Consider the following 56,795-nt stretch of genomic DNA (forward strand, 5'->3'; position numbering starts at 1 on the left):
GGCCGTGGTCGGGGTGGAGGCGCTGCTGCGCTGGCGCTGCCCGGACGGGTCCTGGATCCGCCCCGACGCCTTCATTCCCGCCGCCGAGGACGCCGGCCAGATCGTCACGCTGGGCGAATGGGTGCTGCGCCAGGCCTGCCTGCGGCAGGTGGCGTGGCGCGCCGAGGGGCGGGCCCGGCTGCGCATGGCGGTGAACGTGTCGGTGCGCCAGATCCGCGACGGCGACTTCACCGAGGTCGCGGAGCGGGTGCTGCGCGAGAGCGGCGCCGCGGCGCCCGACATCGAGCTGGAGATCACCGAGAGCCACGCGATGGAGGACGCCCGGGTGCTCCACACCGCCGAGGCCCTGCGCGGCATGGGCTTCCGGATCGCGATCGACGATTTCGGCACGGGCTATTCGTCGCTGGCGCGGCTCCAGCAGCTTCCCGCCTCCCTGCTGAAGATCGACCGGGCCTTCGTGCGCGGCATGGACCGCAGGCCGGACAGCCGGTCGATCGCCTCCATGATCGTCAAGATGGGCCACGAGCTGGGGCTGGACGTGCTGGCCGAGGGGGTCGAGGACAGGTCGGAGGAGGCGGTGCTGCGCGAGCTGGGCTGCGACGAGGTGCAGGGTTTCCTCTACGCCAAGCCCCTGCCACCGGCGGAGCTGGTGACCTGGCTGGAGAACCGGCCGGGGCGCTGACGGGGCGGCGATCAGGCGGTGAAGCTCTCGACGGCGGCGCCGGCGGCGTAGGCCAGGGCCGCCGCGGCCATGCCGATCGCCAGCGTCTCCAGCCCGGACCGCCACCAGGCCGCCAGCGACCACAGGCTCTTGACCGAGCCGATGGCGAAGAACACGGCGGCGGTCGATCCGGTGGCCAGGGCGACCGGCGCCGGCAGGCCGAAGACGAAGGGCAGCAGCGGGACGAACCCGCAGATCAGGAAAGCCAGGAAGGTGCTGGCCGCCGCCTTGACCGGCGAGCGCAGGGCCGCGGGCAACCCGTATTCCTCCGCCAGCATGGTCTCGACCCAGCGGCCGCGGTCGGCGGTGATGGTTTCCACGGCGTGCTCCAGGCCGCGTCCCTGGAAGCCCTTGGCCCGGAAGATCTGCCTGATCTCCTCCAGCTCGCCTTCCGGGACGAGGTCGATGTGCCGCTCCTCCACCGCGCGGAGCCGGTCCTTGTCGTCCCGCTCGGTCTTGGTGCCGCTGTAGTTGCTGGCGGCCATGGAGAAGCCGTCCGCCAGCAGGTTCGCGGCGCCGAGGATCAGGACGGTCCGGGCCGACAGGCCGGCCCCGACCACGCCCGCCACCACGGCGAAGGTCGTGACGGCGCCGTCGATGCCGCCATAGACCCAGTCGCGCAGGTAGCTCTGCTCCGGGCGGACGGACAAGCGCCGCCGGATCGCCTCGGGATCATGGTCATGCTCCATCGGATCCTGTCCCTCGCATTGTCGATGAACCCGGCTTCCCGAAATCATGCATCGGATCGGGCGATATGCGCCTTGATGAAGATCACGGTGGATCGACGATTCATACCCGCAAGGAATAAGCCATCCGGCCTGGAGCGGAATTGCTTTACCGTGGGATGGATTCTCTGATTTATTTGCCCCCCAAAGCAAGAATATTGCCTTCGCGAATGGAAGATCATAGATGAAATGTTATTGGCGCTCAGTCCTGTGCGCCGGGTTGCTGAGCCTGACGAGCACCGGGGCGGCGGCGCAGACCGCGGGCGGCACGGACTGGCCGGTATCGGACTGGTCAGTGTCTGACTGGTCCAAGGAGGACAAGGCGCTGGCCCTCAACCTGGGCATCGGCGCGGCGGTCCTCGGGTGGGGCTTCGCCAACTGGGACTACGGCACCGGCGGCCCCCGGTTCCAGGACGAGGGCTGGTTCGGCCGGGACACCGACGAGGGCGGCGCCGACAAGCTGGGCCACCTCTACACCACGTATCTCTTCACCCACCTGTTCGCGGGCCAGTACGAGCGCTGGGACTTCGACCCGGACGAGGCGATCCGGTGGGGCGCCCTGTCCGGCCTGGGGGTGAGCACCCTGATCGAGGTGGGGGACGCCTTCAGCGACCGCTACGGATTCGCCTACCAGGACATGGTGTTCAACACGCTGGGGGCCGCGGCCGGCTATCTGCTCTGGTCCTATCCGGAGCTGTCGCGCAAGATCGACCTGCGGGTGGAGTACAACCCGTTCCTGGAGGGCGACTACCAGTTCGACGTCACCACGGACTATGAACGCCTGGGCTACGTGATGGCGATCAAGGCCGACGGGTTCGACTTCATCGAGAACGAATACCTGAAGTACCTGGAACTGCATGTCGGGTTCCGGGCCAGGAACTATGCCGACTTCAGCGATCGGCCGGACATCGACCTGCGCAAGCAGTTCGTCTATGTCGGCATCGGCCTGAACCTGTCGAAGCTGCTGGCGCCCTATCTGGACGTCCCGGTCTTCAACTATCTCCAGGTGCCCTACACCTATGTTCCCGCGACCGCCCGGATTTCCGGGCCGCCCTGAAGCGGGGCGGTCCGGTCCAGGACGAGGGTGAAGCGGGTGCCCCGGCCGGGTTCGCTGTCCACGGAGATCCGGCCGCCCAGCACGCGGGTGACCAGGGCGTAGGTGATGTGCAGGCCGAGCCCGCTGCCGCCGAAGCCAAGCCTGGTGGTGAAGAAGGGATCGAAGATCCGCGGCAGGTCGGCGGCCGGGATGCCGCGCCCGTCGTCGATGACCTCCAGGACCACCATCCCGTCGTCCTGAAGGCCGCCGGTGACCCGGATGGTCCCAGGCGGCACGCCGTCGAAGGCGTGGATGAAGGCGTTGGTCACGAGGTTGCCCAGGACCTGCCCCAGCGCGCCGGGATAGCTGTCCATCGCGATGCCGGGCGGGATGTCGACGGCGATGCGGCAGCCCGAACCCTTGTGGCTGGGCCACAGGGTCGTGACGATCTCGCCGCAGACGTCGGCCAGGTCGAAGCCGCGCCTCAGTTCGCTGGTCTGGTCGACCGCCACCCGCTTGAAGCTGCCGATCAGCTCGGCAGCGCGGGTCAGGTTGGCGACCAGCAGCCGGCCGGCGGTCCCGAAGCTCTCCGACGCGTCGCGGAGCGCCGAGCGGCGCAGTTCCTTGCCGGCCACCAGGGCCTGGAACCGGTCGATCTCGTCGGCCAGGGTGGTGGCGACTGTCAGGCTGTTGCCGAGCGGCGTGTTGATCTCGTGCGCCATGGCCGCGACCATGCCGCCCAGCGCCGCCATCTTCTCCGTGCGCACCAGCTCGTCCTGGGCGCGCCGCAGGGTGTCGAGCGCGGCGCGCAGCTCGGCGGTGCGCTCGTCCACGGTCCGCTCGATCTCCTCCATCAGGTGGGATTGCCGCTCGATGAAACGCAGGCGTTCCGCCGCGTGCTCGCGCAGGGTGACCAGCGCCTCGGCCATGCGCCCGATCTCGTCGCGGCGGCGGCGCACCGGCAGGGCGATGTCGGTCCGGCTGGCGGCAAGCTCCGACAGCGCCACGGTCATGGCCCGCACCGGCCGGGTGACGCCGCGCAGGATCAGGAACAGGATCGCGGCCACGGCCGCCATCACGACCGCACCGGCCAGGACGATGGAGCGGGCGCGCTCCGCCGCGAGGTCTTCCGCCCGGCGGCCCGACAGCCGCAGCTCCAGGGTGCCGATCCGCCGCGTCACCCCCTGCCCGGGAAGGGTGCGGTCGAGGACGACCCGCTCGGCGACGATCCCCGGGCCGGCGGCGGACAGGTCCCCCAGGGCCGCAACCGGCACGCCGTCGCCGTCGAGGATGGCGACGGCGACGAAGTCGGGATCGCGCGCGACCGGCAGGATAAGCTCGCGGGCCGCCGCCACATCCACGTGCCAGAGGATTTCCGCCGCCCCTCCCGCCAGCATCTGGGCGATCTGCCGGGCACGGCCGGCCAGCGCCGCGTCGGCGTCTCGGCTGGTGAAATCGATCGCCGCCAGCGCCGCCACGGCCACCGCGAGCATCAGCGGCAGGCAGATCAGGGCCAGGGTCCGCACCAGCAGGCCGTTCCACGGCGGCACCGCCAGGCCGGACGGCGCCGCGCCGGAAGAAGCCTCCGCCCCCCGGTGCATCGGCGTCAAGCGGCCTGGAGCTTGGACACGAAGCCCTGCACCCGATCCTGGAGCGAGCCGAAAGACTGCTCGAGCGTCTGGATCGCCTCCATCAGGTCCACGGCGGCCAGGCCGTTCCGTTCGGCGGACCCCGCCACCTCGCGCACGTTCTCCTGAAGCTCCTGGGTGCCCTGGGCGGCGCTGGTGACCGCCCGGCTGATCTCCGACGTGGCGGCGTTCTGCTCCTCGACCGCCGCCGCGATCACCGAGCTGATGCGCGAGACGTTGTCGATGATGTTGGCGACCTCCGTGATGTCGGCGGCGGTGCCGTCGGTCGATGCCTGGATCGCCCCGATATGCTGGGTGATCTCGCCGGTGGCGCGGGCGGTCTGGGCGGCGAGCTGCTTGACCTCGTTGGCGACCACGACGAAGCCCTTGCCGGCCTCGCCGGCGCGCGCCGCCTCGATGGTGGCGTTCAACGCCAGCAGGTTGGTCTGGGCCGCGATGGAGTTGATCAGGCTGACCACGTCGCCGATCCTGCCGGCGGCGCCGACCAGGTTCTTGACCTTCTCCACGGCCTCCTGGGCGCGCCGCGCCGCCTCCATCGAGACGGTGTGGGAGTTCAGCGAGCGGGCGGCGATCTCCCGGATCGAGGCGGCGAGCTGCTCCACCGCGGCGGCCACGGTCTGCACGTTGGCGCTGACCCGGTCCGCCGCGACCGACGCGGCGCCCGACATGTGGCTGTTGCTGTCGGCCGTCCCGTGGACCACCGTCGCGGACGAGGCCATCGCGGACGAGGTGCTCTCCAGCAGGGACAGGACGCCCCGGACGTCGCATTCGAAGGTCTCGGCCACGTCCCGCAGGGATTTGCGCCGGGCCAGCTCGGCCTCCTGCTTCAGGCGCTCGCGCTCCTGCTCGAGACGCGTCTTCTCGATCGCGTTGTCGCGGAAGGTGACGACCGCGGCGGCCATGCGCCCGATCTCGTCGCGCCGGCGGGTCGCCGGGATGTGGGTATGGACGTCGCCCTCGGCCAGCGCCGTCATGGTCCCGGTCATGATCTCGATGGGCCGGGTGATCCGGCGCAGGATGATGGTCAGCGCGAGCAGCAGGCAGACCATGGCGATCACGCCGACCAGGACGATCCGCCCGGTCGTCCGCTCGATCCTGGCATAGACGCCCTTCAGGCTCACCGCCAGTTCCAGGGTGCCCACGGTCTTGCTCTTGGTCCCTTGGCCGTAGACCACCGGCGCGCTCTCCACGATCAGGTCGGCGTTGGCCGCCCGGACGTCGCCATGTTCCGCGAAGACCGACCCGTCGGCACCGGTCAGCCGGCTGTAGACATAATCGTCGTCGGAGGCGAGCGCCCCCAGGAGCCCGATCGCCGCCTGGTCGTCCATGTTCCACATGATCTCCCCGCTGCCGCCGGACGCGATGGTCGCGAGCAGCCGGGCACGTTCCGCGAGGTCTTCGCGAGCCAGGTTCCGCGACATGGTCGAGAGGCCGACGACGGTCACGGCCGCGAGGGCGACCAGCAGGATGGTGATCTGCGCGAGAGCCTGCACGGCGAAGCTTCGGCGGAATATGGTGAGCATTGCGAATTCCGTTCTGGACCAGATGCGGCTATGCCCCGGGGGCGCAGGCAAAGCGGTCCCTGCGCGCGGGTTACGACGAAAGGAGTATGCTCAGCCGAAGCGACTCTTTTTTGTCAATTTCTTGAAATGTGCAGTCACCCGGCGGGCGACTTTCCATGCCGCGCGGTTTTCCGCGGATCTCCGGCGGGGAGCATGGGTGCGCGGTATCATCGCAGCCCCTCCCGAGGTTAAGATCCGGCTGGGAAAATGAAGAAAGCGAAAGGGAGGAAAGCCATGCCGGCGACACCGGAACCATTCCGGCTGCACGTGCCCGACGATGCGGTCGCGGACCTGCGCGACCGCCTGGGCCGGACCCGCTTTCCCGACCAGGCGCCCGGCGAGCCCTGGGCCTTCGGGACCGACGTGGAATGGATGCGGGCGTTCACGGCCTATTGGCGGGACGGCTTCGACTGGCGGGCGCAGGAGTCGCTGCTCAACGGGTTTCCCCAGTACAGGGTGCCGCTGCACGGGATCGACCTGCATTTCCTGCATGTTCCGGGAAAGGGCGCGGACGCGATGCCGCTGCTGCTGTCGCACGGCTGGCCCGGATCGGTGTTCGAGTTCCTCGACCTGATCCCGCGCCTGACCGACCCCGCGGCCTTCGGCGGCGATCCGGCCGACGCCTTCACGGTGGTGGCGCCGTCCCTGCCCGGCTTCGGGCTGTCGTTCGCTCCGGGGCAGAAGCGCTTCGGCGCCGAGGAGATCGCCGACTGCTTCGCCGAGCTGATGACCGGGGTGCTCGGATACGACCGCTTCGGCGCCCAGGGCGGCGACTGGGGAGCCTTCGTCTCGTCCCGGATCGGCTATGCCCACCGGGACCGCGTGACGGGGATCCACCTCAACCTGATGCCGCTGCGGCGCGACCCGGCGATGGTCGAGTCCCCCACCCCGGAGGAGCGCCGCTACCTGGAGGAGCTGAAACTCTTCCTGAAGGAGGAGACGGGCTACCAGTGGATCCAGGGGACCCGGCCGCAGACCCTGGCCTTCGCCCTGACCGACAGCCCGGCCGGGCTGGCCGCCTGGATCGCCGAGAAGTTCCGGGCCTGGTCGGACTGCGGCGGCGACGTGCTGTCGGTGATCGACCGCGACCGCCTGCTGGCCAACATCGGCCTGTACTGGTTCACCGGGGCGATCGGGTCGTCCTTCTGGCCCTATTACGCCCGCATGCACGGCCCCTGGCCGATCCCGGACGGCGGCACGGTCGACGTGCCGACCGGCTATTGCCAGTTCCCGACCGAGATCCTGCGCCCGCCGCGCTCGATGGCGGAGCGCACCTTCACCGACATCCGGCGGTGGAGCGTGATGGAGCGCGGCGGCCATTTCGCGGCGCTGGAGCAGCCCGACGCGCTGGCCGGAGAGATCCGCGCCTTCTTCCGGCCGCTGCGCGGGTGACCGGGCTTCCGGCGGTCGGGCCCGGTCAGTCCTGGAAGGGGAACTCGCCCAAGCGCTGCCACGGTCCACCGAGATAGCGCCACAGCAGGAGGCTCTCGCCCATGACCTGGAACGGCTCGAAGCCGGCTTCAAGCCGTTCGAACAGGGCGCGCGCCTCGGCCGGGTCGGCCTTGTTCTGGATCGTGACATGGGGACGGAACGGCTGCCGGTCCTGGGGTGTCAGGCAACCTGCCCAGCGGGCCGCCAGCGCCGCGCGGAGTTCCGCCAGACCGGGGGCGTCGAAGGCGTAGGCGACGCCTTTTCCCAGGAAGCGCAGCCCCGTCGCCCGCAGTGGCGGGCGGGCGCGCCCGGCCAGCACGTCCCGGAGCGCGGCGGCGATCCCGGCCGGATCCTCTCCGGGCAGGTGGTGGAACAGCGTGAGATGCGCAGGCAGGAAGTTCCGTTCCGCCGGGAAATGCGCCCGACGCAGCGCATCCAGGCGGCTGAACGACCCGGCGTCCATCCCCAGCGTCAGGATCAGGGGAGCCGGCCCGCCCCGTTCCGTCACGCCCCCTCCCCCTCTCGAACGGCTGCGGCGAGTCGTCCCATGAATTCACCCGAGGCAATACCATGGCGGGCAATGCCCAATCCTTCGGCAATATAACAAGATATATCAATTTGTTTAGATGTGGGCTTGCTATGCTCTGACATTTCGCCATCAGTCTTTCGGAAGGCTGGAGATATTAACCGCTCGTCAATTCATTCCTTATAAATTGAAGCTATCGCAAGACAAAGAGCCCGAAAGCCATGCCCTCCTCCGCTTCCCAGCCATCCCCGGTTACTCCCCTTTCCGCCGCCTCTTCCGTCGAGCAGCTCCATGCCGAGTACGCGGCTGCCCGCGACCAGGTGCTGCGGCAGACCAACTCGACCCATGTGAGCGAGTGCCTTGACGCCATCCGCCCGCTGTGGGCCGCGTACCAGGCCAAGCTCGCGGCGCTCGCTTCCGTCGGGCAGACAGTCGAGGAACCCGTCCTGGTCCGGCTGTCCGCCTGACAGGCGATATGGGCCGCTTCCGGGCGAAGGCCAGGCTCCTCTCCTCATCGTCATGACCGGGCTTGCCCCACGTCTGTCCGGCACGGTACTCGCTTATTCTGCGAAAGGGTTAATTTCGGGCACAAGCACTCCGTTTTCGTCATGGCCGGACTTGATCCGGCCATCTTTCGCGGGAAGCATCGAAGCCTCCATGCCTTGAGATCCGCGGGTCAAGCCCGCGGATGACGAACCGAAGGAGAAAACAGTCGCCAGGAATGTTCTCAATAGTCGATGGGCAAACAACGTGCCGGACAGCCGTGGACTTGATCCGGGCATCTCCGGCCACGGAGCCGTGGCGAGGCCTGCGATAGGATGGCCGGAACAGGCGGGGTGATGCGTTGGGCCGCGTCCCGACATATCCGGGGTATCGAAGGTGCCGCCGGGGTGGCGGCGAACATCAGGCCGCCGCTCGCCGCCGCACCGCCTCCAGGACATGGATAACCTCGGCCGCCCGCTCCGGACCGAACACGCCGTCGATCCCAAGCGGGTTCAGGTCGGTGAACTGGCTTTCGTACAGGGCGCCCGGCTCCACGGTGCCGCGCTCGGTCAGGTGATCGATCACCATGCCGAGGAACTCGATCTGGTTCGCCGTCAGGTTCCGGCCGGCCTCGAACTCGGCGAATGCCCGTTTCCCCGCCTCCCGACCAGGCTCTTCTCCCAGATCTCTGCCATGCCGAACTCCTCGGCCCAGGGCGCCACCTCCTCCTCGGTCGGCGTTCCGCGGATCGGGTCGCAGGACGAAGGTGCCGAAGAAGGGTGCGACCTGCCGGACCGCGTCCAGCACCGTCTCCAGCGTTTCCGGGAATTCCTCCTGAAGGGGATGGAGGAAGGCCGGCAGGTTGCCGCCGTCGGCGTCCAGCACGTCCGGCGGCATCCCCCGAGCGCTGATGCGGTGTGCCGGGCTCGCCCCCGTCATGAACCTCCCCGTCCACCCCCCCGGTCCCGGATCGATCCGGGACCGGGGGATGCGCCGCGGGCTTCGATCGCGACGGATTCAGGCCGCCGGCAGGTTCGCCGGCATGGGGAGGTAGCGCCGCTCCAGCTCGGCCAGCAGGGCGCGGAGCCTGTCCGCCGTCTCCTGCACCCGATCCTGCGTGGTCCAGTCCGGAAGGTCTTCGCGCGGCACCGGCGGCGTCGCGCCGACCTTTACCAGGTTGACCGCTTCGGTGGGATCGTTGACCAGGTCGTAAAGCTCCCACTGGTCCGCCTTCCCGCCCGAGGGGTCGAAGTAGCGGGACAGCTTGGAATCCCCGGTCCTGACGCAGCGGACATGGTTGGGCTGGCACACCGGGCCCGACGCCAGGTTCGGCACGGGTCCCTTGCCGTCGGAGCCCAGCCGCACCGAGTCCACCACGGCCTTGAACAGCTCGTAGTTCGCATAGCCGCTGGGGTTGGTCTCTTCCGCGCCGGGCAGCGGTTCGGTGATCTCGTCGTCGGTGATGAAGAGCACGCCCTGGCGCGGCGTGCCGTCCGCCTCGGTCACGGTCTCGCTGTCGCCCTGCAGCAGCGGCGCCAGGTCGGCTCCGGGCAGCGGCGGCACGGGATGATGCGTCTCGGACAGCTCGCGGCCGATCTTCTCCCGTTGCGCCGGGCTGACTCCGGCGAGGCCCAGCACGGTCGGCACGATGTCGGCGTGGCTGGTCACGGCGTCCACCTGCCGCATCGAGCCGTCGCCGTCGCGGTCTTCCGGCATCAGGACGACCATGGGCACGCGCACCGCCTCTTCATAGGCGATGTGCCACTTCTCCATCATCATGCCGTGCGCGGCGCCGAGTTCGCCGTGGTCGCTGGTGAAGATCACGATCGTGTTGTCCGCCTGGCCGGACTCCTCCAGCGTCTTCAGCACCCGCTCGATATGGGGATCGACGGCCGAGAAGGTCCAGCCGTAGAACTGCAGGAACTGGAGGGAAGCCTGCTCCTTGTCCGGGTACAGCGCGAACGGGATCGAGAACCGCAGCGCCAGATCGACGCCCGCCTCGGTCCGGACCCCGTCGTCCCGACCGGCCGGCGCGAGCGTGCCGTAGGCCGACACGGAAGAGAGGGTCAGCCCGACCTTGTACGCGGAGTCGAAGTGGCAGTCGGGCTTGTTGTTGGCCGGCAGGTCTTCGTCCTGGGTCGGCGAAGCCGTGGCGCAGTCCTGGGGGAAGCCCAGCGGGTTCAGCGGGACCTGCATGGTGCCGTTGACCGGCGGCATCGAGAGGTCGCCCTGCGCCGGCACAGTCAGCGGCCCGAACAGCGACTGGGTCTGCGGCGCCGGTACCGTCCCCGGATCGGCGTCCGACGGCAGCGCCATCGCGATCACCGTCGGATATGTCGCGATGTCATGGGGATTGGTGAAGGAGACCACGGCGAGCCAGGGTCGGTCCGTAAGTTCCTCCGCGGGGGAATCCGCCCCGTCCTCGGCCTTGGAGGCGACGTAATTGTAGTTCAGCGCCAGGCCCTTGCGGTGCAGGAAGCTGCAGGCCTCGTCCGCGAAGCCGTAGTCGCGGTAGACGCCGAGATTGTTGGGGCTGGCGCCGTGGGGGTCGGGATAGCAGGTTTCCCAATTGCTGAAGCCGTAGGACTGGAGCGACGAGGACGAGTGGTGCAGGTGCCATTTGCCGAAATAATGGGTCGAATAGCCCGCCCCCCGCATCCAGTCGCCCAGGGTCGGAATGCCATCGGCCTTCAGCCAGTGGAAGTCCGGCTCGTCGCCGCTCTTGAACATGCCGTCGGTCTGGGTGACTCCGGTGCGGGTGCCGTATTGCCCGGTGAACATCACGGCCCGGCTCGGAGTGCAGGCGCTCGACGCGATGGTGTGGTTGCGCAGCACCACGGCGTTCTTCCGCAGCCGGATCAGGCCGGGGAAGAACTTGGCGAAGGGGTTGGAGTCGTCCACCTCGCCCCGGAAGCCGAGGATGTCGTCGAGTTCCGCCGGAAACCCGGCTTGCGGACCGCCGAGGCACGGATACCGGTACTGATCGCACATGATCAGCAGGATGTTGGGGCGGGTGTCGGTTCGTGAGCCGGGCATGTAGAACTCCGTCGGGCAAGATTTTTCGGGACGAGGGAGGTAAGAGCCAAGAAATAAAATGATAATGGCGCAGAAAATAATGAACTTTCAATAAAATATTTCTGACCCGAGGCCGATTTGAGCTTGTGTATCGAAGTAATATTCAGTCCCCTGTGAATTGGTTACCCCGGTATGTTGTTGTAACAATTCACCTGCTCGGAACAATGTTGTTAATTAGGGACTAAAATTCCGATCTTATCGAAGCCTGGATTTCAGAATGATGGGAAAATGGCCGCGGTGGCTCATGAAGACTTGCAGCCTTCCTCTCCACAAAGCTCAGGCGCCGGCTTGTCCCGGTAATCTTCGCATGCACCACGTCGGCGCTTCGTGCCGAAAGGTACGTGGGTCAAACCCGTGAATGGCGTATTTGAAGTGGAAGCCGACAAGTTTTCATGATCCGAGAAATCGATTTGCACCGACCATGCCGGACAAGCGTGGAAGGGGGCCGGCACTGCCGGATCGCGCGGCGGGGCGCAGCCGCCGGTTCTGGGGACACGGATCGGCTGGCGGCTGAACAGACGGATCAACCGGTGCGCCTCGCCGTTTCCGCGGCGTTTCGATGAAGTGCCGGGACGTGCGGAACTGGCCGGCACCCGCGGAGACCTGCCGCTTCAAGCCCCTCCCCCCCCCGGCGCGCCGCGTTTTTTCACATGCATATGAAACTGTTAAGCATCCTGAGGTATACGGTATAACGGCATCATAGACCTGCCCAAGGTACTATTTCCGTTCCTCAAGGTGTCTTCTTGCTCTCGCCTCTATGTCCCTGCTGCCGGAATTCCGGGTATCCGATCGGCCAGATCGATCTTGGTGAAAGTTGCAACGATGCATTCGAAGGCCGCCGGATGTTTCCCGACACGGGCACGATGGTCCGATACTCGGTTTGCCTGGCGTGCGACCATATCTGGACTGCCTGCCTCGACCATTGGACTTCAGCCGACTTTCAGCGTCACATTTATAATGACGACTATGTGCTTGCCGATCCGCCCTTCACCTACGACCGCCCGGCCCGCAACGCGGCGCTGATCGACCGGATCGTCGGTCCCATGAAGGAAACGGTCGACCTCCTGGATTGGGGCGGCGGCAACGGCCTGATGGTGCGGCTTCTGGCCGAACGGGGTTTCCGGCGCGCGGCCTCCTGCGATCCCTTCTACGGCGACGGCCGGCCGGCCCCGGGACGGAGCTTCGACCTGGTGACCTGCTTCGAGGTGGTCGAGCACGTGCCCGACCAGCGGACGCTGTTCGCCGAACTGTCCCGCCTGGTCGCCCCGCGGGGAGCCCTGCTGCTGAGCACGCTGGTGCAGCCGGACGATATCCACCGGGTCGGGCTCGGCTGGTGGTACGCACGCCCCCGCAACGGACATGTCCGCCTTCACAGCCCGGCCAGCCTGGAACATTGCCTCGCGGTCGTGGGGATGGAACTGGTTTCGCTGTCGGCCGAGCTGCACGTGGCGTTCCGGACGGCGGACTCACCGTTGGTCCAGGCGCTGCTGGCGGCGGAGGTCCATGCGCCGTCGCTGCCCGGCTGAACCGCTCAGCGAAGCGACCGGGAGACCGGCACGGCCGCGTCGAGGAGTGCCCGCTCGGGCGGCAGCTCGATCACCACCTCGGTGCCGACGCCGGGCTCGCTCGACATCCGGACCGTGCCGCCGTGGCGCTCCACCAGCTGGCGCACCAGCGGAAGCCCCAGCCCGGTGCCCTGGGCCTGGCGGGCATGCCGGCTGTCCGACTGCTCGAACGGCAGGAAGACGCGCGCCAGGTCGTCCGGCGGAATCCCGATGCCGGTATCCGTCACGACGATGACCGTGCGTCCGTCGTCGGGCCGTTCCAGGGAGACCCCGATCAGCCCGTCGGGGGGCGTGAACTTGATCGCGTTGGACAGCAGGTTGTCCAGGACCTGGCGCAGCCTCAAGCGGTCCCCGAAGATGCCGATATGGCCGGATACCGGTTCCAGTTCGATCCTGACGCACGCCGCGCGCGCGGATTCCCTCAGATCGCGGATCGCCTCCGCGGCGACCGGGACCAGGTCGACCGCCTCCTCCCGGAGCTCCAGCTTGCCGGCCTCCAGCTTGGCGAGGTCCAGGATGTCGTTGATCAGCGCCAGCAGCCTCTGGCCGGCATGGTGGATGTCGCCGATATACTCGGCCTGGCGCTCGCCGAGCCGGCCGAAGATGCCGGTCATGAGGGCTTCGGAGAATCCCAGGATGGCGTTCAGCGGCGTGCGCAGCTCGTGGCTGACATTGGCGAGGAAATTGGACTTGGCCTCGCTGGAGCGCACGGCGGCGTCGCGCGCGGCCACAAGGTTGCCGGTCAGGTCCAGGAGCTGGCGGTTGGTGGCGCGCAGCGTCGTCTCCGAATGCATGTGGCGGCGCATCAGCCATCCGAGCGCAAGCAGCAGGACGACGAAGCCGACGCCGTAGCCCAGCAGCTTGACCTGGAAGGCGTTCACCTGGGACTGCATCCGCCCGATCAGCTCGTTCTGCCGTTCCACCACGGCGAGCGACATTCGCCGGTGGACGACGATGGCCTGCCGGACCCCTTCGTCGGCGACCCGGCGGAACTCGGCCGGGTCCGACGCCAGCAGCGGCAGTTCCCGGTCGATCAGGTTGACGGCGCGGCGGACGTCGGCGACGCCTTCCTCGGACCTGATGCCCCGGGTGTGCCATTCGGAGCTGCCGGTCTCCGGCAGCGAATTGATCCGGTTGAAGACGTTGTCCAGCCGGAGATTGATCTCGTCGATCTGCGCGGGGTCCGTCGATTCCGGCGTCACGTCGGCAGGCAGCCCGCGGATCGCGACCTGGAGCCGCAGGAGATCGCCGGCCAGCTGCCCGTCGTACCAGATGTCGGCGCCGCTGGCGGTCTCCACCGACCGCTGGATGGCGACCAGATCGAACACGAGCATCGGCGAGCTGCACAGCAACAGTACGAATGACACCGTCCAGACGATCTTGCCCAGGTCCATGAACCGCTCCCTGGCAGCCATCAGCGGACACGACGTCGAAGGAGCATGGGGACGGGACCGCGATGCGAATTCACCCTGTCCGTCATTCCACCATGATCGTTTTCAGCTGCCAGACCCAGCGCGACAGGTAATCGCGCTGGCCAAGCTCCGGAAAGGCGTGCTGCGGATAGATCACCCAGATCGGCCCCCGGTCGCGCCGCGACATATATTCGCCGTCCCGCTTGAGGGCAAGCATGACGGGCCAGGTGCGGGCGTCGGCGGCCGGGGTCGTGCTTTCGAACTCGTTGAGCGCGATCATTCTCAGCGTGGTGGCGGCCGGATCGGCGCCGACCGCTTCGAGCAGGGCCGAGAGCAGCACCCCTTCGAAGACGGAGGGTTCGACGGTCCAGCTCGTCAAGGTGGTGAAGCGGACCAGCCCCAGGGATTCCAGGGTCGGCAGGTCGAACCGGATCGGGCCGTCGGCGGCGATCCTGCCCCCGACGGTCAGGACGACCGGGCCCTTGGGTTCCGGAAAGTCCATGCCTGCCTTCAGCGCCGGCTCGGTGACCCGCTCGTAGACGGGCGAGGAGGCTTGCGCCGCGGCCTGCCGGGAAGCCGTCGCAACGCCGACGGCCAGGAGGCAGGCGCACATCCCGGCAAGCAGGCGCTTGAGGACAAGGGGGCCCGGGAATGATGATAAAGCGAAATGCTGCGCCACGGCGACACTGCCCATGTCCGGGGGAGAAATTGAAACACTATATGCACCGGCAGCGGCGCATCTGTTATCAAATTTGGTCATTCATTATTTAACATCCGATGAAAAATTCGCGCGACGCGACTTTAGATATCTCCTGCGGGCCATCATGGTAAAGACCCGGTGTATTATACTTCCAAATTCATATGACGGACGGCCGATCCACAGGTCTCGTCCGGACAGAAGGAGGCAGAAGCCGGGACCCATAGCACCTCCCCTTAGAGCAGGATCGTTTCGCCCTTCCGGCGGACCCGGAACCAGCGGCAGCCGTAGCGCTCGAGGGCGATGCTGACGTTGCCATCCTTGCCCAGGGTGAAGTCGCCATGGCCGAACAGGTCGATCAGGCTGTCCCAGGCCGGCGCATCCTTCACCTGGAAGGTGGCGCCGCACTCCTTGCCTCCCAGGTTGTGGATGGTCAGGACGGTCCGGCCTTCCCAATCGTAGCGGAGCGCGAACACCGCGGGATCGGTCACCGGAACGACGCTCCAGGTGCCGTAGGCGATCTCGGGCGTCTCGTTGCGGCGGCGGATCAGCCGCTCCATCCAGTTCAGCAGGGAAGCGTCGTCGCGCCGCTGGGCGGCGACGTTGACGCCGGCCGGCCCCCAGCGCTTGCCCGCGACGACCGGGCGGCGCAGGTCTTCGGGTTTCGCGGTCGAGAAGCCGCCGTTGACCTCGTCCGACCACTGCATCGGCGACCGGACGCTCAGGCGGCCGGGGATTTCGAGGTTCTCGGACATGCCGATCTCCTCGCCGTAGAACAGGACCGGAGCCCCCGGCAGCGAGAACATGAGGCTGTAGGCCATGTGGATCCGGGCCTGGTCGCCGTCCAGCATGGTCGGCAGCCGGCGGCGCAGGCCGCGGCCGAACAGCTGCATCTCCGGCTTGGGGCCGAACGTCCGGAAGACCTCCCGACGCTCGGCCTCGGTCAGCTTGTCGAGGGACCATTCGTCATGGTTTCGGATGAAGTTGCCCCACTGGGCGTCGGGCGGCAGCGACGGCAGGGCCTTGAGGCCGTGGATCATCGCGCTGGCGTCGCCCCGCGCCAGGGCCATCGCGAAGGACTGGTTGAGGTTGAAGTTGATGCACATGTGCAGTTCGTCGCCGTCGTCGCCGAAGAATCGGCGGACCTCCTCCGGCTCCAGGTTGACTTCGCCCATCAGGATCGCGTCGCCCCGGCGCCGGCCCAGGAAGGAGCGCAGCTCGCGCAGCCAGTCATGGGGCGCTATGTCCATCTGCCCCTTGATGCCGATGGTCTCCAGCAGGAACGGCACCGCGTCGACCCGGAAGCCGGCGAGGCCGAGCTGGAGCCAGAAGCCGATGATCTTGCGGATCTCGTCGCGCACGGCGGGGTTGGCGATGTTGAGGTCGGGCTGGTGCTTGTAGAAGCGGTGCAGGAAATACCGGCCGGCCTGCTCGTCCCACTCCCAGTTGCTGTCCTCCTGGTCGGGAAAGACCAGGCCGCCCTGGTCGCCCTTGGGGATCTCGTCGCTCCAGACATACCAGTCCCGATAGGGAGAGTTGGGGTCGGAGCGGGCCGACTGGAACCAGGGATGCTCCTTCGAGGTGTGGTTGACCACCAGGTCGACGATAACCCGGATGCCGCGGTCGCGCGCGGTCCGGATGAACTCCACGAAATCGCCCAACGTCCCCAGCCGCGGATCGATGCCGTAATAGTCCGTGATGTCGTAGCCGTCGTCGCTGTTGGGCGACGGGTAGAACGGCATCAGCCACAGGCAGGTGACCCCGATCCCGGCCAGATAATCGATCCGCTGGATCAGCCCGGCGAAATCGCCGATGCCGTCGCCGTCGCTGTCCTGGAAGGTCTCCACGTCGAGGCAGTAGAAGACGGAATTCTTCCACCAGGTGTCGCTGGTCCGGGTGATCGCCATGCTGGTCCCTCTTCCTTGGTGGATGCCCACGGCACGGGCATCCACCAAGGAAAGGCCGGCGGCGGCGATAGGTTCCAACCGCCCCCCCCCGTGGCGAGGATCGGGCGAGGGTCAGGCGCGGCCCGCCTCCCCGGCCCGCCTCCGCCGGCGGCGCAGCAGGATCGGAACCAGGACCAGAAGGAACGCCACGGCCAGAAGCCCCAGCGAGATCGGCTGGGTGAAGAACACCGACGCGTCGCCCTGGCTGATCGCCAGCGCCCGGCGGAACTGCTGCTCGGCCAGCGGCCCCAGGATCAGGCCCACGACGCAGGGCGCCACCGGCACGTCGAGCACCCGCATGCCGAAGCCGATCAGCCCGATCACCCACAGGATGACGAGGTCGACCACGTTGTTGTTGAGGGTGTAGGCGCCCAGGGTGGCGAACACCAGGATGCCGCCGTAGAGCCACGGGCGCGGGATGGTCAGCAGCTTGACCCAGATCCCGACCAGCGGCAGGTTCAGCAGGAGCAGCAGCACGTTGCCGATATAGAGGCTGGCGATCATGCCCCAGACCAGCTCGGGGTTGGTGTCGAACAGCAGCGGTCCCGGCTGGAGCCCATACTGCTGGAAGGCGGCGAGCATGATCGCCGCCGTCGCCGAGGTCGGCAGGCCCAGCGCCAGCAGCGGGGCGAGCGTCCCGGCGGCCGACGCGTTGTTGGCGGCCTCCGGCCCGGCGACCGCCTCGATGGCGCCCTTGCCGAACTCCTCCGGATGCTTGGACAGGCGCTTTTCCACCAGGTACGACAGGAAGGTCGGGATCTCGCTGCCGCCGGCCGGCAGGGCTCCGATCGGGAAGCCCAGGAAAGTGCCGCGCAGCCAAGGCTTCCACGACCGCTTCAAATCCTCGCGGCTCATCCATTTGGACCCTTTGAGGGCGTAGATCTCCTCCGTCTCGAAGCGGTAGCGCGACGCGACGTAGAGCGTCTCCCCGACCGCGAAGAGCCCGACCGCGACCACGACGGTGTCGATCCCGTCCAGCAGTTCGGGGATGCCGAGGGTGAAGCGCGCCTGCCCGGTCTGGAGGTCGATGCCGACCAGCCCCAGCGACAGGCCGAAGAACAGGCTGGCGAGGCCGCGCGGAAGGCTGTCGCCCAGCACGGCGGTGACGGTGACCAGCGCCAGCACCATCAGCGCGAAATACTCCGCCGGCCCGAACAGCAGCGCCATCTGCACCATCAGCGGCGCCACGAAGGTCAGCGCTATCGTGGCGATGGTCCCGGCGACGAACGAGCCGATCGCCGCCGTGGCGAGTGCTGTGGCGCCGCGTCCCTGGCGCGCCATCTCGTGGCCGTCGATCGCCGTGACGATGCTGCCGGACTCGCCCGGCGTGTTCAGCAGGATCGCGGTGGTCGAGCCGCCGTACATGGCGCCGTAATAGATCCCGGCGAACATGATGAAAGCGGAGGTCGGCTCCAGGTTGTAGGTGATCGGGAGCAGCAGGGCCACGGTCAGCGCCGGGCCGATGCCGGGCAGCACGCCGATCGCCGTGCCGACCGTCACGCCCAGGACGGACCAGAGCAGGTTATAGGGTGTCAGTGCCACGGCGAAGCCGTGGCCGAGGGCCGCGAGGGTTTCCATCGGTGTCCGCCTATTCCGCCGCCGGCTCGGCCGGGGCAAGGAAGTCCTCGACCATCTCGCCGGGGATGCCGCCGGGCAGGCCCAGGTCGAGGCCGTAGTTGAAGACGACGAAGGCCAGGATCGCGAGCCCCAGGCCGAGCGCCGCGTCCGCCAGGATCCGGCCGCTGAGGAAGGCCCGGGCCACCAGGACGAACAGCAGCGTGGCCGCGACGATCCAGCCCGCGTATTCGATCAGCAGCATCTCCACGATCAGGCCGGCCGAGACCAGCACCACGGCGCGCCAGTCCAGCTCGATCCCCCGCTGGTGGGCGATGCGGCCGGCGAAGGCCTCGCGCAACAGGGTGCCGCCGATGACCAGCAGTCCCGCCGCGATCAGGAAGGGGAACAGCCGGGGGCCGACCGGCGCGTTGCCTCCGGCACCGCCCAGCATCCAGGTCTCGTATCCGATGAAGAGGCCGAGCGTCAGCACCCCCCCGCCCAGTACCGCCTCGCCCAGGCGCAGGCCGCGTCCCGTCGTCATATGTTCCCCCCAGTTCTTCCGCCGTTGTGGTCCGCCGTTGTGATCCGGCTTTGCGTGCGTCGTCCGGCCAGCTTAACCCCGATCCGGGCCGTGGTCATCATGCGGCGACCGGGCCGCCCGGACGGGATGGGAGGAGGCTGCCCACTGCGCCGGCTCCCAGTGGTTGCATTTACAAGCATTCATCAAAGTACCCAATGAAATCATAATTGGTGTCTATATTGAATTATAGCCCAGATAGATGATTATTTTACCAGCGCCACAGACTAGACTTTGCGAAGTTCTGAACATCATGATCAAAATCCACAATAGGACGGCAGGAAATGTCAAAGGTAGATCCGATTCTTTTCTGGAACGATGTCTCCCTTGAAGTACACCGTCGTGATTTCAGTTTCGAGGAAATACCGGCCGGAAATCACAAGTCCAAGGCCTGCATGGACAGGCAGATGGCCGTCCCCGAACAGGGCGGCCCCACGCGAACCTCCCGCGCGCTGGCGATCGTCCATCTGGCCATGCATGACGCCTGGGTCGCTTACAAGACTCCGGGCGCCCGTTACCATCAGGATCCCGTCCTGGCCCAAGCGGGTACGGACGGCGGCCATGCCGCGGTCGGCGAGGCCGCCGCGATGACCCTGGCCGCACTTTTCCCGAGGCAAGAGCCGTTCATCCACGGCAAATGCCAGGAGTGGACCAACCTGATCGCCCACCTGGACGCCGACGACCTCACCCAGGGCGCCATCTTCGGCAATGCCGTGGCGAAGGTGCATCTCGCGATGCGCGAGAACGACGGTTCCGAGAAGGCCGGGGGCTACATGGTCGCGGGAACTCCCGGAGCCCATCAGCCCGACCCGTACGCTCCCGACCAGGGCTTCCTGACGCCGGCCTGGGGACAGGTCCGTCCCTTCACCAGCGCCACGCCCGTCGACGGGGAGGCGCCGTTCGGCTTGATGCCCCCGAGCCCGGGGGCGAAGGACCTCTCGGCCATCCTGAAGCATGGCGACTGGCACAAGGAGGTCGAGGAGGTCCGGGTCAAGGGCGGCGCCCCGGGCACGCCCGGCCTGACCCGGACGGCCGAGGAAACCCTGATCGGCACCTTCTGGGGGTATGACGGCGTCCGCGACCTCGGAACGCCGCCCAGGCTCTACAACCAGTGCATCCGCTCGATCTCGCGGCAGATCGGCCTCGACACCGACGAGAATGCAAGGCTGTTCGCCCAGGTCAACATGGCGATGGCCGACGCCGGGATCGCCGCCTGGAAGCTGAAATACGAATGCAAACTGTATCGCCCGGTCATCGGCGTGCGCGAAGCCGCCGCCGGATACGGCAAGTACGGCAAATCCTCCGACAAGACCTTCCACCCGCCCCTCCCGATGCCGGTGCCGGACGACGTCAAGGGATGGCTCCAGGCCGAACCGTCGAAGCGGTCTACCCATTACCATACGACATCGGCGGGGGAGTTCGACGGCGATCCTTCCTGGCGGCCGCTGGGTGCCCCGCAGACCAACGATCCTGGGAAATTCCATCGCAGCCCGCCGTTTCCGGCCTATCCTTCGGGACATGCGACCTTCGGAGCGGCATGCTTCCTGACCGCCTACCATTTCCTGGTGGCCAAAGGCATGGCCGAGACGGAACTCGCCGAACTCTGCTTCACCTTCACGTCGGACGAGTTCAACGGCGTCAACCTGGATCCGGACGGTTCCGTGCGGCCGCGGCATACGCGGACGATGACGCTGGCACAGGCGATCCACGAGAATGCCGTCAGCAGGATCTATCTGGGCGTCCATTGGAGGATCGATGCCATCGAAGGCGTCCGGCTCGGGCGGATCATCGCCGATCAAGCCGCACGGACGCTCAGCGCGCCCCGACCGGATTGCGCGGAGCGGGTCGCGGAGGCATCGGCGAAGACGGTCGAGGAGCTGAAGGAGTCGCTCCTTTCGGGAGAGTGAAACCTCAGGGGGCTGCCTGATCAAGAGCGTTGCCCGGACTTCCCATGGAGGTCCGGGCCATGATCCAGCCGGCGCGGGGGCGGTCCGGTCAGCCTGCCCGCATCCGCGCCATCCGCTCGACCGCGTCGGGCTGACCGAGGATCAGGGGCCGGCGCCAGTTGCGCAGGTCGGGAGCGCCGCCCGACGCGTCCGCGACGGGCTCCAGCCGCTCCAGCGGGACCCAGCCCCCGTCGCCCCGGTACCGCACCTCGCCGCCGGCGGCGAGGACCAGCGGGATGCCGCCGGCGACGTCCCAGACGTTGGGACGCTCGAACCGGGCCACCCGCAGCAGCCCGGCCGCCACGAAGGCGCATTCGACCGCAGCGGAGCCGGTCTTGCGGATGTCCCACTCCAGGGCGGCGTCCGGCGTCGCCTCGGGTTCCCCGGCAAGGCGCCGGCGGACCTCGGGATTGGGCCGGGGATCGAGCGCCTCCTCGTCGAAGCAGAGCGGGCCACCGGTCCTGGCGTGGTAGACGCCGGGACGCAGCGCGTGGCTGGTGCTGCACCAGACGGCGCCCACGACGGGCCGGCCCCGGTGCAGCACGCCGATCGATCCGGCGAACAGCGGGAAGCCGTTGACGAAGTTGGTCGTGCCGTCGATCGGATCGACCGCCCAGACGAAGTCGTGGTCCCGGCCCGGCCGCTCGTCCATCTCCTCGCCCAGGATGTCGTGTTCGGGGAACCGGTCGCCGAGCTTGGCGCGGATCAGCACCTCGACCTGGGAGTCGACCTCGGAGACGGGATCCTTGAGGGACTCCCCGGTCGTCGGCATGCCCTCGGCGTTCCCCTTGTAGCGGACCTCCAGCGTCCGGCCGAGAGCGGCGACGATCTCCGTGCCGGCCAGCCTTGCCAGCCCCACCGCCACGCGCTCGATGTCGCGCAGCAATTCCTGCGGGACCCCTGCCGGGCCGCCGGCGACCTGTTCTCCGCTCATGCCGCCCTGCCCGGCTTGTCCGCGGCGGCACCCGGCGCGGCGGCTGGCGGCACGAGGATGCGGGCCTGTTCGGGTTCGATCCCGATGGAGACCCGGCCGACGGCTCCCGGCGCCGGGGAGAAGTTGTCGCCGAGCCGGAGCGACTTGCCGGCCCAGACGATCTCGACCTCGCGGGCGCGGATGACGTCGAGTGGGGGCATGGCCGCTTCCGGGCCGCCGTCGAGCCATTCCAGCATCTCCGCCCGGCGGTCGGCCCGGATATGGACGACGTCGAGCAGGCCGTCGCCGGGATCGGCTTCGGGTGCCAGCATCAGGTCGGGGCCGGTCTGGCCGATATTCATGACCTCGAACAGCAGGAAATCGCCCTCCAGCGTGCGGCCGTCGACGATGGCCTTCAGGTGTTCGAACTCGCCTCCGGCCACCTTCCGCCGGAACGTCTCCCGGCTGGTCCGGATCTGCTCCCCGCCCGATGTGCCCGCCTCGTCCACCTCGGCCATGGAACGGGCCAGCAGGCCGAGCCCGACGGCTTCGATGAAGCGGTGGTTCCCCCAGGGCCCCTTGGCGAACCCGATGTCGAAGGGCCGCGGCACCATGTTGCCCAGGGCGGACGCGATCTCGGCCGGATCGCCGGCGATCCCGAGCGCGTCGGCGATGTTGTTGGCCGTTCCCTGCGGCACGATGGCGATCGGGATGCTCCGGTCGGACAGGTGCGTCAGCACCCGGGTGACCGTGCCGTCGCCGCCGACCGCGACCACCAGGTCGACGGGCAGGTCGGCGGGCCGGCACAGCATTTCCGCGAAATCGGTCCCGTTCACGGCGCAGGACAAGGGTTCGCACCCCGCTTGGCGGAAGGTTTCCAGGAGGTCGTCCCGCGATGGTCCGTCATCGCCGGCCGACGGGCTATGTAGAAGAAGCGTGCGCATGACCCCGGCAACATGCGGCCCGATCCGGGAGTTCCGCCGGGAATGCACAAAACCACGTCATGGATTGTTGATGATGGGAGAGGTTTCCACGCAGCGGCGATCCCCGCTGATAAAGGTGGGTCGTTATTATGGTATGCAGACACTATATAACAGGGTATCTTGTCGCAATTATCTCACAGCGAGAGGTACCGAGGTTAAAAGTTCGGTTCATCACCTGCCAGCATAATGGTGTCTTGGCACCGCGTTTCTTTGGAACTAGCTAAAATGCCGCGATCTCAACTTGCCGTCATTCCATTTGAAGTCCGTCAGGGGCAATTGATGATTCTGATGGTGACCTCGCGCGAGACACGGCGCTGGGTGGTTCCCAAGGGGTGGCAGGAGAAGAAGATCGCCGATCCCGAGCAGGCGGCCCGGGAAGCCTATGAGGAAGCGGGCGCCATCGGTCAGGTCGGCATGAAGCCGATCGGCGCCTACCGCTACGAGAAGCGTCTGAAAAACGGCCGGTCGAAGACCCTGGACGTCGCGGTTTATCTGTTCGAGGTCGAGGAGTTGCTGGACGAGTGGCCTGAGATGGACGAGCGCGAGCGCCGCTGGATGACTCCGGCCCAGGCCGCCCTGGCCGTGGACGAGGGATCGCTCGCGGCACTGCTGCTCGGCCTGGAGGCGACCCCGCCGCGGCTCGGCGGCCCCGGGGCATCGGCGAAACCCTCCGCCGGCCGCAGGCCGGGTCGCGCCTTGGCCCACCCGTTCTGATCCGCTCCGTCCCGAGGGACGGGGAAGCGGGACATGGCGGTCCGGCCGAGACATTTGGTTCCAAGCGTTGGGCCACGGCCCAACCTACGATCGACGGCCCGCATCACCTCCGCCCTGCGCCAAACCGTAGGTTGGGCCGCGGCCCAACGCGTCGCAGAACATGAGGTGGGGGAATCTTCCGTTCCGGCCTGAACACTAGCCGAGCAGGCCGGACAGGCGGCGCCCCCTCTCCCTCGCCCGTGCCAGGTCCTCCAGGTCGCCGCCGGCCGCGCTGGCGACCGGCCGGTCCAGGAAGCCGCGGAGCAGGCTGAAGGCTTCCTCGGGGCGCCCCTGGTCCTCCCACAGGTCGGCGATGCTGTCGACCGCGCGCAGTTCGAGCGCCGTGGCGCCCTGCCGCCGGGCCTCCGCGAGCGCGCGGCGGAACGCGGCCTCCACCGCGGAGCCGTCGGCCGATCCGGACAGGCGCATCATGCGGCCGATCTGCCGCTCGACCTCGGGCGCCCAGATCTTCAGCCCGATGCGGCCGAACTCCTCCCGGGCGGCGATCAGTTCCGCCAGGGCCTCCTCCGGCTTGCCCGCGGCTGCCAGGACGTCCGCCAGCATGCAGTAGTAGATCGGGAAATCCTCCGACGTGCCGATCGCCTTCTGGCGGGCGAGCGCTATGCGCACCTGTTCCAGCCCGTAGGCGGTCTCGCCCCGGCGCGATGCGGCCCAGCCGCGGAACAGCAACCCCTTGGCCCGGTGGTCGGGAAAGTTCTGCTCCTCCGCCAGCGCGATCATCTCGCCGGCTCGGGCCAGCACGCGGCCGGTGTCGCGGCGGTAGAACTGGTGCATCATCGCGACGTCCAGCGCGTGGGCGCGGCTTCCGGTATGGCCGAGGCGGATCGCCCAGGCCATGGCGGTCTCCTCGGCCGCCAGGGCCTCGGCCGGAGCGCCGGTCAGCCACAGCAGGAGCGCCCGTTCGGCATGGCCGCAGACCTTGGCGTCGTGGTTGCCGTAGAGCGAGGCGTGGTGCCGGTAGTCCCCGGCCTCGTAGATCGCGAGGCCATGATCGATGTGGCGGACGGACCGGGCCAGCTCGCCCCGGTTGAAGTGGCTGGCCCACTGGCAATGGTGCGCCTGGAGCAGGAGGCTGTCGTCTTCGCGGGCACGGGCGCGCTCCAGCAGCGCATCGGCCCGCTGACCCATCACGGTGAAGTCGCGCGACAGCCGCCACCAGCCCCAGGAGATCGGGAAGTGCCGGCTGGTCTCCGGCAGTTCGCGGCAGAGGTCGTAGGCGTCGGCGTAGAGCCGCTCGACCTCGGGCGAGCCGGGCCCGCGCAGGAAGATCATGACCGGTCCCAGGAGGACCAGGATCTCCAGGCGCAGTTCGAGCGCCCTCCTGTCCCGGCGCAGGCTTCCGGCCAGCTCGAGCGCGCGGGCCAGGTGGCGTTCGGCTTCCGGCATGGCGGAACGGTCGAGGCTTCGCCTGGCCGCCTTCATCAGGCAGTCGATGGCGGGGTCCACCCGGCCCGCCTCGTCGTAGTGGCGGGCCAGCAGGTCGGGGCGCAGGTCCGCCACCTCCGGAGTCAGCTCCAGCAGCGCCGCCGCGGCCCGGGCGTGGAGCGCCCGGCGGCGGTCGCGCAGCAGGCCGGCATATGTGGCGTCCTGGACCAGCGCATGCTTGAAGCTGTAGGCCGGGTGGCCGTCGCCCCTGCCCGGATCGGCGTGGAGCAGGTCGGCGCGCACCAGCACGTCCAGCGCCGCGTCCATCTCCTCGGCGCCGAACTCCGACACCCGGGCCAGCAGGTCGCGGTCGAACGAGCGGCCGAGGACGGAACCGGCCTGCGCCAGTTCGCGGGCGCGGCCCACCCGATCCAGCCGGGCCATCAGCGAGGCGCCGAGCGACGCCGGGATGTGTTCCGGCCGGGTGCCGTGACCGGCGGGCCGCGCCTCGACCAGGGCGCGGGTCAGTTCCTCGACGAACAGCGGGACGCCGTCCGTCCGCTCGACGATCCGCCGCTCGGTAGCCTCGTCGAGCGGGCGCTCGGCGGTCAGGCTGCGGACCATGGCGGCGCAGTCGGGCGCCGGCAGCCTCGGCATCTCCAGCAGGCGCACGCCGGGGCGGGCGGTCCAGTCCGCCGGGAACGGCCCGCGCGAGGTGACGACGATCAGGAGACGGCGCCCGCGCACCGCATCAAGCAGCCTGTGCAGCAGCTCGACCGTGGTCGCGTCGAGCCAGTGCATGTCCTCGGCCACCAGGATCACCGGCCGCGCTTCCGATGCGAGGCAGATCTGCCGGACCAGCGCCCTGAGGGTCATCTCCTTCAACTGGCGGGGGGTCACCGAGGAGCCGTCCGCCGGCTCCCCGTCGGAAAGCGACAGCAGGGACGCATACACCCGGCGCGCCTCCCCGCGGTCGGCATCGTCGCCGAAAAGCAGGTTCTCAAGCTTGGCCATCCGCTCCGCCGGGCGGTCGAGGCGGTCGATGTCGGCGATCCGCTCGACCTCGGCGGCCATGGGGTAGAGCGGATTGCCGCTGTTGACCTCGGAACCGTGGAAGCGGAGCGTCCAGCGGGCCTCGTCGGCGCCGTCCAGGAAATCCTCGACCAGCCTCGACTTGCCGATGCCGGGTTCGCCGCGGATCAGCAGGATGGCGCCGGTGACCTCGCGCGCCTGCCGCCAGAGCTCGCGCAGCAGCGCGCGCTCGGCCTCCCGGCCGGCCAAGGGGACGCGGTGGGTCCTGTCGGCGGCGTCGCTCCGGCTCCGCTCGGCCCGGAGGCGCCAGGCCCGCACCGGCAGCGAGAAGCCCTGGAGCGCGTGGGCGCCGATATCCTCGAAAAGGAAGCGGTTAGCCGTCAGCCTCCACGCCTCTTCGGAGACGACGATGCCGTTGGGCGGAGCGAGGGCCTGCAGGCGCGCGGCCAGGTTGGGCGTCACGCCGGCGACCGGATGCTCGGTCGCGGTGCCGGACCCGATCAGGTCGCCGATCACCACGGGACCGCTCGCGATGCCGATCCGGACCCGCAGCCGGCCGCCATCCGGGCCGCCTCCGGCAATGCCGGGGGCCAGGTCGATGGTGCCGATCTTCCTCACGATGCCCAGCGCCGCGCGGAGCGCGCAGTCCGCGTCGGATTCCGACGCCTCGGGATAGCCGAACCACGCGACCACGCCGTCGCCGAGGAACTTCGCGACGTGGCCGCCGGCGCGGGCGACCTGCTCGCTCGCCATCTGCTGGTAGCGCCGCATGGCGTCGAGCACGTCCTCGGCCTCGAGCCGTTCGGCCAGGGCGGAGGAGCCGACGATGTCGCAGAACAGGACGGTCAGGTGCCGGCGTTCGGCCGCCGGCCGGCGGCCGGGCCGCAGTGCGGCGACGGCCCTGAGGAAACGCTTCCGTTCCCCCATGGTGAGGCCGATCTCGCGCAGGTCGTCTTCAACCAAGTCGCCCAGGGCGGCGAAATCGATGTCGTGTTTCCGAAACGCCCCGGCCTGATGACCGAGGCCGACCGACCGGAGCCATTCCTCAAGTGAACTCATGAAACTCTCCAGGTCCGCCGCTCCCGTCACCCCGGTTTGCCGCCCGGATCTCCGCCGACAGCGAAGCTTAACAGAGCGGCACCCGGCGGGCAGCCGGTTTGACTTGCACGGAGACTTTGGCCAGAGACGGCGCTTGCAAGGCGCCCGGGGATGTATAGCATCCCGGGACAACCCAGAATCCGCGTCCCGGCAAGCCCAACGGCAAGCCCCGGGCCGGAACGTCCCAACGGTTTTCCCGAACGGCATCATACGATAAGGCCGGGAAACCAGGAGTCCATCCTCGTGCATGATTATGTGAAGAAGATCCTGACCGCCCGGGTCTACGACGTCGCCATCGAAAGCCCGCTGGACCCGATGCCCCGCCTGTCGCAGCGGATCGGCAACCGGGTCTTCCTGAAGCGCGAGGATCTCCAGCCGGTCTTCTCCTTCAAGATCCGCGGCGCCTACAACAAGATGAGCGGCATGGCGCGCGCCGACCTGGAGCGCGGCGTGATCTGCGCCTCGGCCGGCAACCACGCCCAGGGCGTCGCCATGGCGGCGTCGCGGCTGGGCGCGCCGGCGATGATCGTGATGCCCTGCACGACCCCCGCCATCAAGGTCCAGGCGGTCGAGCGGCGGGGCGGCCAAGTGGTGCTGCACGGCGACGGCTTCGACGAGGCCTACGCCCATGCCCGCCTGCTGGAGGCGGAGCACGGGCTGACCTTCATCCATCCCTACGACGATCCGGACGTGATCGCCGGCCAGGGCACGGTCGGGATGGAGATCCTGCGCCAGCATCCCGACCCGATCGAGGCGATCTTCGTGCCGATCGGCGGCGGCGGGCTGGCCGCCGGCGTCGCGGCTTACGTCAAGTTCCTGCGGCCCGACGTCAAGGTGATCGGGGTGGAGCCGGACGACGCCGCCAGCATGAAGGCGGCGCTGGACGCCGGCGAGCGGGTGGTGCTGGACCAGGTCGGGCTGTTCGCCGACGGCGTCGCGGTCCGCCAGGCGGGCGCCGAGACGTTCCGGCTGTGCCGCGAGCTGCTGGACGGCATCGTCACGGTGGACGCGGATTCCATCTGCGCCGCGGTCAAGGACATCTTCGACGACACCCGGGCCATCGCCGAGCCGTCGGGCGCCGTGGCGCTCGCCGGGCTGAAGCGCTACGCGGAGCGGGAGGGCATCTCGGACCGGGCGCTGGTCACCGTCAACAGCGGCGCCAACCTGAACTTCGACCGGCTGCGCCACATCGCCGAGCGCGCCGAGATCGGCGAGCACCGGGAGGCGCTGCTGGCGGTCACGATCCCGGAGCGGCCGGGCAGCTACCGGCGCTTCATCCAGATCCTGGGCCGCCGGTCGATCACCGAGTTCAACTACCGCTATGTGGACGATCCCGAGGCGCACATCTTCGTCGGCGTCCAGCTGACCGGAGGCGAGCGCGAGAAGCGGGAGATCATCGGCCTGCTGCGGGACGAGGGCCTGCCGGTCCAGGACATGAGCGACAACGAGATGGCGAAGCTCCATGTCCGCCACATGGTGGGCGGGCGCGTGCCCGGCCTGCGGGACGAGCTGATCTACCGCTTCCAGTTCCCGGAGCGGCCGGGCGCGCTGCTGAAGTTCCTGGACGGGCTGGCGACGGACTGGAACATCTCGCTGTTCCACTACCGCAACCACGGCGCCGACTATGGCCGCGTGCTGGCCGGCATCCAGGTCCCGGAGGCCGACCGGGCGATCTTCCGGCAACGGCTGGCCGAGCTGGGATACCCGTGCTGGGACGAGACCGCCAACCCAGCCTACCGCTTTTTCCTGGACGGCGGCGGGCGAAAGATCCGCGACGGGAAAGATCATTATCCGAACTAAAGTTTTCCTTGTGGCGCGCCCGGGAAATAGATATGCCGATGCGGACAATTTTCGGGATGTGCGCGGGACGGCAAGCGTCCCCTGGGACGAAACGACGACGGGGAGGTGGCGCGGATGGCGCGAGCAGCCGCATTTTCGGGAGAGGCAGCATCGGGGGAGGCGTCAACCGGCGGGAGTGGGCGTGAACCGGCCCGACGGGCCGCCGCGGTGGCGCTCGACGGGGTCGGGATCAGCTTCGCCCTGCCGGACGGCGGGACTTACCAGGCGGTCGCCCCAACCCGCCTGGAAGTGGCGGAGAGCGAGTTCGTCGCGATCGTCGGGCCGACCGGCTGCGGCAAGTCCACGCTGCTTAACGCCGCCGCCGGGCTGCTGAAGCCGGCGTCGGGGACGGTGACCATCCTGGGCGAGCCGCTGACCGGCCTGAACCGCCATGCCGGCTACCTGTTCCAGCAGGACAGCCTGATGCCGTGGAAGACCGCGGCCGAGAACGTCGCGATCGGGCTTGAGGTCGCCGGCATTCCCCGGACCGAGGCGCGCGACCGTTCCCGCGACTGGCTGGGCCGGGTCGGCCTGAAGGCGTTCGGCGACCGCTATCCCCACATGCTGTCGGGCGGCCAGCGCAAGCGCGTCGGGCTGGCGCAGGTGCTGATCCGCGATCCCAGGATCATCCTGATGGACGAGCCGTTCGGCCCGCTCGACGCGCAGACCCGCCTGATCATGGGCGACCTGCTGCTGGAGCTGTGGTCGGCCGACCGCAAGGCCGTGATGTTCGTGACCCATGACTTGGAGGAGGCGATCGCCCTGGCCGACCGGGTCGTGATCATGTCGGCGGGACCGGCCGCGCGGATCATCGGCGACTATCCGATCCCGCTGGACCGGCCGCGCGACATCGGCGAGATCAAGCTGGACCCGCGCTTCCTGGAGACCCACCGGGAGATCTGGCACGCGCTGAAGGAGGAAGTCCTGAAAGGCTATCGGCAGAGCGAGGAAGCATGACCTTGAGCCGCGCGAAACTGCTGCCGCTCCAGATCCTCGTCGGGGTCGCCGCGATCCTGCTGTGGTACCTGGTGTCGGAGACGTCGCTGTTCGGCGATCCGAAGACCATGCGGTTCTTCTTCTCGACCCCGCTGGACGTGGCGACGCGGATCGGCGAGTGGATGGTCGGCGGCACGATCTGGTATCACCTGGGCATCACGCTGCTGGAGGCGGCGCTGGCCTTCGTGATCGGCTCGGTGAGCGGCGTGCTGATCGGGTTCTGGTTCGCCCGGAAGCCGCTGGTGGCCGGCGTGTTCGACCCCTACGTGAAGGCCGCGAACGCGCTGCCGCGCGTCGTGCTGGCGCCGATCTTCGCGCTGTGGCTGGGCCTGGGCATCTGGTCCAAGGTGGCGCTGGGCTTCACCCTGGTCTTCTTCATCGTGTTCTTCAACGTCTACCAGGGCGTCAAGGAAGTCAGCCCGACGGTGCTCGCGAACGCGCGCATGCTGGGCATGAACGAGCGGCAGCTGCTGCGCCACGTCTACCTGCCGTCGGCGCTGAGCTGGATGTTCTCGTCGCTCCACACCTCGGTGGGGTTCGCCATGGTCGGCGCCGTCGTCGGGGAATACCTGGGATCGTCGGCCGGGCTCGGCTACTTGATCCAGCAGGCCGAGGGCGTGTTCGACGTGACCGGCGTGTTCGCCGGCATGTTCGTGCTGATGGCCTTCGTGATCCTGATCGACTGGCTGGTGACCAAGGTGGAGAACCGCCTGCTGGTCTGGCGCCCGCAGCCGGCGGCATCCTGAGGCGGGGCATATCAGTCAAAACATCAATCAAGATCGGAATGCGAGAGGGGAAGCATCCATGAAGTTCCTGATGAAGGGTGTGAAGGCGGGCCTGTCCGGCGTGCTCGCGGTCGCCGGCCTGGCGCTCGCCCTGGCGGGCGGCGCCGTGGCGGCGGAGCCGGAGAAGACGGACGTGTCGCTGGCGGTCGGAGGCAAGCCGCTGCTGTATTATCTCCCGCTGACCGTCGCCGAGCGGAAGGGCTTCTTCAAGGAAGAGGGCCTGAACGTGGAGATCAACGACCTGGGCGGCGGCGCCAAGTCGCTCCAGGCGCTGATGGGCGGGTCGGTCGACGTGGTGACCGGCGCCTACGAGCACACGATCCGCATGCAGCAGAAGGGCCAGGACATCCGGGCCGTGGTCGAGCTGGGCCGCTTCCCCGGCATCGTGCTGGCGGTGCGGAAGGACCTGGCGGGCGAGATCAAGTCGCCGGCCGACTTCAAGGGCCGCAAGATCGGCGTCACGGCGCCCGGATCGTCCACCGCGCTGACGGTGCAGTACGCCATGGTCAAGAACGGCCTGGCCGCGACCGACGGCATCCTGATCGGCGTCGGCGGCGGCGCCAGCGCGGTGGCCGCGATGAAGCAGGGCCAGGTGGACGTGATCTCCCACCTGGACCCGGTCATCGCCAAGCTGGAGGCCGACGGCGACATCAGCACGCTGATCGACACCCGCACCGAGGACGGAGCGCGGGCCCTGTTCGGCGGATCGAACCCGGCCGCCGTGCTCTACGCCAAGGCCGACTTTATCGAGAGCAACCCCGAGACCATGCAGCGCCTGACCAACGCCTTCGTCAAGTCGCTGACCTGGATCGGCAAGGCGACCGCCGAGGAGATCGCCGCGGTGGTCCCGCCCGAATACCACCTGGGCGACAAGGGCCTCTACATGAAGGCGGTCGAAAGCTCCAAGGAGAGCTATTCGCTCGACGGCATCATCAAGAAGCAGGGCATGGAGAGCATGCTGGCGATGCTGAAGACCCTGGAGCCCGACTTCGCCAACGCCCAGATCGACCTGGACAAGACCTTCGACCCGACCTTCGTGCGGAAGGCCCAGGCGAAGTAAGGGGACGCTCTTCCTGGAATCGAGGGTGGTAGCGGTTCACATGAAGCTCGCTTGATGCCGTCGCCATCCCCGTTCCGGGCGTATTCGTTACGGCCATGGCACACAGTCCCGTGCTCATGGCGGCCGGCCGTCAGGCGGACGTGGACCGAATAAACAGCCTCTCGGCGCTGAAATCGATGACTTCGTTGAAGGTCCGCTGGAAGGTGTGAGCCTTGCCTTCGGAGCGGAGCAAGGAAGTCGCGCCCCCCCCCGGGATCTCCGCGTCATTACGCCATTTGGCTTAACCTATCGTTTCGCCGGATCGTCTGCGGCGGCTGCCCGAAGGCTCGCACGAACGCTCGACGCATTCGGTCTCGGTCGGCAAAGCCCGTCTCCCGCGCGACCTCGTCCATCGAATGCCGACCTTGTTCCATCATCAGCCGTGCTGCCTCGACCCGCAGCTGCTCCACGGCCTTGGCGGGAGAACGACCCGTTTCCGCCAGGAACGTGCGGCTGAACTGCCGCGGACTCAGGTGAGCGGCGTCGGCAAGCTGTTCCACGGAGATTGTATCGGCCAGATGCTCCTTGGCGTAGGCAAGCGCATTCTGAACGCGATCGGACTTCGGTGACATGTCGAGAAGCGCGGAGTGCTGCGACTGCCCGCCCGCGCGCCGGTGATAAACGACAAGGGACTTGGCGGCATGCCGCGCCACATCCGAACCGAAGTCCTTCTCGACCATGGCCAGTGCCAGATCGATGCCGGCGGTTGCTCCGGCTGATGTCCAGATCACGCCGTCAATGATGAATATGCGGTCTTCCTCGACTTTGATCGCGGGGAAGCGCGCCTGAAGCTCAATCGCATTGCGCCAGTGTGTCGTCGCCCTCCGTCCGTCGAGCAAACCGGCCTCAGCCAGGATGAAGGTGCCGTTGCAGATCGCCGCGATGCGGCGCGTGCCATCCTGCGCTGAACGGAGAAGGTCGAGCAGGCCTGCCGTCGGCCGTGGTGGGCCGAGCCCGGCCCCAACGATCAGCGTGTCGATCTCGCAGGGCTCGAAGGGTACTGTCTCGACGATCATGCCGAGCGAGGAGGCGACCGGACCACCGGTCTCGGAGAGGACGCTGATCTCATAGAGCGTCTCGCCGGCGAGCATGTTCGCGAACTCGAACACCGAGGCCGCCGCCAGCGTCATCATCTGGAACCGCGGGATGAGGATAAACCCAACGCGCTGCATGAGGCGACTCCGGTCACATGTCCGAAAAGGCAGTGTAAACGACTTAGGGGCCGAGCGCCAGCGAGCCTAAAGTGTGCCCAGCAGCCAGCAGGGTGCTGACTGACAAACAAAAGGCAACATCATGCTTGGCCACAATAAAGGCACTGCTCTCGTCACGGGCGCATCTGCGGGCATCGGAGCAATCTACGCCGATCGCCTCGCCGCACGAGGCTATAATCTAATCCTTGTTGCCCGGAGCCGGGTTCGACTGGACATGTTGGCGGCAGGAATTACTGACCGCACCGGACGCTCCGTCGAGGTGATCGCGGCCGATCTCGCGTTGAAGGCGGACCTCGCGCGGGTTGAAACCATCCTCAAGTCGGACGCCAGCATCACGCTCCTCGTCAACAACGCCGGAATCGGTGCGCCAGTGCCGACTTGGCAGGCCGACGTCGATCTGATGGAGCAGATGGTCGACGTCAACGTCACCGCTCTCATGCGGCTCACCTACGCCGCGGTGCCCGGCTTCGTCGCTCGCGGCAAGGGCACGGTCATCAACATCGCTTCCACCGTGGCACTGGCGCCCGAGTTCCTGCTCAACGGCGTCTACGGCGGCACCAAGGCCTTCGTGGTGGCCCTCTCGGCCTCGCTGCACAACGAGCTCGCCGACAAGGGCGTCCGGGTCCAGGTCGTGCTTCCCGGCGCTACCGCGACCGACTTCTGGGACATCTCGGGCGTGCCGCTCGCCGGCGTACCGACTGAGATCGTGATGCCGGCCCCGGCCATGGTCGACGCGGCGCTCGCCGGCCTCGACCTTGGCGAGATCGTCACCATCCCGGCGCTGCCCGATACCGCGACTTGGGACGCTTTCGAAGGCGCGCGCGCCGCGATGGTGCCCAACCTCTCGCGGGCGGCGCCGGCCGAGCGCTATCGCCCGACCCCCGCGGCTGCCTGAGATCGGCGCCGGTCACAGCGCAAATCTGCAGCGCCACCGTATCCCGCTTCATCGAGGAGAACGATCATGCCTGCCCTCTCGCTCGTCTCTCGCCGCCAACTGCTGCTGACGACCACGGTCTCCGTCGCGGCATTCGGCCTCGCCCTGCAGACCGGCGCCGGCTTTGCTCAGACTGTCGCCGCTCCCGCCTCGGTCAGCGTCGCCGCGCAAGACGCAACCATCCGCCCATTTCGTGTGAAAGTGCCGGAAGCGGCACTCGTCGATCTTCGCCGCCGCATCGCCGCGACCCGTTGGCCGGACCGGGAAACCGTCCCGGATCAGTCGCAAGGTGTCCAGTTGGCGAAGCTGCAAGACCTCGTCCGCACCTGGGGCACGGACTACGACTGGCGCAAGGCCGAGGCGAAGCTGAACGCCTTGCCGCAGTTCATCACCACGATCGACGGCGTCGACGTCCAGTTCACCCACGTCCGCTCGAAGCACCCTGACGCCATGCCGCTGGTCATGACCCACGGCTGGCCGGGGTCCGCGCTCGAGCTGCTGAAGGTCGTGGGCCCGCTGACCGATCCCACCGCTCACGGCGGACAGGCGGAAGACGCCTTCCACCTCGTCCTGCCGACTTATCCGGGATACGGCTTCTCCGGAAAACCGACGGAGGCGTGGGGCCCCGGCCGGGTCGGCCGCGCCTGGGATGTTCTCATGAAGCGCGTGGGCTACGAGCGCTACGTGTCGCAGGGCGGCGACTGGGGGGCGATCATCTCGCAGGTGATGGCGGTGCAGGGGCCGCCGGGGCTGCTTGGAATCCATACCAACATGCCCGGCACCACACCTCCAGCCGTGCTGAGGCTGATCCGCAACCGCGAGTCCGCGCCGGCCGGGTTTACGGACGCCGAGAAGGTGGCGTTCGCCGGGCTCGAGACCTTTTACAGGAAGGGGTTCGGTTATGCCGAGATGATGAACACCCGGCCGCAGACGCTCGGCTACGGTCTCGCGGATTCGCCGGTCGCGCTTGCCGCCTTCCTGTACGAGAAGATCGCGACCTGGACGCACAGCGGCGGTGATCCGGAACTTGTGCTGACGCGAGACGAGATCCTCGACAACATCACGCTCTACTGGCTCACGAACACAGGCACCTCGTCATCCCGGTCCTACTGGGATGCGGCACAGGGTGAAGGCGGGCCGTTCAACGCCATCGAGATCACCAAGGTGCCGGTCGCAGTCACGGTCTTCCCGGGCGAGATCTACCGGGCGCCGCGGAGCTGGGGCGAGCAGAGCTTCAAGAAGCTCATCTACTGGAACGAGGTCGACAAGGGCGGGCACTTCGCCGCCTGGGAGCAGCCGGAGCTCTTCGCCGGTGAGATCAGGGCGGCCTTCAGACCCCTTCGCTCATCGCAGCCGTCCGACCAAGCCGATACGTTCAAGGCGGTCGAGCGATGACCGCCGGCATCACCCATCCGCTCCTCGCCAAGGCCCTTGAGGCCGACAGCGGAATCGAACTCCGGCGTGATCTCAGGGGGGATTGTCTTCCCCCGTCGTGACGGGTAGCCGCCTCCGGGATCCGAAGGGCAGCGACATGCCGCCGCGCCTCCCCCCAACGGGTCCACTCCCAGGAGCAGGAGCAGCAATATCTCGCGCGTAACGCTGTCGCGGAACCGGTGGCCATCATGGTCGGTGTCACCGCTCGCCCTCTCGATGACTCCCGGCGCAGCCGCCCACACTCCCGTAACGAACATAGTCAGGCCCGACACCGCGCCGATCAACAGGAGAAGGACCACGATCATGAGCAAGCTTGAAAAGGTCGTCTACACTGCCAAGACCCACACGACTGGCGGACGGGACGGCACCTCGCGCAGTTCGGACGGGCGGCTTGAGGTCAAGCTCTCTACGCCCGGCATCGCCGGTGTGGGTACGAACCCCGAGCAGCTGTTCGCGGCTGGATGGTCTGCCTGTTTCGAGGGCGCGATGGGGCTCGCGGCGCGTAGCATGAGAATCGCGCTGCCAACAGACGCCGCGATCGATGCGGAGGTGGATCTCGGCATGACGGGGGATGCTTACCTCCTGCAAGCGCGCCTCAACGTCAGCCTGCCGGGGCTTGAGCGGGAGGTGGCTCAGGCGATTGTCGACCGGGCACACCAAACCTGTCCCTACTCCAAGGCCACGCGGGGCAACATCGACGTGACCATCGATCTGGCCTGATAGACCCCGCTGCGACTGGCCGGCCGCACAGCCGGCGAGCCGGTTTTCCCGAACCCTGCCGGAGATGGACCGATGACCACGCCGCTGAATCACGACCGACGACGCTTGCTCGGTGCCGCAATGGGCATTGCCGCTGTCGGCTTTGCAAATGTGCCCGTTCCGGCGGGGGCTCAGGATGCGCCGCAGAACGACCTCAGTCGCATGCCGCCGCCCGGCTTTGGCGCGCTCAAGCAGATCCGGGCGGGCGTTCTCGACATCGGCTATGCCGAGGCCGGCCCGTCGAGCGGCCCGCCGGTCATCCTGCTGCACGGCTGGCCCTACGACATCCACACCTACGTGGAGGTCGCTCCTCTACTTACCGCTGCCGGCCACCGTGTCATCGTTCCCTACCTGCGCGGCTATGGCACGACCCGCTTCGTCTCGAATGACACGCCCCGCAACGGTCAGCAATCCGTCTTCGGCGCCGACACGATCGCCTTGATGGATGCGCTTGGCATACGAGAGGCGGTGATCGCCGGTTGTGACTGGGGCGCTCGGACAGCGTGCGTCATCGCGGCGCTCTGGCCGGAGCGCTGCAAGGCTCTCGTCTCGGTGAGCGGCTATCTGATCGGCAGTCAGCACGCCAACAGCATGCCCTTGCCGCCCAGGGCGGAACTCGCCTGGTGGTATCAGTTCTACTTCGCGACAGAACGTGGCCGGCTCGGTTACGAGGCGAACCGGAACGCGTTCGCGAAGCTCATCTGGCAGACCGCCTCGCCGACTTGGGCTTTTGACGACGCCACGTTCAACCGCTCCGCCGAAGCCCTCACCAACTCTGACCATGTAGCGATCGTCATCAACAATTACCGCTGGAGGCTCGGCCTCGCTGCGGGCGAGCCGATGCTCGAAGCGATCGAGCAGCGGCTTGCGGCGGCTCCGATCATCACGGTCCCGACCATCACCCTGGAGGGCGATGCCAACGGTGCGCCGCATCCCGAGCCGTCAGCATACGCGGGCAAATTCTCCGGTCGCTATTCGCACCGGACGGTCGAGGGCGGCATCGGCCACAATCTGCCTCAAGAAGCACCCAGGGAGTTTGCAGACGCAGTAGGCGAGGTCGCTCGCTGGGCATAGCGCAGAAGGCTCTTCTGTATTCCGACCGGGAAACACCCGCCTCATGGCCGCACGCCGGGCGTCTCCATCGGCAGCCCGCGCGCCCGTGCCATCAGGAACAGTTCCAGCTCCGCGTGCTCAGGCGAGCCGTAGGCGTAGGGTTCGGCGCGGACGCCGGTCATGCAGTTGCGCAGGCGCCGCTGGAGCGATCCCATGGACTGCCATTCCAGGCGGTAGATCGGGTAGCCGGTCGGGTGCGCCTGGGGGATCACCGCGCCGCCGAGATGCCGGCCCCAGTTGTCCTCGTGGCAGTCGGCGCAGGAGAAATCGAGCTGTCCCTTGGGGCCGGTGAACAGGTCGCGCCCGCTCTCGACGAAGGGGGCGAGCCGGGGATCGGCACCGGTCTCGACCGGCAGGCCCCGGGACTGGTGGGCGACATAGGCCGAGAGGGCCAGGAGGTCGGGGCTTTCCCAGTCGAACGGTTCCGCCTGCTGGCGGGTTTCGCGGCACTGGAGGATGCGCCCCTCCAGCGTTACGGGACGCCCGCTCTGCTCGTCGTAGGCCGGGTACCGGGCGGCGACGCCGCGCATGGACGCGGCGGCGTCGCCGTGGCAATCGGCGCAGGAGCGGCCCGGCGCGCCGGCGGCGCGGTTCCACAGCGCCTCGCCGTCCAGGACCGAGAGCATTCCGGGATTGGACATGTCGTCCTGCTGCATCGCCCGGGTCTGCGGTCCCAGGAAATCGAAGCCGGAAAGCCGGTCGTCGCCGCCGAGGGCCGCGCCGCCCAACAGGGCAAGCGCCAGGGCGGCCGCGAAATACCTCCCCGCGGTCATTCCACCGTGATCTTGACGGTTTCCGTCTGGGTCCTGCCTTGGTCGTCGGTCCAGCTCAGCGCGATCTCGCCGCTTTCATGGGCCACCGTCGTGAAGGTGAGGAAGGGATTGGCGGTGATCGCGGGGAACAGGTCGGCGCTGAACACCTCCTCCCCGTTATAGGTGCAGGCGAAGCGGTGGATGATGTCGCGCGGGATCAGGGCGCCGTCGGAGCCGGGGCGGAAGCCGGTCTCCATGGGGTGGGAGATCAGGGCCTTGATCTCCAAGACCTCGCCGCGCTTGGCGGTGGGTGGGACGTTGATCAGGGTGCGGGCCATGGCTCAGCTCTCCGCGCAGGCGGGAAGGGTCACGATCACCTCGGCCTCGTCGGACCAGAAAGTGCCGTCGCTGAGCTGGGCGATGGCGACGATCTTCTGGGAATCGCCGAGGCGGATGCGGGTGGAAACGCTCGCCCGGCCGGATCGGGGGGTCAGGTGGAAGGTCGCGACGTTGGGCTGGGGGTTCTTCTCGTTGAACACGGCGATGGTCCGGACGAAGTCGCCGGGCTGCATCCAGTGGGCGACGTTGACGCCCAGGGGGACGGAGTTGCCGTTCTCGACCAGCGCCGGCAGGGCAAGCTCGACCTTGCCCGGGGTGACCGGCGCGCCCTTCGTGAAGTCCTTTATCGCGTCCGCCATGGCGGCCGGCGTGGCCCCGGCCGGCCGCACCAGCAGGAGCACGCCGAGCGCGGCGCCGGCGCGCAGGACATCCCGCCGCGTGGTCCCCGTCGGATCGCCATTCGCCATGGTCAGGGTCTCCTCAATCCTTCAGTGTCGCCAGGAACGCCACCACGTCCTCGATCTGCCCGGCCGACAGGATCGGCTTGCCGCGCCAGGCCTCCGCCACGCGGTCGAGCCCGTCGGTCCTGTAATAGGAGGGCATGATGGTGTTCGGATCAAGGCTGCGCGGGTCCACGATCCGCAGACGGATCTGGCCTTCGGTCAGGCGGGCGCCGACGCCGGCCAGCGACGGCGCCAAGTCGCCCTGGAACCGCTCCTCCGGGAACGGACCGGAATGGCACAGCAGGCACAGGCCGGTCTGGCGGCTTGTCACGATTTCCCGCCCGCGGGCCGGGTCGCCGACGGCCCCGGCCAGGGGCTCCGGGATGGAATCGCCGACGACCGTATAGGCGGGTGCCAGCGCCAGGGCGAGGGTGATCGCCCACATCATCCGAACACTTCCGCCGTCACGATGTCGAACCAGGAATGGGCATAGGCCGCCTCCTTTACCCGGGCTTCGGCGGGAGCGTCGAGCGGGCTGGTGCCGCCGGCGCCCTCCACCTCGGCCAGCGTGCCGGAGGACGGCGCATAGACGCCGGCGACCGAGATGCCGTAGTCGGGCGCCACCAGGCTGTAGCAGGTGTTGATCAGCTTGGGCGCGGCCGGTTGCTCGCCGCGCAGCAGGGCGGCGACCGCGCCGGCGCAGACCTTGGCCTGGGCGTTGGCGGAAAAGGCCGACTTCGGCATGGCGCCGGCGATGGCGGCGTCGCCGATCACGTGGATGCCGGGCTGGAGCCGGGATTCGAACGTGACGGGATCGATCGGGCACCAGCCGGAGCGGTCCGCCACCCCGGCGGCTTCCGCGATCGCGGCCGCCTTCTGCGGCGGGATGACGTTGGCGACATCGGCCTTCACCCGGTCGAAGTCGGTGACGAAGGTCATTCCGTCGGGCTCCACCGCGGTGACCTGCCCGCCGCCGGACAGCGGCACCAGTTCAAGCAGCCCCGGATAGAGCCTGGCCCAGGCGTCCTGGAACAGGCGCTGCTTGGAGAATCCGTCCTTGGCGTCGAGCACGATCAGCTTGGAGCGCGGCTTGCGGGTCTTCAGGTAATGCGCGATCAGGCTGGCGCGCTCGTACGGCCCCGGCGGGCAACGGTAGGGATTGGCGGGGACCGACATGACGACCACGCCGCCGTCCTCCAGGGCCTCCAGGCGGCGCGCCAGCAGGACCGTCTGCTCGCCCGCTTTCCAGGCGTGCGGCATCACTTGGGCCGCCTTCTCGTCGTAGCCGGGCAAGGCGCCGTACCGGATGTCGATGCCGGGCGCCATGACGAGGCGGTCGTAGTCAAGGGTCGTGCCATCGTCCAGCGTGACGCGGCGGGCCTGGGGATCGACGCCGACGGCCCGCTGGTGGACGACCGAGACCCCGGCGCGCCGGATGCCGTCATAGCCGAACCGCTGCCGCTCCAGGGGGCGCAGTCCCGCCACCACCGGGTTGCTCAGCGGACAGGCGATGAAGGTCGGTTCGGGTTCGACCAGCGTCACGTCGAGGCCGAGCCGCTTGAGGAAGCGGGCGCAGGTGCCGCCGCCGAAGCCGCCCCCGATCACGACGACGCGCGGCGGTGCCTGGGCGCGCACCGGCCGCACGAGCGTCGCCGACGCCCCGGCGAGCAGGGACGCCAGCACCGCCCGGCGGCTGGGATGGAGCGGGTCCATGGCGCCCCCGTCAGCCGCGGGAGGCGATCCAGGCGGCTATCGCCCGGATCTCCTCTTCGGTGAAGCCCTTGGATATCCGGTCCATCACCGTGGGGCTGCCCTCCCCCGCCCTGTATGCCAGCATCGCCGCCGCGATCTCGTCGGCCGATTTCGACAGGATCGGCGGGATGCCTGCCGATGCCTCATCGCGCGATGCCTCCCCGCGCAAGGCATGGCACCCGGAGCACGACAAGGCTCCGGGCGGTTCCGCCGCCAGGCTGGCGGCAGCGGCCAGGGACAGCGCGCCGGACACCAGGGCGAGGCGGATCATGCCTTGCGCAGGTCCGCGTTCGCCAGGGGCACCGAGCGGATGCGCTTGCCGGTCGCCGCGAAGATCGCGTTGAGCACGGCGGGGGCCGCCACGAAGATGGTCGGCTCGCCGACGCCGCCCCAGAAGCCGCCCGACGGCATGACGATGGTCTCGACCTGCGGCATCTCCTCCATGCGCAGCATCTGGTAGGTGTCGAAATTCTCCTGCTGGACCCGGCCGTCCTTCAGCGTGATCTCGCCGTATAGCAGGGCGGAGAGGCCGTAGACGAAGGAACCCTCGACCTGCGCCTCGATCTGCTGCGGGTTGACCGCGTGGCCGCTGTCGGTGGCCGCGACGATCCGGTGGATCTTCAGGGTCCCGTCGTCGCTGACCGACACCTCGGCGCAGGCCGCCACGTAGCTGCCGTAGCCCATGTGCTGGGACAGGCCGCGATACACGCCCTCCGATGCCGGCGTGCCCCAGCCGGCCTTTTCCGCGACCGCGTTCAGCACGGCCAGGTGCTTGGGATGGTTGACCAGCAGCTTGCGGCGGAACTCCAGCGGATCGGCGCCGGCGGCGTGGGCCAGCTCGTCCACGAAGCATTCCAGGTATATCGCGTTCTGATTGTTGTTCACGCCGCGCCAGAACCCCGGGGGCACCGGCGGGTTGCGCATGGCGTGGTCGACCAGCAGGTTCGGGATGGTGTAGCCCAGCACCCCTTCCGTGCCGCCCGGGTTCAGCCCCTGGAACGTGGCCGGGTCGCGCCCGCCCTGGAGCGCCTGCGGGTTGATCGCCGCCAGGATCGACTGGCCGGAGATCCGCATGTGCAGTCCGTCCAGGTTGCCGTCGGCGTCCAGCGCGCCGGTCAGCTTGCACTGGGTGACCGGATGGTAGCGGCCGTGGAGCATGTCCTCCTCGCGCGACCAGATCAGCTTGACCGGCGTGCCGGGCATCTGCTTCGCGATCAGCACCGCCTGGCGGACGAAGTCGTGGCTGGACGAGCGCCTGCCGAAGCCGCCGCCGAGGTGGAGCCGGTAGACCTCGCATTGCGGGATCGGCAGCCCGGCGGCGGTGGAGGCGGTGGCGAGCGCCGCCTCCGCGTTCTGGGTCGCGGTCCAGACCTCGCACTTGTCGGCCGTGAACAGCGCGGTCGCGTTCATCGGTTCCATGGTGACGTGGTGCTGGTAGGGATAGCTGTAGACCGCCTCGACCACCTTGTTGCCGGGCTTGGCGAGCGCCGCCTTGATGTCGCCGGCCTGGTTGCCGACGAAGGCTTCGGAGGCTTCGAGCCCTTCGCGCAGCGTCGCGGCGATCGCCTCGCTGGACAGGCCGGCGTTCGGCCCCTCGTCCCACTCGACCGGCAGGGCCTCCAGGGCGGTCTTGGCGCGCCACCAGGTGTCGGCGACGACCGCCACGCCGGTGTCGCCCACGGCGACCACCCGCTTGACGCCGGGCATCCCCTCGACCGCGGCGGCGTCGAAGCTCCTGACCTTGCCGCCGAACACGGGACATTCGCGGACCGCGGCGTTCAGCATGCCGGGCAGCTTGACGTCGATCGAGTAGACCTGGGCGCCGTTCAGCTTCTCGGCCGTGTCGAGACGCTTGAGCGGCTTGCCCGCGATCTTCCAATCCTTCGGGTCCTTGAGCGGCACGTCGGCGGGCGGATCGAGCCGGGCGGCGGCGGCCGCCACCTTGCCGTAGGTCGTGGTCCTGCCGGACGCGGCGTGGCTGATCACGCCCTTGTCCACCGTGCATTCGGAAGCCGGGACCTTCCACTCCTCCGCGGCGGCCTGGACCAGCATCATGCGGGCGGCGGCACCACCCTTGCGGACATAGTCGTGGGAATCGCGGATGCCGCGGCTGCCCGCCGTCTGGAAATTACCCCAGACGCGGTTTCGCGCGACGTTCTGGCCGGGCGTCGGATATTCGGTGGTGACCCGGGACCAGTCGCAGTCCAGTTCCTCCGCGACGAGCTGGGCCAAGCCGGTCAGCGTGCCCTGCCCCATCTCGACGCGGGCGATCCGGACCACCACGGTCTCGTCCGGCCGTACCACCACCCAGGCATTGAGTTCGGGCGTCGCCGCCCCTCCGCCGGCGGCGGGCGTCGCCGCCTCCGCCCCGAACGGGATGTGGAAGCCCAGCATGAATCCGCCGGCCGCGGCGGCGGAGCCGGCCAGGAAGCTCCGGCGCGACGTCTTGAGCGCGATCGTCATCTTTTTCTCCCCGAAGAATGGCCCGACGCGCGGCTTCAGCCGCGCCCGACGTCGCCGCTGCCGGCGGCAAGCTTGATGGCCGCGCGGATGCGGTTGTAGGTCCCGCAGCGGCAGATGTTCGTCATCTCGGCGTTGATGTCGTCGTCGCTGGGGTTCGGGTTGGATTCCAGCAGGGCCGCGGCGGCCATGATCTGGCCGGACTGGCAGTAGCCGCATTGCGGCACGTCCAGCTCCGCCCAGGCTTTCTGGAGCGGATGGTCGTTGTCGGGCGACAGCCCCTCGATGGTGACGATCCGCTGGTCGGCGCCGACGGCGCTGACCGGCGTCACGCAGGAGCGGACGGCGATGCCGTCCAGATGTACCGTGCAGGCGCCGCACTGCGCGATGCCGCAGCCGAACTTGGTGCCGGTCAGGCCGACCTGCTCCCGGATCACCCAGAGAAGCGGCGTATCGGGCTCGACCTCGATGTCGTGCGACGTGCCGTTGATCGTAAGTTGAACCACGTGCTTCCTCCTGTCCCGGCCGCCCCCTCGGTTATTTTCGGAGCGGAACCCGCAATCCCATGTAATGATTTGTTCTTTTTGTTGGCAGTTCCAATCAAGATAGACCGCGCGGAAGCAACGTGCAATCGCCGACGGCATTTTGTCATGACGGCGGGCGGATGCCGGCCTGCCGGCCGTCAACCCTTTGCGATGTCCGCCTCGATCGCCCTCAGGACGTTCAGAAGATGGTCGGACGTCCCGTAGGTCCGGGCTTTGCGGATCACCCGCAAGGCGTCGACCAGACGGCCCCGCTCCCGGTGGCCCGCTGCGATCGAGGTCAGCACGGCGGCCGCGGCCGGGCGGTCCCTCTCCGCGGCGGGCGGTTCGATCTCGGCCTCCAGGCGGTCGAGGTCCTGGTACAGGGGTATGGCGCGCAGGGTGGACGCGGCTTCCGCGAGCACCCACTTGTTCCCCTCCGCGCGATAGACGGCCAGGTAGAGCTTCGCCGCCACCGGCTTGCAGGCACTGTCTTGGAGCGCCCTGGCGAGCTTCAGCGCGGCCTCCGTCCCGAAGGGCCTGCCCTGGTCGATGGAGAAAAGAGTGCTGCACAGATCGAGCAGGAATCCCGGCGCGCGGTCGGCAAGGGCTTCAGACGCCTTGGGCATCGTGGCGTCCAGGCGGGCCTTCATCCTGGCGACCACCCTGTCCCGATGTTCGGCATCGACGGGGTCCCCCTCGCGCAGACCGGCGAAACGGGCATAGGCGCCGAACCAGTTGGCGTCGGCAAGGAGCCGTTCAGCATGTCGCAGCCGGTTCGCCAGCGCCAGCGACGGCGGAGTGCAGCAGTCGATCCCGCCGATGGCGAGCGCGCGAAAGACGATCCTCCGCGGACCGGCCGGAGTCTCCACGACCAGGGCGCCGTCCTCGGCACCGCGGATGGGGAAGCCATCCTCGTCGGCCCCGTCGTCATAGACGGCGCCGATCAGGTCGGACGCCCATTCCGGGTGCCTCTCCAGATGGCGGGCGAACAGCGCGCCGGGAAAGAAGGTCGACATGGTCTCCCTCGCCTGCTGCGGCATGTCACGGGATGACATACGCAACTGCAGGGCGGCGGATAAGAAGGGTGCGTTCCGGGCGGTCGAATCTCGACCGACCCCCGGATGTCTGGAAACCCGGCTCTCCTGCGTCGCCGGATCGGACTGGAGGACGGAGTCCTGAAGGATGGCGAACGGACCTGAAGTGCCGGAACGCCCCGCTTGCGGGACCTGTTGAGGGCCCACGATCGACGATCGCCACCATCCGCAAGGGGAGAGCACCATGGCTGCCGACGAGAACGAGAAGACGGTGATTCCGGAAAAGACCGACCGCACCCAGGTCCAGGCGTCGCAGGGGTCCGGCACGGGAAGCGGAAGCGCCAAGCCGGTCCTGCGGGAGCCGGGCCAGAACGTCAAGGAAAGTGAGATCAAGGCGAGCGCCGCCGCCAAGGAGCGGATTAAATCCGACCAGGCGGACGACAAGGGAACCGGCCGCTGACGAACGGAAACGGCGGCGCACGGAGCCTCGGCCCTGTGCGCCGCCCATCGCAAAGCGGGAATGCCCCTATCCCGCCCATTGCCCCGCCCGAGTCGTTTTTCCGACTCGGGCACAAGAATGTTGTGAACAAATCACGAACATTATGGTAAGGTCCCGCCTTTCACGCCTCGCTTTCCTGGCGCGACAGCCGAAAGCAGGGCTATCGGGACAAGCTTCAGAGACTTTGCCATGGCTTTCAAGCGAGTTGACAAGGATACGCTTCCCCCGCGGCGCTGGGCGCTCAAAGGCTATTACGGTGACGGCAAGTCGACCTTCATCATGGCCATGCACCAGCCGACGCTCATGATCGATGCGGACGGCCGCCGGCATGAGCTGAAGGGGAGCGAACTTTACGAATTGAGCGAGGAGCCCGCGGACCACCGCTCGGTTGAGCGCATCCAGGACATCCTCGACAAGAACATGCCGGGTTCCGGCATCCGGACCATCGCGATCGACAGCGTCACCTCGCTGATCGGCACCTCCATCGCCCGCGCGATGCTGGACAACGCGGCCGACCGCAACAGGAACAAGAACCAGGCCTGGGTCGACAAGGCGGAGCGGATGCGCCTGCTCCAGGACTCCGTCACCGCCCACGGCTCCCACGTCCTGTGGATCTGGCACCTGGAGGACGCCCAATTGAACGGCGTCGCCCAGATCCGCGAGACCCTGCCGGAGACCGAGCGGGAACGGCTGTTCCGCTCGCTGAACGCGTCGCTCCGCATCGTCCGGGAAAAGGACCGGCGCGGCGTCCTGGTGGAATGGTCGCGCGAAGGTCCGGCCGGCATGGTGATCTGGGACGAGGAAGGCTTCTGGAAGGGCGTGCCGGAACGGATCGAGGCCGCGATCTACGGACGCGGCGGCGGCGCGAAGCCCACGTCTCCCAAGCCCGCAGGCTCGGAGACCGCCGCCGGCCCGATCCTGGAGGAGGCCCCCAGGGCTGCCAAAGCGGCGGCCCAGCCGGTTGCCCAGGGAGTCGCCCAGGGGACCACCCAGGGAGCCGACAACGTGCTGACCTTCTACAGCCCGACCGAGGCCGTCGCCTGGGGAGTCGACCAGGGAGCCTTCCCCGACGCGGCGGCGGCCCAGGCCGCCTACGACCAGCTCAAGGGCGAGGTCGGGCCGCGCAACGCGAAGGAAATGTACGCCGCCTGGATCGACTTCGTGTCGAACCGCAAGCCGCGCCGCCGCCGGGCGTAGCCGGGCCTTCGGAGGCCACGCCACCGGGCGTCAGCCCGCGCCTTCCAGCATCGTCCGGATCTTCGCCAGCAGGGTGCGGGCGTTGAAGGGCTTGCCCAGGACCTGGGTGCGCGGGCCGAGGATGCTTTCGTCCAGGGCGGCATCGTGGGCGTAACCGGTCAGGAACAGGACCGGCAGGTCCGGCCGGCGCCGGCGGGCGATCTCGGCCACCTGGCGGCCGTTCATGCCGGGAAGCCCGACATCGGTCGCCAGCAGGTCGATCTTCCCGTCCGTCTCCAGGACGGCCAGGGCCGCCTGGGGCTCGTACGCCTCGATCACGCGGTAGCCCTGCCGTTCCAGCGACTGGACCAGCAGCATGCGCACGAGGCCCTCGTCCTCCAGGACGAGGATCGTCTCGCCGTCCCTGGCGCGCTTCGGTTCCGGCGGGACGGGCGCGGGCGCCGGCTCGATCCGTGCGGCGCCGCGGTGGCGCGGCAGGTAGAGCTTGACCGTGGTGCCCCTGCCCTCCTCGGAATAGATCGCGGCGTGGCCGCCGGACTGGCGGGCGAAGCCGTAGAGCTGGCTGAGCCCCAGCCCGGTGCCCTGCCCGATCGCCTTGGTGGTGAAGAACGGCTCGAAGGCCCGGGCCGCCACGTCGCGCGGCATGCCGGTACCGGTATCGGTCACCGACAGGCAGACATATTCCCCGGGCTCAAGCCCGAACTCCGTCGCGATATAGCTGCCGTCCAGGTTGGCGTTCGCCGTCTCGATGACCAGCCGGCCGCCGTCCGGCATGGCGTCGCGGGCATTGATCGCCAGGTTCAGCAGGGCGTTCTCCACCTGGTTGGCGTCGGCCCAGGTACGCCAGAGCCCTCCGGCCATCACCGCCTCGACCTGGACCGCCTCGCCGACCGAGCGCTGGACCAGCTCCTGCATGTCGCCGACCAGCGCGTTGAGGTTCAGGCTGACGGGCGCCAGGGGCTGGCGCCGGGCGAAGGCCAGCAGCCGCTGGGTCAGCGTCGCCCCCCTCTCGCCGGCCTGCATCGCGAAGCGGACGTGGCGCAGCAGGTCCGCGCGGTCCGATAGCTTGTCCCGCAGCATGTCCAGGTTGCCGAGGATCACCTGGAGCAGGTTGTTGAAGTCGTGCGCGACGCCGCCGGTGAGCTGGCCCACGGCTTCCATCTTCTGGGATTGGCGGAGCGCCTCCTCGGCGGAGCGGAGCGCGTCCAAGGCGTCGCGCTCGGCCGTCATGTCGCGGCCGACCGCGTGGATACGGGCTTCGTCCGGCACCGCCGTCCACGAGATCAGGCGATAGGAGCCGTCCTTGTGCCGGTAGCGGTTCTCGAACCGCAGCGTCACCAGCCCCTTGGCCAGGCGGCCGGCCTCCCCCTCGGTCTGGGCGCGATCGTCGGGGTGGACCAGGTCGAGGAACGACAGGCTCAGCAGTTCGGCCTCGGTCCAGCCCAGCAGGGTCGTCCAGGCCGGGTTGACCGCGACGATCTGCCCGTCGAAGCCCGCGACCAGCATGATGTCGGTCGAAAGGCGCCACATGCGGTCGCGGTCGCGGGTCCGCTCGGCGACCTGCTGTTCGAGGGTGCGGTTCAGCAGGCGCAACGACGCCTCAGACCGGGCGCGCTCGGCAGCCGACCAGGTGCGGTCGGCGACGTCGCGGATCAGGGCCAGTTCCTCGTCCGTCCAGGCGCGCGGCGCGACGTCGTGGATATAGAGCACCGCGGAAAACCGCCCGTCCTCCATCACCGGCACGTTGACCAGCGCCGCCACGTCGATCGCGCGCAAGGCCTCGGCATGGCCGCTGGTCCGGGGATCGGTCGCGATGTCCGGCATGACCAGCAGCTCGCCCCGGTGCAGGTTGTCGACGAAACTGCCGTAGTGCCGGAAATCGTGGGTGCCGGCGATGCTCGCGACGCGCCCGTCGGTCCAGTCCCGCTCGATCCGGACCTTCAGCCCGCTCGCGTCGACCCTGCCGTATCCGGCCCGGGAGACCCCAAGCGCCTTGCCCAGGATTTCCGCCGCCGCCTGGGCGATGGCGGCGGTATCGTTGAGGTCGCGCAGACGATCGCCCAGCTCGACCAGGCAGGCGGCGCGCTCGCGGGCGCGGACCAGGTCCGTGACGTCGTTGCCGTCGACGAAGATGCCCGTGACCGTGCCGTCGGCCCGGATGATCGGCTGCAGGACGAAGTCGACGAAACGCTCCTCCCGACGGGCATTCGTCCTCCGGTCGTCGGGGTTCCGCAGGAACAGCACGCGGACGGCCCGCCCGACATAGGGTTCGCCGCCAACGTAGACCCGGTCGAGCAGCCGAACGATGCCATGCTCCTCCAGTTCCGGAACGGCCTGGCGGACCGGCTTGCCGATGATCTCGCGATCGCCGACCAGGCGGCGGTAGGAGGCGTTCGCCAGCTCGTAGACGTGCCCCGGCTCGCGCAGCACGGCCATGAAGCTGGGCGCCTGCTCGAACAGCCGGCGCAGGCGCTCGCCCTCCTCCGCCCTCTGGCGGTTCAGCGCGCCGACCGCCCGCGCCCGCCCGATGGCTTCCCAGGTCCGCTCGACCACGCCGACCGCCAGTTCGGCGTCGGCCTCGGTCCAGGATCGGGGAACCGGCTCGTGCAGGTAGAGGATGGCGGCGAGACGGCCGCCCTTGACCAGCGGGACGGCCAGCAGCGCCCGCGTGCCGATCCCGGCGGACGCGGCGGTGCCGGCCGTCCGCGGGTCGGCGGCGAGGTCGTCGATCCGAAGCGTCCGCCCGGCCCGGAGATGATCGACCACCTCCTCCCCCAGGATGCCGAGCGGGAAGGAGCGTCCGGCCAGGCTCGGCATCCGGCCGTCTGTCCAGTCGCTCTCCACCGTGAAGCCCAGCCCGTCGTGGTCGATTTCCGCATAGCCCGCGCGCGGCGCCTTGAAGTGCCGGCCGAGCATCTCCGCCACCACGGTCGCGATGTCGCCGGAGGTATCGAGCGTGCGCAGCCGTTCGGCGAGGTCGAGCTGGAGGGACAGGCGCCGTTTCGCCATGACCTCGTGCGTCGTCTCCATGCACGCGCACAGGAAACCCGCGACCTCGCCCGACTCGTCGCGCAGCGGCGAGAAGGAGAAGGTGAACCAGGCGTCCTCCAGGACGCCGTTGCGGGTGGTGGAGAGGTGGAAATCCTCGAACCAGATCGCTTCTCCCGCCAGGGCGCGCTCGGTCAGCGGTCGCAGGTCGTCCCAGATTTCCGCCCACAGGCGCGACAAGGGCTCGCCCGGCACGGCGGGATGCTTGGCGCCGAGCAACGGGATGTAGCTGTCGTTATGAAAGAAGCGGAGATCCGGCCCCCACGCCACATACATCGGATGGCGGGAGTTCAGCATGATGCCGACGGCCGTGCTCAGCGCCGCCGGCCAGTCCCGCGGCGCCCCCAGGGGCGAGGCCGCCCAGTCGTGGGCCCGCATCCGCGCGCCCATGTCGCCGCCTCCCGACAGGAAACGCGGCTGCTCCTCCCCCGCCGCATCCCTCATCAGGCGTCCGGCCCGGTGACGGCCATGGGGTCCCGGCGAGGATCGGGGCGGGGCGGGGTCGAGAGGGTCATGGGCACATGCAAGGTCCGGGTGAATTCGACCATAGGCCCATGCCCTCTCCCGACACAACCCGTCAAGTGGGGAGTAATCGGCGATGCCGTCAGGACTGGCGCGCCGCTTCGGCCTGTTCCCGGTATTCCTCGACGTCGTTCTCGACCTTGGCGAGTTCCTCCGGGACCGGCGCGTTCCGCGTCTTGATCAGGGACAGGATGACGGAGCCGCCGATCAGGGTCGCGGTGACGCCGAGCGCCAGCGCGGTGGGGACCTTCCAGACGTCGATCAGCATCATCTTGGTCCCGATGAACACCAGCACCAGCGACAGCCCGTATTTCAGATAGCTGAAGCGGTGGATGATGCCGGCCAGCGCGAAGTAGAGCGAGCGAAGGCCGAGGATCGCGAAGACGTTGGAGGTGTAGACGATGAACGGATCGTCGGTCACCGCGAAGATCGCCGGGACGCTGTCGAGCGCGAACATCAGGTCGGTCGCCTCGATCATCACCAGCACGAGCAGCATCGGCGTCGCCAGCAGCAGCCCGTTGCGCCGCACGACGAAGGCGGTGCCCTCGTAATTGTCGGTCATGCGGACGCGGGCGCGGACGAAGCGGAGGATGCGGTTGTCGTCGAGGTTCTGCTCCTCGTCCGACGAGAACAGCATCTTGAAGCCGGTGAACAGCAGGAACGCGCCGAACAGGTAGATCGTCCAGTGGAACTGATGGATCAGCGCGGTGCCGGCGAAGATCAGGGCCGCGCGCATGACCAGCGCGCCCAGGATGCCCCAGAAGAGCACGCGGTGCTGGTATTGGGGCGGCACGGCGAAGTGGCCGAAGATCATCGCCATGACGAAGATATTGTCGACCGACAGGCTCCATTCGATCAGGTAGCCGGTGGTGAACTCCAGCCCCTTGTCCACCCCCATGAACCAGTAGATGCCGCCGTTGAAGGCGAAGGCGAGGGAGATGTAGCAGGCACTGGCGATCAGCGCCTCGCGGACGGTGATCTGATGGGGTCGGCGGTTGAAGACGCCGAGGTCGAGCGCAAGCAGTACGAGGATAAAGGCGTTGAAGCCTATCCAAATCAAGGGTGATGTTTCCATCGGCCCCTCCAGATGCGGTCACGCCCGTCGGCGCAAGAGCAGAGGAAGGGATCCGACATCATAGGTGGCGACCCACCTACCAGAGGGGCCCGGATCCGGTTTCGGGGACTCCCTAGCTCCGGCTGCCGCTGCTGTCAAGGTTGCCATCCCCGCCGTGGCATGCTTGATGAAGGGGCATTACGAAGCCCGAAACATGAGGGGGGAAAAGAACATGGCTTCCACGGAAAAGGTCGCGCTGATCACTGGCGCCGGGACGGGAGTCGGCAGGGCCGTGGCCCTTGCGCTGCTGGAAGCGGGGTACTCCGTCGTCCTGGCCGGCCGCCGCCGGGAACCGCTGGAGGAGACCGCGGCCCAAGGCGCCGGGTCCGGCGGGCGCACGCTGGTGGTGCCGACCGACATCGGCGACCCGGCCTCGGTCGAGGCGCTTTTCGCGAAGACGAAGGAGGAGTTCGGCCGGCTCGACCTGCTGTTCAACAATGCCGGCAGCGGCGCCCCGGCGATCCCGCTGGAGGAACTGACCTTCGACCAGTGGAAGAACGTGGTGGACGCCAACCTGACCGGCGCATTCCTGTGCACCCAGGGCGCCTTCCGGCTGATGAAGGACCAGGAGCCCCGCGGCGGCCGGATCATCAACAACGGCTCTATCTCGGCCACGACGCCCCGGCCCAACTCGGCGCCCTATACCGCGACCAAGCACGCGATCACCGGCCTGACCAAGTCCACCTCGCTGGACGGCCGGAAATACGACATCGCCTGCGGCCAGATCGACATCGGCAACGCCGCGACCGACATGACCGAGCGGATGAAGGAAGGCGTGCAGCAAGCCGACGGCTCGTTCGCGCCGGAGCCGCGGATGGACCCTCGACACGTCGCGAACGCCGTGGTCCACATGGCCAGCCTGCCGCTGGAGGCCAACGTGCTGTTCATGACCGTGATGGCGACCAAGATGCCCTTCGTCGGCCGGGGCTGAGGCCGGTAGCGGCGCTCCGACCATGGACCGGGCCGGAAACCGGGACCCAGGGTCGGAGCGCCCGCGTTTGCGACAACGGAGCGCGGATCCGCGCAGAGAATAAGCTTGCCAGAAACATAGGAGACGAGGCATTTCCTGCTCGCCGAAACTGGCGCGCGGCTTGCTTCGCGTTCGGCCCTGCCGTACCGCGGGCGCTGGGCATGGCGCGTCGGGATCACTGCTTGAACTTTCGTGGAGAGAGCCACCATGTCTTCCATCGATCGGCTTGTCGCCGGGTTCAGGGCGTTCCGTGTCTCGAACTTCGAGCACCGCCCCGAGTTGTTCGAGCAGCTTGTCAGCCGCGGACAGGCGCCCGAGGTGCTGATGATTGCCTGCTCGGATTCCCGGGTCGATCCGGCCCTGCTGCTCAATGCGCATCCGGGCGAGCTGTTCGTGGTGCGCAACGTCGCCAACCTCGTCCCGCCCTACGAGCCCGACGACCGGCACCACGGCACCAGCGCTGCGCTGGAATTCGCCGTTCGCGACCTGAAGGTCTCGCATATCGTGGTCCTGGGCCACTCCCGCTGCGGCGGCATGGCGGCGCTCCGCAACTCGGCCCTCGGCGAGCGGTCGGACCGCGAGTTCATAGCACCCTGGGTCTCCATCGCGCAGGAGGCCTGCCACTGCGCCGACTCCGAGGCCCTGGCCGGGCCGGACGGCGCCCGGCTGGTGGAGCAGGCGGCCATCAAGGTCTCGCTGGGCAACCTGATGACCTTCCCGTGGGTGCGCGACCGCGTCGACGCCGGCGAGCTTCAGCTCCACGGCTGGTGGTTCGACCTGGAGAAGGGCGAGCTGTGGGCCGTCACCAACGGCGCGGAGCCGCCGGCTCTCATCGCGTGAGCGGCGCCGGCCGGATCAGGAGCCGGGCCGTTTCAGAAACCCAGCCGCTTCAGGTCGGCGATCGAGCTGGCGGCGGCGGTGTGAAGGATGAAGACTCCGCCCGCCGCCTCCCAGGGCGCCCGCGTGCCGGCCCGGTCGTCCACCAGCACATGGCCCGGACCGGCGAAGCGCGCCTTGTCGCGCGTCATGCAGGTGATGACCGGAACGTCGGCGCCCAGCATGGCCGCGACCCAGCGGCGTTTCTGCTCCGGCGCCCAGTCGCCCATGGGCAGGCCGGTCAGGATCGTCGGCCCGTGGGGCTTGCAGAACTCCCACAGCACCTGGGCGTCGTGCATCATCTCCAGGGTTCCGTAGAAGTCGGGCGCCGTGGCGAGCGCCTGCCACATGCGCTTCAGCGGCAGCTGGTCGGGGCGCCTGCCGGTCACGGCCTCGACCCCGCGGTCGAAATCGGCCAGCACGCCGTCGAGATCCAGGAAAAGCTTCATGTCGGTCGTACCCAGGCTTGCGGGGGGTGGTCCGGAGCGCCGGGGAAGCGTCCGGCACGATCAGGAACATAGGCGGCCGGACGACGTCACGCTATTGTGGGACGGAAACTCCCGGGAGGACGTCATGCCGATCCGCACCGCCGCCAGAGCCGCCGCGATGGTCCTTGCTTACGCCGTCGCCGCCGGTGGAGCGGCGGCCCAGACCGCGCCGCCGATGGACCATGGCAGCCATCATGCGGGTCACCATGGCTCCATGGCAGCTCCGCCGGCCGGCGCGGCTCCGGCGATGCCAGGGCAGGACGCCTTCGGCGCGATCCAGGAGATCGTCCGGATCCTCGACGCCGATCCGGCCACCGACTGGTCCAGGGTGGACGTCGAAGCCTTGCGCCGGCACCTCGTCGACATGAACGAGGTCACTTTGAACGCGACGGCCGCAGCGACGCCGGTGGAAGGCGGAGCGCGCTATGAGGTTTCCGGCGAGGGCCGCACCCTGGAAGCGATCCGCCGCATGGTCCCCGCCCACGCCCGGGAGATCGACGGCATGGACGGCTGGACAGTCCTGGCGGAACCGTCGGAAACCGGCATGGTCCTGACCGCGACTGCCGCCGACCCCGGACAGGCCGCCCGGATCCGGGGACTCGGCTTCATCGGCATCATGGCCCAGGGCAGCCACCACCAGGCGCACCACCTCGCGATGGCCCGGGGAGGGTTCGGGCACTGAGCCATTCATCCCGATTTCCACCTCGGCTCGTGCATGACGGGCTGCGCGGGAATCCGCTGACCGAAGCCGAAGCGCGTTACCTTGCACCAGAAGGCATTGTCATTTCAGAATGACTCAACGCAAGCTGTCTCCGTCAGACTCGGTGCGGTTCAATATCGGTGCAGGCGAGTGCGTCATCTTATCGGCCCTAGTAATGATCAAGGGCTTTCTTTAGTGCCTCTCGCGCCGAGGGATCAAGCTGCTCACCCTTAGCTACTAGCACCTTATCAAAACGACGGAACAAGTCTTCCGTACCTGCGAAAAACTCAAAGTCGGCGTGGCCCATTAGGTAATTTCCTCCGCAACTCAGGATCGCGAAGCTGACCAGGGCGTCATCATCCGTGCGGAGCGCGTCAGCTAGCCAATCCCGACATTCGGCGTTCCACCGGCCGACCTCCTTCATAAGGAACAACGGCTCAACAGTGGGCAGCCGAGCAAGCAGATCACCGCGCGCATGATCTTTGTATGCTGCATCAGCGAGGCGCCCGGCGTAAGCACTAACGGCCTCTGGGGACAGGATGCACAGATGATTTTCCCCTTTGCTCTTGCCATACAGGCCATACCCGAAGAAATGATGGCGAAGGATGGAAGTGGCGAAGGCGTAGTGACGGCGAGCGATCAGCTCCTCAAGAACAGCTGGAATATGCTGCGCCAGCTTGGTTGAATTGCCCTTTATATGTCGAAGTAAGACATCCTTAAAGGCTCGAGACATCTCGGGAATTCCATCAAACCGGGTCAGCCATCGTGGTTCAATGGGTTCAAGGAAGGAGCCAATACTGCGCCAAGTTCGGCATGGGTCCGGATCTTCCATCCCATGGTAGAGTTCGTGCAAGCGATCCACCAAGGAAGGCAGGCGATCATCCGCGATTCGTTGCCGGAGATCGGCCGTCATTGCCACTTCATCAAGGGTCAGGAATGCCTGGACATCCTTACGGGACACCCCTCCGGGAAGTAGGCCGAGACGCAAGACGGTTACCAATGGACGGCGATAGCGAATAGTATCTTCGGGAACCTCGCCGTGTATTATATTTTCACCGGTGAAGTGTGGGAAAAGGAACTTGAGGATTGGAACAATAACATCTGTGGGCATAACACCAAACGATTTTAGTTTCTCTTCCCGACTGACGTCACGGTTTTGGAGGTAGATGTTCATGGCCCGTGTTGCGAGTGGGTCAACCACCACTTCATCGGGCCGACGTCGCAGTTGATCGACGAACTGGGGTGCTTTAGTGAGTAGAATGCAGTAGCCGAGAAGGTCCACCCACTCAACCTCGCCCTGCACCATTGGCGCCAGCACTGTGTAAGAGCCGACCATCCGTCTCACATCTCGCGGCGTCTCGATGATATTGCCAAGCGCGACATCCATCAGCATGGCGAAACGCGCGTCTTTGGACCAGTCCCGAGGCAGTCCTCCTTCACCCGAAAGTGCAGCCAATTCCGTCAGCATGAGTTCCCGCATCTCTACATCGAGCGAGACGGGCAACGGGACCTGCAACTGAACGATTTTCTCCAGGTACGCATTGCCACGCTCACCACCACCGAGCGCATGAATGACACGCTCGCGGTCGTATGCGAGCAAATACGACAGGCCGGGAAAGTCTGCGACGGCGCGCACCAACTGCGCGACGGCGCGAACCTCGACATCTTCGACGCGATCGAGTTCGTCAATCAGCACGACGATTGGCACCTCGACACCAGCAAGAGAGGTGATAAGGTCACTCCGTTGACTGGACAAGCTTTCCGTGCGATCAAAGGTTTGGCCGAGGGATTTCAGTGCCTCTCGTAGCCCTGGGATGGGCAGGCCGAGAAGTGCGGAAGCAGGAGCCAAATCGGCAGCATACTTTGCCAAGCGACCAGCAAGTTGAGTGGCCACTTTGCCGACCTGCGGGTTATTCGTTCCCACTTCCTTTATGCGTGCCAGCATCTCCTCGAAGAATTGGGTGATCAAGTCGTCGCGCTTGGAAACCAACCAAGGGTCGAACCGCACGACCACGGCGGCTGGATAACGAAGCTCGATCTCCGCCTGCATCAAGTTGAGCAGGGAAGACTTGCCGCTGCCCCAAGGGCCGGTGATGCCGACTACTACGCCGCGAGCATGACCGGTGGAATCGATGAGCGCATCGCAAAGGCGGCCGATGAACGGGCCACGTTCGAGGCGGTCGTGATCGGGGGAGGTGATCGGACGTTCCGAGCGCGTGGCCATCTATACCCCAAAGGAAGGATAAATTTATCCAATAGTTAGAGGTATAGGTCACCACAATCAATCGTAAACAGGTGCAGCGCTTGGATCTCGGGTGAACAACAAGTTATACCCTTTCCGCCCGAGAAGTTTTCTCATGGCGATATAAGGGAAGTGCGGGAATCATCGATTCGGCAAAGGCGTGAGTGCTCGTTTGAAAAATCATGGATGGGCGACTCTTCTGAGCATGAGTGCGCCCATGGCAAGGTATGTCATGCCGCCCGATACATCCTCAGCGCGAAATCGACCATCTCGTTGGGTCATCCGCGTATCGAGATCTCGCCATCCTCAAAGCGCAGCAATGCGCAACACTGTTACAGGTTAGTTTACGATGCGGTAATGTCCCGGCAATCAAATCAACGAGGGATTTATCGCCGCAGTTGGTCAAAGCCATACGCGTGCCAACAACAATGACGAAGGCAGCGCCTTGAAGGAACATCGATCGTTTGAAACATGGGTTTTCCAGCCATGAGGCCCGATGTTTGCGGACCACTCCCCTTCGTGGAAGAGGTGCCGGTTCCGGGGCTCACCCTGATCGACGACTGGATCGGCAAGTCGGATGAAGATCAATTGC

49 protein-coding genes (2 of these 49 only partly in view) are annotated in these 56,795 nt (G+C 67.8%); 21 read left to right on the forward strand and 28 right to left on the reverse strand.

The features are described from left to right. Positions 1–682, forward strand: partial view of a putative bifunctional diguanylate cyclase/phosphodiesterase gene (locus tag JL100_RS22770; RefSeq protein ID WP_202682034.1) — the 3' end only. Its footprint begins 1,562 nt before the window's first position; only the last 682 of its 2,244 coding nucleotides appear in the window; its start codon lies off the left edge, out of view; it ends in the stop codon at positions 680–682. Between the two features lie 11 nt (positions 683–693). Here the strand turns inward: JL100_RS22770 and JL100_RS22775 are convergent, their stop codons facing one another. Continuing rightward, positions 694–1,410 carry a VIT1/CCC1 transporter family protein gene (locus JL100_RS22775; protein WP_202682033.1) on the reverse strand — a complete coding sequence of 239 codons (717 nt, stop codon included), beginning with the start codon at positions 1,408–1,410 and terminating at the stop codon, positions 694–696. Between the two features lie 220 nt (positions 1,411–1,630). On the opposite strand from JL100_RS22775, the gene JL100_RS22780 reads away from it, so the two are divergent. Continuing rightward, complete coding sequence (locus JL100_RS22780; protein ID WP_202682032.1) at positions 1,631–2,503, forward strand: DUF2279 domain-containing protein; 873 nt, start codon at positions 1,631–1,633, stop codon at positions 2,501–2,503. On the opposite strand, the gene JL100_RS22785 is transcribed toward JL100_RS22780, so the two are convergent. Both JL100_RS22785 and JL100_RS22790 read right to left on the reverse strand, forming a co-directional pair. Continuing rightward, entirely contained in the window at positions 2,464–4,083 is a 1,620-nt protein-coding gene (locus JL100_RS22785) for a sensor histidine kinase (protein ID WP_228421404.1), read from the reverse strand. The two genes, JL100_RS22780 and JL100_RS22785, sit on opposite strands and share 40 nt — an antisense overlap. Positions 4,084–4,088: 5 nt before the next feature. Further along, complete coding sequence (locus tag JL100_RS22790) at positions 4,089–5,654, reverse strand: methyl-accepting chemotaxis protein (RefSeq protein ID WP_202682030.1); 1,566 nt, start codon at positions 5,652–5,654, stop codon at positions 4,089–4,091. Between the two features lie 273 nt (positions 5,655–5,927). Here JL100_RS22790 and JL100_RS22795 point away from each other — a divergent pair, with 273 nt between their 5' ends. Next, the gene (locus tag JL100_RS22795; RefSeq protein WP_202682029.1) at positions 5,928–7,085 is read left to right on the forward strand and encodes an epoxide hydrolase family protein; all 1,158 of its coding nucleotides are present in this window, start codon (positions 5,928–5,930) and stop codon (positions 7,083–7,085) included. A 25-nt stretch (positions 7,086–7,110) separates the two neighbouring features. Here JL100_RS22795 and JL100_RS22800 read toward each other — a convergent pair whose 3' ends face one another. Then, positions 7,111–7,632, reverse strand: a complete 522-nt coding sequence (locus JL100_RS22800) for a 2'-5' RNA ligase family protein (RefSeq protein ID WP_228420849.1) — start codon at positions 7,630–7,632, stop codon at positions 7,111–7,113. 239 nt (positions 7,633–7,871) lie between these two features. On the opposite strand from JL100_RS22800, the gene JL100_RS22805 reads away from it, so the two are divergent. Next, positions 7,872–8,117: a hypothetical protein gene (locus JL100_RS22805; protein ID WP_202682028.1), complete on the forward strand. Its 246-nt coding sequence runs from the start codon at positions 7,872–7,874 to the stop codon at positions 8,115–8,117. A 436-nt stretch (positions 8,118–8,553) separates the two neighbouring features. Here JL100_RS22805 and JL100_RS22810 read toward each other — a convergent pair whose 3' ends face one another. Together JL100_RS22810 and JL100_RS22815 are read right to left on the reverse strand one after the other, a co-directional pair. Continuing rightward, on the reverse strand, positions 8,554–9,072 hold the full coding sequence (locus tag JL100_RS22810) for a type I restriction-modification enzyme R subunit C-terminal domain-containing protein (protein ID WP_202682027.1): 519 nt from the start codon (positions 9,070–9,072) through the stop codon (positions 8,554–8,556). Positions 9,073–9,150: 78 nt separating this feature from the next. Beyond that, positions 9,151–11,169, reverse strand: coding sequence for a sulfatase-like hydrolase/transferase (locus JL100_RS22815; RefSeq protein ID WP_202682026.1), 2,019 nt, complete (start codon positions 11,167–11,169; stop codon positions 9,151–9,153). Positions 11,170–12,050: 881 nt separating this feature from the next. Here JL100_RS22815 and JL100_RS22820 point away from each other — a divergent pair. Next, complete coding sequence (locus JL100_RS22820; protein ID WP_202682025.1) at positions 12,051–12,734, forward strand: class I SAM-dependent methyltransferase; 684 nt, start codon at positions 12,051–12,053, stop codon at positions 12,732–12,734. Positions 12,735–12,739: 5 nt separating this feature from the next. Here the strand turns inward: JL100_RS22820 and JL100_RS22825 are convergent, their stop codons facing one another. The 5 genes from JL100_RS22825 to JL100_RS22845 all read right to left on the reverse strand — a co-directional run bounded on the left by JL100_RS22825 (position 12,740) and on the right by JL100_RS22845 (position 18,926). Further along, positions 12,740–14,167 (reverse strand): sensor histidine kinase, encoded by a 1,428-nt coding sequence (locus JL100_RS22825; RefSeq protein WP_202682024.1) that lies wholly within the window; start codon positions 14,165–14,167, stop codon positions 12,740–12,742. Positions 14,168–14,249: 82 nt separating this feature from the next. Then, positions 14,250–14,798, reverse strand: a complete 549-nt coding sequence (locus tag JL100_RS22830; RefSeq protein WP_202682023.1) for a molybdopterin-dependent oxidoreductase — start codon at positions 14,796–14,798, stop codon at positions 14,250–14,252. A 320-nt stretch (positions 14,799–15,118) separates the two neighbouring features. Further along, positions 15,119–16,789 carry an alpha-amylase family protein gene (locus JL100_RS22835; protein WP_202682022.1) on the reverse strand — a complete coding sequence of 557 codons (1,671 nt, stop codon included), beginning with the start codon at positions 16,787–16,789 and terminating at the stop codon, positions 15,119–15,121. A 111-nt stretch (positions 16,790–16,900) separates the two neighbouring features. Continuing rightward, positions 16,901–18,406, reverse strand: coding sequence for a tripartite tricarboxylate transporter permease (locus JL100_RS22840; RefSeq protein ID WP_202682021.1), 1,506 nt, complete (start codon positions 18,404–18,406; stop codon positions 16,901–16,903). Between the two features lie 10 nt (positions 18,407–18,416). Continuing rightward, complete coding sequence (locus JL100_RS22845) at positions 18,417–18,926, reverse strand: tripartite tricarboxylate transporter TctB family protein (RefSeq protein WP_202682020.1); 510 nt, start codon at positions 18,924–18,926, stop codon at positions 18,417–18,419. Positions 18,927–19,369: 443 nt separating this feature from the next. Between JL100_RS22845 and JL100_RS22850 the strand changes: the two genes are divergently transcribed. After that, positions 19,370–20,869, forward strand: coding sequence for a vanadium-dependent haloperoxidase (locus tag JL100_RS22850; protein WP_202682019.1), 1,500 nt, complete (start codon positions 19,370–19,372; stop codon positions 20,867–20,869). 88 nt (positions 20,870–20,957) lie between these two features. Here JL100_RS22850 and JL100_RS22855 read toward each other — a convergent pair whose 3' ends face one another. Both JL100_RS22855 and JL100_RS22860 read right to left on the reverse strand, forming a co-directional pair. Further along, complete coding sequence (locus tag JL100_RS22855; protein WP_202682018.1) at positions 20,958–21,842, reverse strand: inositol monophosphatase family protein; 885 nt, start codon at positions 21,840–21,842, stop codon at positions 20,958–20,960. After that, positions 21,839–22,765, reverse strand: coding sequence for a diacylglycerol/lipid kinase family protein (locus tag JL100_RS22860; protein WP_202682017.1), 927 nt, complete (start codon positions 22,763–22,765; stop codon positions 21,839–21,841). Before JL100_RS22860 ends, JL100_RS22855 begins: the two co-directional genes overlap by 4 nt. A 318-nt stretch (positions 22,766–23,083) precedes the next feature. On the opposite strand from JL100_RS22860, the gene JL100_RS22865 reads away from it, so the two are divergent. Continuing rightward, positions 23,084–23,518, forward strand: a complete 435-nt coding sequence (locus JL100_RS22865) for an NUDIX hydrolase (protein WP_407696893.1) — start codon at positions 23,084–23,086, stop codon at positions 23,516–23,518. Positions 23,519–23,713: 195 nt separating this feature from the next. On the opposite strand, the gene JL100_RS22870 is transcribed toward JL100_RS22865, so the two are convergent. Next, positions 23,714–27,034 carry an AAA family ATPase gene (locus tag JL100_RS22870; RefSeq protein ID WP_202682015.1) on the reverse strand — a complete coding sequence of 1,107 codons (3,321 nt, stop codon included), beginning with the start codon at positions 27,032–27,034 and terminating at the stop codon, positions 23,714–23,716. A 282-nt stretch (positions 27,035–27,316) separates the two neighbouring features. Here JL100_RS22870 and ilvA point away from each other — a divergent pair, with 282 nt between their 5' ends. From ilvA to JL100_RS22890, 4 genes are all read left to right on the forward strand, one after another. Then, positions 27,317–28,873, forward strand: a complete 1,557-nt coding sequence (ilvA, locus tag JL100_RS22875) for a threonine ammonia-lyase, biosynthetic (protein WP_267133588.1) — start codon at positions 27,317–27,319, stop codon at positions 28,871–28,873. Between the two features lie 114 nt (positions 28,874–28,987). Next, positions 28,988–29,869 (forward strand): ABC transporter ATP-binding protein, encoded by an 882-nt coding sequence (locus JL100_RS22880; protein ID WP_202682013.1) that lies wholly within the window; start codon positions 28,988–28,990, stop codon positions 29,867–29,869. Then, the gene (locus JL100_RS22885) at positions 29,866–30,654 is read left to right on the forward strand and encodes an ABC transporter permease (protein ID WP_202682012.1); all 789 of its coding nucleotides are present in this window, start codon (positions 29,866–29,868) and stop codon (positions 30,652–30,654) included. The genes JL100_RS22880 and JL100_RS22885 overlap by 4 nt, the downstream gene beginning before the upstream one ends. Positions 30,655–30,712: 58 nt before the next feature. Next, positions 30,713–31,753, forward strand: coding sequence for an ABC transporter substrate-binding protein (locus JL100_RS22890; RefSeq protein WP_228420852.1), 1,041 nt, complete (start codon positions 30,713–30,715; stop codon positions 31,751–31,753). Positions 31,754–32,019: 266 nt separating this feature from the next. Here the strand turns inward: JL100_RS22890 and JL100_RS22895 are convergent, their stop codons facing one another. Next, positions 32,020–32,964, reverse strand: coding sequence for a GlxA family transcriptional regulator (locus JL100_RS22895; protein WP_202682011.1), 945 nt, complete (start codon positions 32,962–32,964; stop codon positions 32,020–32,022). A 121-nt stretch (positions 32,965–33,085) separates the two neighbouring features. Here JL100_RS22895 and JL100_RS22900 point away from each other — a divergent pair, with 121 nt between their 5' ends. The 4 genes from JL100_RS22900 (at position 33,086) to JL100_RS22915 (ending at position 37,204) form a co-directional block, all read left to right on the forward strand. Beyond that, entirely contained in the window at positions 33,086–33,898 is an 813-nt protein-coding gene (locus tag JL100_RS22900) for an SDR family NAD(P)-dependent oxidoreductase (protein WP_202682010.1), read from the forward strand. A 66-nt stretch (positions 33,899–33,964) separates the two neighbouring features. Next, a complete protein-coding gene (locus JL100_RS22905; protein ID WP_202682009.1) occupies positions 33,965–35,332 on the forward strand; it encodes an epoxide hydrolase family protein in 1,368 nt (455 codons plus the stop codon). A 342-nt stretch (positions 35,333–35,674) separates the two neighbouring features. After that, positions 35,675–36,091, forward strand: coding sequence for an organic hydroperoxide resistance protein (locus JL100_RS22910; RefSeq protein WP_202682008.1), 417 nt, complete (start codon positions 35,675–35,677; stop codon positions 36,089–36,091). 72 nt (positions 36,092–36,163) lie between these two features. Beyond that, complete coding sequence (locus tag JL100_RS22915; protein WP_202682007.1) at positions 36,164–37,204, forward strand: alpha/beta fold hydrolase; 1,041 nt, start codon at positions 36,164–36,166, stop codon at positions 37,202–37,204. A gap of 41 nt (positions 37,205–37,245) precedes the next feature. On the opposite strand, the gene soxA is transcribed toward JL100_RS22915, so the two are convergent. The 9 genes from soxA to JL100_RS22960 form a co-directional block, all read right to left on the reverse strand. Then, entirely contained in the window at positions 37,246–38,016 is a 771-nt protein-coding gene (gene soxA, locus JL100_RS22920) for a sulfur oxidation c-type cytochrome SoxA (RefSeq protein ID WP_228420853.1), read from the reverse strand. Beyond that, positions 38,013–38,333, reverse strand: coding sequence for a thiosulfate oxidation carrier complex protein SoxZ (gene soxZ / locus JL100_RS22925; protein WP_202682006.1), 321 nt, complete (start codon positions 38,331–38,333; stop codon positions 38,013–38,015). Before soxZ ends, soxA begins: the two co-directional genes overlap by 4 nt. Before the next feature lie 3 nt (positions 38,334–38,336). Next, entirely contained in the window at positions 38,337–38,801 is a 465-nt protein-coding gene (locus JL100_RS22930; RefSeq protein ID WP_202682005.1) for a SoxY-related AACIE arm protein, read from the reverse strand. A gap of 13 nt (positions 38,802–38,814) precedes the next feature. Beyond that, positions 38,815–39,225 (reverse strand): sulfur oxidation c-type cytochrome SoxX, encoded by a 411-nt coding sequence (gene soxX, locus JL100_RS22935; RefSeq protein ID WP_202682004.1) that lies wholly within the window; start codon positions 39,223–39,225, stop codon positions 38,815–38,817. Next, entirely contained in the window at positions 39,222–40,490 is a 1,269-nt protein-coding gene (locus JL100_RS22940) for an NAD(P)/FAD-dependent oxidoreductase (RefSeq protein WP_211113102.1), read from the reverse strand. The genes soxX and JL100_RS22940 overlap by 4 nt, the downstream gene beginning before the upstream one ends. A 10-nt stretch (positions 40,491–40,500) precedes the next feature. Further along, on the reverse strand, positions 40,501–40,800 hold the full coding sequence (locus tag JL100_RS22945) for a c-type cytochrome (RefSeq protein WP_202682003.1): 300 nt from the start codon (positions 40,798–40,800) through the stop codon (positions 40,501–40,503). Continuing rightward, positions 40,797–42,992 (reverse strand): xanthine dehydrogenase family protein molybdopterin-binding subunit, encoded by a 2,196-nt coding sequence (locus tag JL100_RS22950; RefSeq protein WP_202682002.1) that lies wholly within the window; start codon positions 42,990–42,992, stop codon positions 40,797–40,799. Before JL100_RS22950 ends, JL100_RS22945 begins: the two co-directional genes overlap by 4 nt. A gap of 35 nt (positions 42,993–43,027) precedes the next feature. Next, on the reverse strand, positions 43,028–43,495 hold the full coding sequence (locus tag JL100_RS22955; protein ID WP_202682001.1) for a (2Fe-2S)-binding protein: 468 nt from the start codon (positions 43,493–43,495) through the stop codon (positions 43,028–43,030). 176 nt (positions 43,496–43,671) lie between these two features. After that, positions 43,672–44,529 carry a hypothetical protein gene (locus JL100_RS22960; protein WP_202682000.1) on the reverse strand — a complete coding sequence of 286 codons (858 nt, stop codon included), beginning with the start codon at positions 44,527–44,529 and terminating at the stop codon, positions 43,672–43,674. A 262-nt stretch (positions 44,530–44,791) separates the two neighbouring features. Between JL100_RS22960 and JL100_RS22965 the strand changes: the two genes are divergently transcribed. Both JL100_RS22965 and JL100_RS22970 read left to right on the forward strand, forming a co-directional pair. Further along, on the forward strand, positions 44,792–45,007 hold the full coding sequence (locus tag JL100_RS22965) for a hypothetical protein (protein WP_202681999.1): 216 nt from the start codon (positions 44,792–44,794) through the stop codon (positions 45,005–45,007). Between the two features lie 228 nt (positions 45,008–45,235). Continuing rightward, a complete protein-coding gene (locus tag JL100_RS22970) occupies positions 45,236–46,243 on the forward strand; it encodes an AAA family ATPase (protein WP_202681998.1) in 1,008 nt (335 codons plus the stop codon). A gap of 30 nt (positions 46,244–46,273) precedes the next feature. On the opposite strand, the gene JL100_RS22975 is transcribed toward JL100_RS22970, so the two are convergent. Both JL100_RS22975 and JL100_RS22980 read right to left on the reverse strand, forming a co-directional pair. Continuing rightward, positions 46,274–49,735: a GAF domain-containing protein gene (locus JL100_RS22975; RefSeq protein WP_202681997.1), complete on the reverse strand. Its 3,462-nt coding sequence runs from the start codon at positions 49,733–49,735 to the stop codon at positions 46,274–46,276. A 160-nt stretch (positions 49,736–49,895) separates the two neighbouring features. After that, positions 49,896–50,873 (reverse strand): TerC family protein, encoded by a 978-nt coding sequence (locus JL100_RS22980; protein WP_323378293.1) that lies wholly within the window; start codon positions 50,871–50,873, stop codon positions 49,896–49,898. A gap of 226 nt (positions 50,874–51,099) precedes the next feature. On the opposite strand from JL100_RS22980, the gene JL100_RS22985 reads away from it, so the two are divergent. Further along, on the forward strand, positions 51,100–51,858 hold the full coding sequence (locus JL100_RS22985) for an SDR family oxidoreductase (protein ID WP_202681995.1): 759 nt from the start codon (positions 51,100–51,102) through the stop codon (positions 51,856–51,858). Positions 51,859–52,104: 246 nt separating this feature from the next. Next, entirely contained in the window at positions 52,105–52,737 is a 633-nt protein-coding gene (locus tag JL100_RS22990) for a carbonic anhydrase (protein WP_202681994.1), read from the forward strand. 32 nt (positions 52,738–52,769) lie between these two features. Here JL100_RS22990 and JL100_RS22995 read toward each other — a convergent pair whose 3' ends face one another. After that, positions 52,770–53,222: an HAD family hydrolase gene (locus tag JL100_RS22995; RefSeq protein ID WP_202681993.1), complete on the reverse strand. Its 453-nt coding sequence runs from the start codon at positions 53,220–53,222 to the stop codon at positions 52,770–52,772. Here JL100_RS22995 and JL100_RS23000 point away from each other — a divergent pair. Next, positions 53,221–53,943, forward strand: a complete 723-nt coding sequence (locus JL100_RS23000; RefSeq protein ID WP_202681992.1) for a hypothetical protein — start codon at positions 53,221–53,223, stop codon at positions 53,941–53,943. The genes JL100_RS22995 and JL100_RS23000 overlap by 2 nt on opposite strands. Before the next feature lie 187 nt (positions 53,944–54,130). On the opposite strand, the gene JL100_RS23005 is transcribed toward JL100_RS23000, so the two are convergent. Further along, a complete protein-coding gene (locus JL100_RS23005; protein ID WP_202681991.1) occupies positions 54,131–56,185 on the reverse strand; it encodes a KAP family P-loop NTPase fold protein in 2,055 nt (684 codons plus the stop codon). 537 nt (positions 56,186–56,722) lie between these two features. On the opposite strand from JL100_RS23005, the gene JL100_RS23010 reads away from it, so the two are divergent. After that, positions 56,723–56,795 carry the 5' end (the start) of an alpha-ketoglutarate-dependent dioxygenase AlkB gene (locus JL100_RS23010; RefSeq protein ID WP_202681990.1) on the forward strand. Its footprint extends 497 nt past the window's final position, so only the first 73 of its 570 coding nucleotides appear in the window; it begins with the start codon at positions 56,723–56,725; the stop codon falls past the right edge of the window.

Origin of the sequence: Skermanella mucosa (genome assembly GCF_016765655.2) — a bacterium.
Taxonomy (GTDB): Bacteria; Pseudomonadota; Alphaproteobacteria; order Azospirillales; family Azospirillaceae; genus Skermanella; species Skermanella mucosa.

Bases quoted from the DNA above. Each gene is read 5' to 3' on its own strand.
- JL100_RS22850 (WP_202682019.1), top strand. From the start codon at position 19,370: ATGGCCGTCCCCGAACAGGGCGGCCCCACGCGAACCTCCCGCGCGCTG.
- JL100_RS22805 (WP_202682028.1), top strand. From the start codon at position 7,872: ATGCCCTCCTCCGCTTCCCAGCCATCCCCGGTTACTCCCCTTTCCGCC.
- soxX (WP_202682004.1), bottom strand. From the start codon at position 39,225: ATGATGTGGGCGATCACCCTCGCCCTGGCGCTGGCACCCGCCTATACG.
- JL100_RS22915 (WP_202682007.1), top strand. From the start codon at position 36,164: ATGACCACGCCGCTGAATCACGACCGACGACGCTTGCTCGGTGCCGCA.
- JL100_RS22940 (WP_211113102.1), bottom strand. From the start codon at position 40,490: ATGGACCCGCTCCATCCCAGCCGCCGGGCGGTGCTGGCGTCCCTGCTC.
- JL100_RS22900 (WP_202682010.1), top strand. From the start codon at position 33,086: ATGCTTGGCCACAATAAAGGCACTGCTCTCGTCACGGGCGCATCTGCG.
- JL100_RS22895 (WP_202682011.1), bottom strand. From the start codon at position 32,964: ATGCAGCGCGTTGGGTTTATCCTCATCCCGCGGTTCCAGATGATGACG.
- JL100_RS23005 (WP_202681991.1), bottom strand. From the start codon at position 56,185: ATGGCCACGCGCTCGGAACGTCCGATCACCTCCCCCGATCACGACCGC.
- JL100_RS22855 (WP_202682018.1), bottom strand. From the start codon at position 21,842: ATGAGCGGAGAACAGGTCGCCGGCGGCCCGGCAGGGGTCCCGCAGGAA.
- JL100_RS22810 (WP_202682027.1), bottom strand. From the start codon at position 9,072: ATGACGGGGGCGAGCCCGGCACACCGCATCAGCGCTCGGGGGATGCCG.
- JL100_RS22910 (WP_202682008.1), top strand. From the start codon at position 35,675: ATGAGCAAGCTTGAAAAGGTCGTCTACACTGCCAAGACCCACACGACT.
- JL100_RS22775 (WP_202682033.1), bottom strand. From the start codon at position 1,410: ATGGAGCATGACCATGATCCCGAGGCGATCCGGCGGCGCTTGTCCGTC.
- JL100_RS22825 (WP_202682024.1), bottom strand. From the start codon at position 14,167: ATGGACCTGGGCAAGATCGTCTGGACGGTGTCATTCGTACTGTTGCTG.
- JL100_RS22990 (WP_202681994.1), top strand. From the start codon at position 52,105: ATGTCTTCCATCGATCGGCTTGTCGCCGGGTTCAGGGCGTTCCGTGTC.
- JL100_RS22965 (WP_202681999.1), top strand. From the start codon at position 44,792: ATGGCTGCCGACGAGAACGAGAAGACGGTGATTCCGGAAAAGACCGAC.
- JL100_RS22930 (WP_202682005.1), bottom strand. From the start codon at position 38,801: ATGGCGAATGGCGATCCGACGGGGACCACGCGGCGGGATGTCCTGCGC.
- JL100_RS22780 (WP_202682032.1), top strand. From the start codon at position 1,631: ATGAAATGTTATTGGCGCTCAGTCCTGTGCGCCGGGTTGCTGAGCCTG.
- JL100_RS22890 (WP_228420852.1), top strand. From the start codon at position 30,713: ATGAAGTTCCTGATGAAGGGTGTGAAGGCGGGCCTGTCCGGCGTGCTC.
- JL100_RS22880 (WP_202682013.1), top strand. From the start codon at position 28,988: ATGGCGCGAGCAGCCGCATTTTCGGGAGAGGCAGCATCGGGGGAGGCG.
- JL100_RS22865 (WP_407696893.1), top strand. From the start codon at position 23,084: ATGATTCTGATGGTGACCTCGCGCGAGACACGGCGCTGGGTGGTTCCC.
- JL100_RS22945 (WP_202682003.1), bottom strand. From the start codon at position 40,800: ATGATCCGCCTCGCCCTGGTGTCCGGCGCGCTGTCCCTGGCCGCTGCC.
- JL100_RS22975 (WP_202681997.1), bottom strand. From the start codon at position 49,735: ATGAGGGATGCGGCGGGGGAGGAGCAGCCGCGTTTCCTGTCGGGAGGC.
- JL100_RS22815 (WP_202682026.1), bottom strand. From the start codon at position 11,169: ATGCCCGGCTCACGAACCGACACCCGCCCCAACATCCTGCTGATCATG.
- JL100_RS22830 (WP_202682023.1), bottom strand. From the start codon at position 14,798: ATGTGCGCCTGCCTCCTGGCCGTCGGCGTTGCGACGGCTTCCCGGCAG.
- JL100_RS22845 (WP_202682020.1), bottom strand. From the start codon at position 18,926: ATGACGACGGGACGCGGCCTGCGCCTGGGCGAGGCGGTACTGGGCGGG.
- JL100_RS22885 (WP_202682012.1), top strand. From the start codon at position 29,866: ATGACCTTGAGCCGCGCGAAACTGCTGCCGCTCCAGATCCTCGTCGGG.
- JL100_RS22995 (WP_202681993.1), bottom strand. From the start codon at position 53,222: ATGAAGCTTTTCCTGGATCTCGACGGCGTGCTGGCCGATTTCGACCGC.
- JL100_RS22840 (WP_202682021.1), bottom strand. From the start codon at position 18,406: ATGGAAACCCTCGCGGCCCTCGGCCACGGCTTCGCCGTGGCACTGACA.
- JL100_RS22950 (WP_202682002.1), bottom strand. From the start codon at position 42,992: ATGACGATCGCGCTCAAGACGTCGCGCCGGAGCTTCCTGGCCGGCTCC.
- soxZ (WP_202682006.1), bottom strand. From the start codon at position 38,333: ATGGCCCGCACCCTGATCAACGTCCCACCCACCGCCAAGCGCGGCGAG.
- soxA (WP_228420853.1), bottom strand. From the start codon at position 38,016: ATGACCGCGGGGAGGTATTTCGCGGCCGCCCTGGCGCTTGCCCTGTTG.
- JL100_RS22970 (WP_202681998.1), top strand. From the start codon at position 45,236: ATGGCTTTCAAGCGAGTTGACAAGGATACGCTTCCCCCGCGGCGCTGG.
- JL100_RS22790 (WP_202682030.1), bottom strand. From the start codon at position 5,654: ATGCTCACCATATTCCGCCGAAGCTTCGCCGTGCAGGCTCTCGCGCAG.
- JL100_RS22960 (WP_202682000.1), bottom strand. From the start codon at position 44,529: ATGTCGACCTTCTTTCCCGGCGCGCTGTTCGCCCGCCATCTGGAGAGG.
- JL100_RS23000 (WP_202681992.1), top strand. From the start codon at position 53,221: ATGTCGGTCGTACCCAGGCTTGCGGGGGGTGGTCCGGAGCGCCGGGGA.
- JL100_RS22905 (WP_202682009.1), top strand. From the start codon at position 33,965: ATGCCTGCCCTCTCGCTCGTCTCTCGCCGCCAACTGCTGCTGACGACC.
- JL100_RS22820 (WP_202682025.1), top strand. From the start codon at position 12,051: ATGTTTCCCGACACGGGCACGATGGTCCGATACTCGGTTTGCCTGGCG.
- JL100_RS22785 (WP_228421404.1), bottom strand. From the start codon at position 4,083: ATGCACCGGGGGGCGGAGGCTTCTTCCGGCGCGGCGCCGTCCGGCCTG.
- JL100_RS22795 (WP_202682029.1), top strand. From the start codon at position 5,928: ATGCCGGCGACACCGGAACCATTCCGGCTGCACGTGCCCGACGATGCG.
- JL100_RS22835 (WP_202682022.1), bottom strand. From the start codon at position 16,789: ATGGCGATCACCCGGACCAGCGACACCTGGTGGAAGAATTCCGTCTTC.
- JL100_RS22985 (WP_202681995.1), top strand. From the start codon at position 51,100: ATGGCTTCCACGGAAAAGGTCGCGCTGATCACTGGCGCCGGGACGGGA.
- JL100_RS22870 (WP_202682015.1), bottom strand. From the start codon at position 27,034: ATGAGTTCACTTGAGGAATGGCTCCGGTCGGTCGGCCTCGGTCATCAG.
- JL100_RS22860 (WP_202682017.1), bottom strand. From the start codon at position 22,765: ATGCGCACGCTTCTTCTACATAGCCCGTCGGCCGGCGATGACGGACCA.